At 32.7% G+C, this 57,671-nt stretch carries 50 protein-coding genes and 1 pseudogene (2 of these 51 running past the window's edge); 15 read left to right on the forward strand and 36 right to left on the reverse strand.

Annotated elements, in window-relative coordinates:
• The 5 genes from accD to NSS86_RS07150 form a co-directional block, all read right to left on the reverse strand.
• Positions 1-679: the 5' portion of an acetyl-CoA carboxylase, carboxyltransferase subunit beta gene (accD, locus tag NSS86_RS07130; protein ID WP_000471571.1), read on the reverse strand. Its footprint begins 179 nt before the window's first position; the window shows 679 of its 858 coding nt (coding positions 1-679); its start codon is at positions 677-679; its stop codon lies off the left edge, out of view.
• Positions 680-873: 194 nt separating this feature from the next.
• A complete protein-coding gene (locus NSS86_RS07135; protein ID WP_000058389.1) occupies positions 874-2,103 on the reverse strand; it encodes a malic enzyme-like NAD(P)-binding protein in 1,230 nt (409 codons plus the stop codon).
• A 449-nt stretch (positions 2,104-2,552) separates the two neighbouring features.
• A complete protein-coding gene (locus NSS86_RS07140) occupies positions 2,553-5,750 on the reverse strand; it encodes a DNA polymerase III subunit alpha (RefSeq protein ID WP_000226919.1) in 3,198 nt (1,065 codons plus the stop codon).
• A 20-nt stretch (positions 5,751-5,770) separates the two neighbouring features.
• Complete coding sequence (pde2, locus tag NSS86_RS07145) at positions 5,771-6,712, reverse strand: pApA hydrolase Pde2 (protein ID WP_000626082.1); 942 nt, start codon at positions 6,710-6,712, stop codon at positions 5,771-5,773.
• 311 nt (positions 6,713-7,023) lie between these two features.
• Positions 7,024-8,322: a CBS domain-containing protein gene (locus NSS86_RS07150; RefSeq protein WP_000160435.1), complete on the reverse strand. Its 1,299-nt coding sequence runs from the start codon at positions 8,320-8,322 to the stop codon at positions 7,024-7,026.
• Positions 8,323-8,526: 204 nt separating this feature from the next.
• On the opposite strand from NSS86_RS07150, the gene NSS86_RS07155 reads away from it, so the two are divergent.
• On the forward strand, positions 8,527-8,940 hold the full coding sequence (locus NSS86_RS07155; protein WP_000277602.1) for a universal stress protein: 414 nt from the start codon (positions 8,527-8,529) through the stop codon (positions 8,938-8,940).
• 304 nt (positions 8,941-9,244) lie between these two features.
• On the opposite strand, the gene NSS86_RS07160 is transcribed toward NSS86_RS07155, so the two are convergent.
• The gene (locus tag NSS86_RS07160; RefSeq protein WP_000777188.1) at positions 9,245-9,934 is read right to left on the reverse strand and encodes a metal-dependent hydrolase; all 690 of its coding nucleotides are present in this window, start codon (positions 9,932-9,934) and stop codon (positions 9,245-9,247) included.
• Between the two features lie 174 nt (positions 9,935-10,108).
• On the opposite strand from NSS86_RS07160, the gene NSS86_RS07165 reads away from it, so the two are divergent.
• Entirely contained in the window at positions 10,109-11,164 is a 1,056-nt protein-coding gene (locus tag NSS86_RS07165; protein WP_000161666.1) for a Xaa-Pro peptidase family protein, read from the forward strand.
• Between the two features lie 93 nt (positions 11,165-11,257).
• Here NSS86_RS07165 and NSS86_RS07170 read toward each other — a convergent pair whose 3' ends face one another.
• Positions 11,258-11,356, reverse strand: a complete 99-nt coding sequence (locus NSS86_RS07170; RefSeq protein ID WP_001789984.1) for a hypothetical protein — start codon at positions 11,354-11,356, stop codon at positions 11,258-11,260.
• Between the two features lie 123 nt (positions 11,357-11,479).
• A complete protein-coding gene (gene ald / locus NSS86_RS07175; protein ID WP_000689998.1) occupies positions 11,480-12,598 on the reverse strand; it encodes an alanine dehydrogenase in 1,119 nt (372 codons plus the stop codon).
• 140 nt (positions 12,599-12,738) lie between these two features.
• Between ald and NSS86_RS07180 the strand changes: the two genes are divergently transcribed.
• Entirely contained in the window at positions 12,739-13,239 is a 501-nt protein-coding gene (locus NSS86_RS07180) for a universal stress protein (protein ID WP_000634175.1), read from the forward strand.
• Positions 13,240-13,484: 245 nt separating this feature from the next.
• On the opposite strand, the gene NSS86_RS07185 is transcribed toward NSS86_RS07180, so the two are convergent.
• The 6 genes from NSS86_RS07185 to NSS86_RS07210 all read right to left on the reverse strand — a co-directional run bounded on the left by NSS86_RS07185 (position 13,485) and on the right by NSS86_RS07210 (position 19,622).
• Positions 13,485-14,687 carry an acetate kinase gene (locus tag NSS86_RS07185; RefSeq protein WP_000040063.1) on the reverse strand — a complete coding sequence of 401 codons (1,203 nt, stop codon included), beginning with the start codon at positions 14,685-14,687 and terminating at the stop codon, positions 13,485-13,487.
• 87 nt (positions 14,688-14,774) lie between these two features.
• Positions 14,775-15,722 carry a class I SAM-dependent methyltransferase gene (locus NSS86_RS07190; RefSeq protein WP_000840576.1) on the reverse strand — a complete coding sequence of 316 codons (948 nt, stop codon included), beginning with the start codon at positions 15,720-15,722 and terminating at the stop codon, positions 14,775-14,777.
• Between the two features lie 122 nt (positions 15,723-15,844).
• Complete coding sequence (gene tpx, locus NSS86_RS07195; RefSeq protein ID WP_000136260.1) at positions 15,845-16,339, reverse strand: thiol peroxidase; 495 nt, start codon at positions 16,337-16,339, stop codon at positions 15,845-15,847.
• A 97-nt stretch (positions 16,340-16,436) separates the two neighbouring features.
• Positions 16,437-17,207 carry a TSUP family transporter gene (locus NSS86_RS07200; protein WP_000365312.1) on the reverse strand — a complete coding sequence of 257 codons (771 nt, stop codon included), beginning with the start codon at positions 17,205-17,207 and terminating at the stop codon, positions 16,437-16,439.
• A gap of 43 nt (positions 17,208-17,250) precedes the next feature.
• Positions 17,251-18,474, reverse strand: a complete 1,224-nt coding sequence (gene thiI / locus NSS86_RS07205) for a tRNA uracil 4-sulfurtransferase ThiI (RefSeq protein ID WP_000872662.1) — start codon at positions 18,472-18,474, stop codon at positions 17,251-17,253.
• Entirely contained in the window at positions 18,474-19,622 is a 1,149-nt protein-coding gene (locus NSS86_RS07210; RefSeq protein WP_012840521.1) for a cysteine desulfurase family protein, read from the reverse strand. Before NSS86_RS07210 ends, thiI begins: the two co-directional genes overlap by 1 nt.
• A 148-nt stretch (positions 19,623-19,770) precedes the next feature.
• Here NSS86_RS07210 and NSS86_RS07215 point away from each other — a divergent pair.
• Positions 19,771-19,912 (forward strand): annotated as a pseudogene (locus NSS86_RS07215) (hypothetical protein).
• Between the two features lie 73 nt (positions 19,913-19,985).
• Here NSS86_RS07215 and ezrA read toward each other — a convergent pair.
• Positions 19,986-21,680, reverse strand: coding sequence for a septation ring formation regulator EzrA (ezrA, locus tag NSS86_RS07220; RefSeq protein WP_000244865.1), 1,695 nt, complete (start codon positions 21,678-21,680; stop codon positions 19,986-19,988).
• Between the two features lie 136 nt (positions 21,681-21,816).
• Between ezrA and NSS86_RS07225 the strand changes: the two genes are divergently transcribed.
• Entirely contained in the window at positions 21,817-22,281 is a 465-nt protein-coding gene (locus NSS86_RS07225; protein ID WP_000207852.1) for a GAF domain-containing protein, read from the forward strand.
• Between the two features lie 243 nt (positions 22,282-22,524).
• On the forward strand, positions 22,525-23,127 hold the full coding sequence (rpsD, locus tag NSS86_RS07230; RefSeq protein WP_000090512.1) for a 30S ribosomal protein S4: 603 nt from the start codon (positions 22,525-22,527) through the stop codon (positions 23,125-23,127).
• A 214-nt stretch (positions 23,128-23,341) separates the two neighbouring features.
• Here rpsD and NSS86_RS07235 read toward each other — a convergent pair whose 3' ends face one another.
• Entirely contained in the window at positions 23,342-24,085 is a 744-nt protein-coding gene (locus NSS86_RS07235; RefSeq protein ID WP_000174280.1) for a glycerophosphodiester phosphodiesterase family protein, read from the reverse strand.
• A gap of 79 nt (positions 24,086-24,164) precedes the next feature.
• Here NSS86_RS07235 and NSS86_RS07240 point away from each other — a divergent pair, with 79 nt between their 5' ends.
• From NSS86_RS07240 to NSS86_RS07255, 4 genes are all read left to right on the forward strand, one after another.
• On the forward strand, positions 24,165-24,611 hold the full coding sequence (locus NSS86_RS07240; RefSeq protein WP_000553924.1) for an OsmC family protein: 447 nt from the start codon (positions 24,165-24,167) through the stop codon (positions 24,609-24,611).
• Between the two features lie 114 nt (positions 24,612-24,725).
• The gene (locus NSS86_RS07245) at positions 24,726-25,883 is read left to right on the forward strand and encodes an alanine--glyoxylate aminotransferase family protein (protein WP_000291420.1); all 1,158 of its coding nucleotides are present in this window, start codon (positions 24,726-24,728) and stop codon (positions 25,881-25,883) included.
• Entirely contained in the window at positions 25,870-27,474 is a 1,605-nt protein-coding gene (gene serA, locus NSS86_RS07250) for a phosphoglycerate dehydrogenase (protein ID WP_000808849.1), read from the forward strand. The genes NSS86_RS07245 and serA overlap by 14 nt, the downstream gene beginning before the upstream one ends.
• Before the next feature lie 93 nt (positions 27,475-27,567).
• Positions 27,568-27,663, forward strand: coding sequence for a hypothetical protein (locus tag NSS86_RS07255; protein WP_031761395.1), 96 nt, complete (start codon positions 27,568-27,570; stop codon positions 27,661-27,663).
• Here NSS86_RS07255 and NSS86_RS07260 read toward each other — a convergent pair.
• The 3 genes from NSS86_RS07260 to NSS86_RS07270 form a co-directional block, all read right to left on the reverse strand.
• The gene (locus NSS86_RS07260; protein WP_000721699.1) at positions 27,624-28,754 is read right to left on the reverse strand and encodes an HAD family hydrolase; all 1,131 of its coding nucleotides are present in this window, start codon (positions 28,752-28,754) and stop codon (positions 27,624-27,626) included. The genes NSS86_RS07255 and NSS86_RS07260 overlap by 40 nt on opposite strands.
• A gap of 106 nt (positions 28,755-28,860) precedes the next feature.
• Positions 28,861-30,327 carry an N-acetylglucosamine-specific PTS transporter subunit IIBC gene (gene nagE / locus NSS86_RS07265; protein ID WP_000276367.1) on the reverse strand — a complete coding sequence of 489 codons (1,467 nt, stop codon included), beginning with the start codon at positions 30,325-30,327 and terminating at the stop codon, positions 28,861-28,863.
• A 127-nt stretch (positions 30,328-30,454) separates the two neighbouring features.
• Positions 30,455-31,072 (reverse strand): 1-acyl-sn-glycerol-3-phosphate acyltransferase, encoded by a 618-nt coding sequence (locus NSS86_RS07270; RefSeq protein WP_000287588.1) that lies wholly within the window; start codon positions 31,070-31,072, stop codon positions 30,455-30,457.
• Positions 31,073-31,243: 171 nt separating this feature from the next.
• On the opposite strand from NSS86_RS07270, the gene NSS86_RS07275 reads away from it, so the two are divergent.
• Entirely contained in the window at positions 31,244-32,518 is a 1,275-nt protein-coding gene (locus tag NSS86_RS07275; RefSeq protein ID WP_001279338.1) for a trypsin-like peptidase domain-containing protein, read from the forward strand.
• Between the two features lie 93 nt (positions 32,519-32,611).
• Here NSS86_RS07275 and tyrS read toward each other — a convergent pair whose 3' ends face one another.
• A complete protein-coding gene (tyrS, locus tag NSS86_RS07280) occupies positions 32,612-33,874 on the reverse strand; it encodes a tyrosine--tRNA ligase (RefSeq protein ID WP_339302172.1) in 1,263 nt (420 codons plus the stop codon).
• A gap of 381 nt (positions 33,875-34,255) precedes the next feature.
• Here tyrS and NSS86_RS07285 point away from each other — a divergent pair, with 381 nt between their 5' ends.
• Positions 34,256-35,161 (forward strand): transglycosylase domain-containing protein, encoded by a 906-nt coding sequence (locus NSS86_RS07285; protein ID WP_000184370.1) that lies wholly within the window; start codon positions 34,256-34,258, stop codon positions 35,159-35,161.
• Here the strand turns inward: NSS86_RS07285 and NSS86_RS07290 are convergent.
• Entirely contained in the window at positions 35,141-35,233 is a 93-nt protein-coding gene (locus NSS86_RS07290; RefSeq protein ID WP_031761401.1) for a hypothetical protein, read from the reverse strand. The genes NSS86_RS07285 and NSS86_RS07290 overlap by 21 nt on opposite strands.
• 130 nt (positions 35,234-35,363) lie before the next feature.
• Complete coding sequence (harA, locus tag NSS86_RS07295; protein WP_001032801.1) at positions 35,364-38,039, reverse strand: haptoglobin-binding heme uptake protein HarA; 2,676 nt, start codon at positions 38,037-38,039, stop codon at positions 35,364-35,366.
• Here harA and NSS86_RS07300 point away from each other — a divergent pair.
• Positions 38,038-38,127 carry a hypothetical protein gene (locus NSS86_RS07300; RefSeq protein WP_000927785.1) on the forward strand — a complete coding sequence of 30 codons (90 nt, stop codon included), beginning with the start codon at positions 38,038-38,040 and terminating at the stop codon, positions 38,125-38,127. The two genes, harA and NSS86_RS07300, sit on opposite strands and share 2 nt — an antisense overlap.
• Positions 38,128-38,371: 244 nt before the next feature.
• On the opposite strand, the gene NSS86_RS07305 is transcribed toward NSS86_RS07300, so the two are convergent.
• Together NSS86_RS07305 and acsA are read right to left on the reverse strand one after the other, a co-directional pair.
• Positions 38,372-40,039 (reverse strand): formate--tetrahydrofolate ligase, encoded by a 1,668-nt coding sequence (locus NSS86_RS07305; protein WP_000149407.1) that lies wholly within the window; start codon positions 40,037-40,039, stop codon positions 38,372-38,374.
• 439 nt (positions 40,040-40,478) lie between these two features.
• Positions 40,479-42,185, reverse strand: a complete 1,707-nt coding sequence (gene acsA / locus NSS86_RS07310) for an acetate--CoA ligase (RefSeq protein WP_000862095.1) — start codon at positions 42,183-42,185, stop codon at positions 40,479-40,481.
• Between the two features lie 168 nt (positions 42,186-42,353).
• Between acsA and NSS86_RS07315 the strand changes: the two genes are divergently transcribed.
• Together NSS86_RS07315 and NSS86_RS07320 are read left to right on the forward strand one after the other, a co-directional pair.
• The gene (locus NSS86_RS07315; protein ID WP_001016004.1) at positions 42,354-42,986 is read left to right on the forward strand and encodes a hypothetical protein; all 633 of its coding nucleotides are present in this window, start codon (positions 42,354-42,356) and stop codon (positions 42,984-42,986) included.
• Between the two features lie 24 nt (positions 42,987-43,010).
• A complete protein-coding gene (locus NSS86_RS07320) occupies positions 43,011-44,180 on the forward strand; it encodes an acetoin utilization protein AcuC (RefSeq protein ID WP_001184015.1) in 1,170 nt (389 codons plus the stop codon).
• Between the two features lie 97 nt (positions 44,181-44,277).
• Here NSS86_RS07320 and ccpA read toward each other — a convergent pair whose 3' ends face one another.
• From ccpA to NSS86_RS07380, 12 genes are all read right to left on the reverse strand, one after another.
• Positions 44,278-45,267, reverse strand: coding sequence for a catabolite control protein A (gene ccpA, locus NSS86_RS07325; RefSeq protein WP_000219066.1), 990 nt, complete (start codon positions 45,265-45,267; stop codon positions 44,278-44,280).
• Positions 45,268-45,339: 72 nt separating this feature from the next.
• Complete coding sequence (locus tag NSS86_RS07330; protein ID WP_001788994.1) at positions 45,340-45,453, reverse strand: hypothetical protein; 114 nt, start codon at positions 45,451-45,453, stop codon at positions 45,340-45,342.
• Positions 45,454-45,806: 353 nt separating this feature from the next.
• On the reverse strand, positions 45,807-46,898 hold the full coding sequence (locus NSS86_RS07335; protein ID WP_000066378.1) for a bifunctional 3-deoxy-7-phosphoheptulonate synthase/chorismate mutase: 1,092 nt from the start codon (positions 46,896-46,898) through the stop codon (positions 45,807-45,809).
• A gap of 454 nt (positions 46,899-47,352) precedes the next feature.
• Entirely contained in the window at positions 47,353-47,436 is an 84-nt protein-coding gene (locus tag NSS86_RS07340; RefSeq protein WP_031761406.1) for a hypothetical protein, read from the reverse strand.
• Positions 47,437-47,591: 155 nt separating this feature from the next.
• Positions 47,592-48,950, reverse strand: a complete 1,359-nt coding sequence (locus tag NSS86_RS07345) for a hypothetical protein (protein WP_000193903.1) — start codon at positions 48,948-48,950, stop codon at positions 47,592-47,594.
• Between the two features lie 73 nt (positions 48,951-49,023).
• Positions 49,024-49,515 (reverse strand): DUF948 domain-containing protein, encoded by a 492-nt coding sequence (locus tag NSS86_RS07350; protein WP_000383814.1) that lies wholly within the window; start codon positions 49,513-49,515, stop codon positions 49,024-49,026.
• A 73-nt stretch (positions 49,516-49,588) separates the two neighbouring features.
• Positions 49,589-50,902, reverse strand: coding sequence for a UDP-N-acetylmuramate--L-alanine ligase (gene murC, locus NSS86_RS07355; protein ID WP_000150169.1), 1,314 nt, complete (start codon positions 50,900-50,902; stop codon positions 49,589-49,591).
• A gap of 23 nt (positions 50,903-50,925) precedes the next feature.
• A complete protein-coding gene (locus NSS86_RS07360) occupies positions 50,926-54,750 on the reverse strand; it encodes a DNA translocase FtsK (RefSeq protein WP_000118289.1) in 3,825 nt (1,274 codons plus the stop codon).
• A gap of 20 nt (positions 54,751-54,770) precedes the next feature.
• Positions 54,771-55,367: a YtpR family tRNA-binding protein gene (gene ytpR / locus NSS86_RS07365; protein ID WP_001048368.1), complete on the reverse strand. Its 597-nt coding sequence runs from the start codon at positions 55,365-55,367 to the stop codon at positions 54,771-54,773.
• Between the two features lie 28 nt (positions 55,368-55,395).
• Complete coding sequence (locus NSS86_RS07370; protein ID WP_001091387.1) at positions 55,396-56,253, reverse strand: DUF1444 domain-containing protein; 858 nt, start codon at positions 56,251-56,253, stop codon at positions 55,396-55,398.
• 99 nt (positions 56,254-56,352) lie between these two features.
• The gene (locus NSS86_RS07375; RefSeq protein WP_000811163.1) at positions 56,353-56,664 is read right to left on the reverse strand and encodes a thioredoxin family protein; all 312 of its coding nucleotides are present in this window, start codon (positions 56,662-56,664) and stop codon (positions 56,353-56,355) included.
• A 64-nt stretch (positions 56,665-56,728) separates the two neighbouring features.
• Positions 56,729-57,671, reverse strand: the 3' portion of a protein-coding gene (locus NSS86_RS07380; protein WP_001024576.1) for a M42 family metallopeptidase. It continues 134 nt past the right edge of the window; 943 of the gene's 1,077 nt are visible here — the last part of the coding sequence; its start codon lies off the right edge, out of view; it ends in the stop codon at positions 56,729-56,731.

The raw sequence follows: 57,671 nt of genomic DNA on the forward strand, positions 1-57,671 counted from the left end.
ACGCTTTTGGCTCACTTAAATTTATATCACCAACTGATGCAAAACTTGCAGATACACCACCAGTAGTTGGATGTGTTAAATATGATATATATAATAGTCCAGCGTCAGAATGACGTTTTAAAGATACACTGGTTTTACCCATTTGCATCAAGGAAATAATACCTTCTTGCATACGTGCACCACCACTTGCAGAGAAAAGAATAAATGGTAAACGGTTCTCAGTGCAGTAATCAATGATGCGACATATCTTTTCACCGATAACCGATCCCATACTTCCCATTCTAAAACGTGAATCCATGACAGCAACGCCAAATTTCATACCATCTAGTTGCGCTGTACCAGTCACAACTGCTTCTTTAAGACCTGTCTTTTGTTGGTCCTTTTCAATTTTTTCTAAATAACTTGGAAAATCTAATGGATTCGCAGAGGTCATTCCCTTATCGAATTCTGTAAATGATCCTTCATCAGAAATTGCTTCTATACGTTTATACGCAGTTAAAGCAATATGATGATCACAATTAAAGCACACATTTAAATTTTCAGCTAATTCTTTTGTGTACATAATTTTCTTACACTTTGGACACTTAGTCATAATACCTGCAGGCACATCATTATTTTTAGAGTCTTGTACTGTAAGATATTTCTTTTTCTTTGTTCGATTAAAAAAATCTTTAAACATAGGAAAACCTCCAAATAACCTCTGTTCTAACCATTTAGAGCCTTAAACTGAACTTGACCAGTTAAAAACGGGTTTAAATTTATTTGATTTATATTTGTTTGACTGTTGAATGTTTATCATAAACTTTCATTTTCATCATTTTAATGACTCTTTATTGCTAACTTTTAAGCAATTTAATTAAACGTTAATTATTTTTATTGTAAATCTGTAAGTTTCATTGTTTTATCATACACATCTTGCGGATCAACTTCAATCCTAGCTACTCCAGATTCCATTGCCGCTTTAGCAACATTACGAGCAACTGATGGCGCTACACGTTTATCAAACGGTCCTGGGATACAGTAGTCTTCATTTAATTCAGAACTATCGATTAAATCAGCAATCGCTTCTACAGCTGCCTTTTTCATTTCTTCATTTATATGTGTAGCTTCAACCTCTAATGCACCTCTAAAAATACCAGGGAAAGCTAATACATTATTAATTTGGTTAGGATAGTCTGAACGTCCTGTACCAACAACTCGTGCACCTGCCGCTTTGGCATCATCAGGTATTATTTCAGGATTTGGATTAGCCATTGCAAATATAATTGGATTATCTGCCATACTCTTAACCATATCTTGTGACAGCGCATTAGCTACAGAAACTCCGATAAATACATCTGCGTCTTTTACGACTTCTTCTAAAGACCCTTCAATCTTATCTTTATTTGTCCATTTAGCTACAACATCTTTCGTAGGATTCATACCATATGAACGTCCTTCAAAAATTGCGCCTCTTGAGTCACACATAACCATATTTCTTACACCATACGCGTATAGTAATTTAACAATGGCTATTCCTGCTGCACCAGCACCATTTAGTACAACTTTTATTTTAGCAATATCTTTGTTAACAACTCTCAATGCATTTACCAAACCTGCCATTGTTACAATTGCTGTACCATGTTGATCGTCATGGAATACCGGAATATTAGTTTCTTTTTTCAATCGTTCTTCAATTTCAAAACAACGTGGTGCCGAAATATCCTCTAAATTAATACCACCATAATTAGGTTCTAACAACTTAACTGTTTTAATGATTTCTTCGGTATCAGTTGTATTTAACGCAATAGGCACCCCATTGATACCAGCGAAGCTTTTGAATAATACTGCTTTACCTTCCATTACAGGAATACTTGCTTCAGGTCCAATGTTACCTAAACCTAATACCGCTGTTCCATCAGTAATAACTGCAACTGTATTTCCTTTAATTGTGTAATCATATACTTTTCTTTTATCTTCATAAATATCTTTACACGGTTCAGCAACGCCAGGTGAGTATGCTAAACTTAATTCCTCTTTATTAGTAACTTTTACATTTGGTTTAACTTCTAATTTACCTTGATTACGTTTGTGCATTTCCAATGCTTCATCTCTTAATGACATGAAATCAGCCCCTAATTCAATATTTATTTTTAAAAAATAACTTGGATAAAACGCATTACATTATAAAAGTAAAAATATTGGGTAAATCTGAATGAGTAAGAATTTATGGTTTTGATTATGTAACACAAATAGCGATAAACGATAATAAAATAATATTTATAAAGATACATTAAACCATACTATCTAAAGATATACCTTTAATTATTATAATGGATAGCAAAAACCAATATATCAAAAAGTTATTATTTTTCCGCACGATATATCGACAAAATTCTTTACTCAATTTATGTATACTGCTTTTTGTGCTAATTATTCTTATGGATTAATCAATAATGTAAAGTGAAACTCATAAAAATAATAAGCATAAAAAACTAATATAAACGCAAACTGATGGTTAAAAAATATCTAACCATCAGTTTACTATATCATAATTTATTAGTTGATAAAAGTTATATAAGCCTAATATCACTAGGGTTAAAGGATTGTATAAAATTATTAAACATACTATCTTTTTGATTAATATAGCCTAAAGTAGTCATTTGTTTAATCGTTTCATCATAAAAGGATAACACAACATCATTAGCATTCTCTTTCGTAGCTTTAATCATCTCTTCAAACATATCTATTTGTGATTTATTTCTAATTATAATTTGTTTGGCAAATGCTAATTTTTGTTCTTCAAAAGTGGCTAATGTCTGAATCTCATTTATAATTAGTTGACGTTGTTGCTTTCTATGGTCAAATTTCCCGCTAACTATAAACAAGTCATTATGTGATAACAACTCTTCGTACTTTTTAAACTGATTAGGGAAAATCACACCATCTAAAGTTTCAATGCCATCATTTAATGTGACGAATGCCATATTTTGACCATTTTTAGTTCGAATTTGTTTAACTTTATCAAACTGTACTAATATAGGTTTATAATTCTGCGCGTTACTCAATTTAAATATCGTTAAATATTGTTTGGCAACAAACTTTTTATCTACTGGGTGTTGCGAAACATAAAATCCTAAATATTCTTTTTCGTACTGACTAATAAGTGCATCAGGCAATTCTTCTTTATCTTCATACATCTGTTTTGGCGTTAAAATATCAAATAAAAAACCATCTTGTTCAATGTTTAAATCGCCATCCAACACTTGATCAATAGCTTGCAACAACGTTGAACGTGTTTTACCAAAAGCATCAAACGCTCCCACTAAAATCAGTGCTTCAAGTAACTTTCTCGTTTTGACTCTCTTCGGTATACGTCTAGCAAAATCAAAGAAATCTTTAAATTTGCCGTTCTGATAACGTTCATCAACAATCACTTTCACACTTTGATAACCAACACCTTTAATTGTACCAATTGATAAATAAATGCCTTCTTGGGAAGGTTTATAAAACCAATGACTTTCGTTAATGTTCGGTGGCAATATAGTGATACCTTGTTTTTTTGCTTCTTCTATCATTTGAGCAGTTTTCTTCTCACTTCCAATAACATTACTTAAAATATTTGCGTAAAAATAATTTGGATAATGGACTTTTAAAAAGCTCATAATGTATGCAATTTTAGAATAGCTGACAGCATGTGCTCTAGGAAAACCATAATCAGCAAATTTCAGAATCAAATCAAATATTTGCTTACTAATGTCTTCGTGATAACCATTTTGCTTTGCACCTTCTATAAAATGTTGACGCTCACTTTCAAGAACAGCTCTATTTTTTTTACTCATTGCTCTTCTTAAAATATCCGCTTCACCATAACTGAAGTTTGCAAATGTGCTCGCTATTTGCATAATTTGCTCTTGATAAATAATAACACCGTAAGTATTTTTTAATATAGGTTCTAAATGTGGATGTAAATATTGAACTTTGCTTGGATCATGTCTTCTTGTAATGTAAGTTGGAATTTCTTCCATTGGACCTGGTCTATACAAAGAAGTTACAGCAACAATATCTTCAAAGTGTTCCGGCTTTAATTTTTTTAATACACTTCTTACACCGTCTGACTCTAATTGGAATATGCCAGTCGTATCTCCTTGCGACAACAATTCAAACACTTTTTGATCATCGAACGGAATCTTTTCGATATCAATATTAATACCTAAATCTTTTTTGACTTGTATTAAGATTTGATGAATAATCGATAAGTTTCTCAACCCTAGAAAATCTATTTTTAATAACCCAATTCGTTCGGCTTCAGTCATTGTCCATTGCGTTAATAATCCTGTATCCCCTTTCGTTAAAGGGGCATATTCATATAATGGATGGTCATTAATAATAATTCCTGCCGCATGTGTAGATGTATGTCTTGGTAAACCTTCTAACTTTTTACAAATACTGAACCAGCGTTCATGTCGATGGTTTCGATGTACAAATTTTTTAAAATCGTCAATTTGATATGCTTCATCAAGTGTAATTCCTAATTTATGTGGGATTAAACTTGAAATTTCATTTAATGTAACTTCATCAAACCCCATAATTCGTCCAACATCCCTAGCAACCGCTCTTGCAAGCAGATGACCGAAAGTCACAATTCCAGATACATGTAGCTCGCCATATTTTTCTTGGACGTACTGAATAACCCTTTCTCGGCGTGTATCTTCAAAGTCAATATCTATATCAGGCATTGTTACACGTTCTGGGTTTAAAAAACGTTCAAATAATAGATTGAATTTAATAGGATCAATCGTTGTAATACCTAGTAAATAACTGACCAGTGAGCCAGCTGAAGAACCACGACCTGGACCTACCATCACATCATTCGTTTTCGCATAATGGATTAAATCACTTACTATTAAGAAATAATCTTCAAAACCCATATTAGTAATAACTTTATACTCATATTTCAATCGCTCTAAATAGACGTCATAATTAAGTTCTAATTTTTTCAATTGTGTAACTAAGACACGCCACAAATATTTTTTAGCTGATTCATCGTTAGGTGTCTGATATTGAGGAAGTAGAGATTGATGATATTTTAATTCTGCATTACACTTTTGAGCTATAACATCAACCTGCGTTAAATATTCTTGGTTAATATCTAATTGTTTAATTTCCTTTTCAGTTAAAAAATGTGCACCAAAATCTTCTTGATCATGAATTAAGTCTAATTTTGCATTGTCTCTAATAGCTGCTAATGCAGAAATCGTATCGGCATCTTGACGTGTTTGGTAACAAACATTTTGAATCCATACGTGCTTTATACCCTGAACTAAAACACTTTGATGATCTAAATACGTATCTTCATGCGAATCAAAAACTTGAACAATGTCACGATGTTCGTCTGCAACATTTTTAAAAATGATAATCAAATTCGATGAAAATTGTTGCAATAGTTCAAATGAAACATTTTCCATTGAATTCATTTTTATTTCCGATGATAGTTGATACAAATCTTTTAATCCATCATTATTTTTAGCTAGAACAACTGTTTCGACTGTATTTAATCCATTTGTCACATATATTGTCATACCAAAAATCGGTTTAATGTTATTTGCTATACATGCATCATAAAATTTAGGAAAACCATACAATACATTGGTGTCAGTTATGGCAAGTGCATCAACATTTTCAGACACAGCAAGTCTTACGGCATCTTCTATTTTTAAGCTTGAATTTAACAAATCATAAGCCGTATGAATATTTAAATATGCCACCATGATTGAATGGCTCCTTTCTATTAGTTAAGTTTTGTGCGTAAAGCTGTAGCAAGTTGCTCAAATTCATCCCAGCTGTTCACTGAAACTCCTGACGCATTCGGATGGCCACCGCCACCAAAATCTTGCGCAATATCATTAATAATCAATTGCCCTTTAGAGCGTAAGCGACATCTTATTTCACTACCCTCATCAACTGCAAACACCCATATTTTCAAACCTTTGATGTCAGCAATTGTATTAACAAACTGAGATGCTTCATTTGGCTGAATACCGAATTGCTCCAATACATCTTCAGTTATTTTAACTTGGCAGAATCCATCATCCATAAGTTCGAAATGTTGTAAAACATAACCTTGAAACGGCAACATTTTTGGGTCCTTCTCCATCATTTTATTTAATAGCGCATTATGATCAATATCATGCCCAATTAACTTTCCAGCAATTTCCATAGTATGTTCTGAGGTATTGTTAAAAAGGAATCGCCCAGTATCACCGACGATACCAAGGTATAAAACACTCGCGATATCTTTATTAACAATTGCTTCATCATTAAAATGTGAGATTAAATCATAAATGATTTCACTTGTAGATGACGCGTTCGTATTAACTAAATTAATATCACCATACTGATCAACTGCAGGATGATGATCTATTTTAATAAGTTTACTACCTGTACTATATCGTTCATCGTCAATTCGTGGAGCATTGGCAGTATCACATACAATTACAAGCGCATCTTGATATGTTTTATCATCAATGTTATCCAACTCTCCAATAAAACTTAATGATGATTCCGCTTCACCCACTGCAAATACTTGCTTTTGCGGAAATTTCTGCTGAATATAGTATTTTAAACCAAGTTGTGAACCATATGCATCTGGATCTGGTCTAACATGTCTGTGTATAATAATTGTATCGTTGTCTTCGATACATTTCATAATTTCATTCAAAGTACTAATCATTTTCATACTCCCTTTTTTAGAAAAGTTGCTTAATTTAAGCATTAGTCTATATCAAAATATCTAAATTATAAAAATTGTTACTGCCATATTAAACTATTTGCCCGTTTTAATTATTTAGATATATATATTTCCATACTATTTAGTTCAGGGGCCCCAACACAGTGAAATTGGACCCCCAATTTCTACAGACGATGCAAGTTGGGGTGGGGCCCCAACACAAAGAATTTCGAAAAGAAATTCTACAAACAATGTAAGTTGGGCTCCAACGTTTGTGCGAAATCTATCTTATGCCTATTTTCTCTGCTAAGTTCCTATACTTCGTCAAACATTTGGCATATCACGAGAGCGCTCGCTACTTTGTCGTTTTGACTATGCATGTTCACTTCTATTTTGGCGAAGTTTCTTCCGACGTCTAGTATGCCAAAGCGCACTGTTATATGTGATTCAATAGGTACTGTTTTAATATACACGATATTTAAGTTCTCTATCATGACATTACCTTTTTTAAATTTACGCATTTCATATTGTATTGTTTCTTCTATAATACTTACAAATGCCGCTTTACTTACTGTTCCGTAATGATTGATTAAAAGTGGTGAAACTTCTACTGTAATTCCATCTTGATTCATTGTTATATATTTGGCGATTTGATCGTTAATTGTTTCACCCATCTGAGGCTGTCTTCCTAAAAGTTGCATAGACTTTAAAACATCTTGTCTATTAATCACACCCACTGTCTTTTTATTACTCGAAACGACAGGAATCAATTCAATACCTTCCCAAATCATCATATGCGCACAACTTGCTACTGTACTCATAGCATTTACATAAATAGGGTTTCGCGTCATCACTTTATCTATTTCGTCGTCGTCCTTTGTATTAATCATCTCTCGACTTGTTACAATACCTACTAATTTATACGACTCATTGACTACCGGAAATCTTGTATGGCCAGTTCGATTCGCCATACGCTTATAATCTGCTATTTTCATCGTATCAAACAGCACAGACAAATCATCTAATGGCGTCATTATATCTTGAACTATTAAGATATCTTTTCGTATTTTCTGATTAAAAAGTGCTTTGTTGATAATATTTGCAACTAGGAATGTATCATAACTTGATGATAGAACAGGTAAATCATGTTCATTCGCAAAATTAATAACTTTATTAGATGGCTTAAATCCACCAGTAATTAATATAGCCGTACCTCTTTTTAAAGCTTCAATCTGCACATCTTCGCGATTTCCGACAATCAATAATGTCTTTGGACCAATATATTTTAAAATATCTTTGAGTTCCATTGCTCCAATTGCAAATTTAGATACCATCTTAGTGATACCTTTATTGCCACCTAACACTTGGCCATCAATAATATTGACAATTTCATTAAAAGTTAAATGTTCAATTTCATTACGATTACGTTTTTCGATTCGAACCGTACCAACACGATCTATCGTTGCGACCATGCCCATTTTATCAGCATCTTTAATTGCACGATATGCTGTCCCTTCAGATACGTTTAAAAATTTAGCGATTTTACGCACCGAAATTTTAGAGCCTATAGATAACGATTCAATATAATCTAAAATTTGTTCATGTTTTGTCATTCTTTACCTCTTCTTTTCGAACAGTATTAACTACATTATAACTTTATTTTGGATAAAAAGCATTGAAGTGAAATGAAATAATGATCGTTTCACCTATTTTATTTTTTGAAAATATACAACAAACACAAAGATCACAAAATCTTTAATTTTAAATGGAAAAATCCATTATTATTTATTAGAATGTAAGTGAGGAGGGATGTACTAATGTATAAAAATATATTACTTGGTGTAGACACTCAGTTAAAAAATGAAAAAGCACTAAAAGAAGTGTCTAAATTAGCTGGCGAAGGTACAGTCGTAACAGTTTTAAACGCAATCAGCGAACAAGATGCTCAAGCATCAATTAAAGCAGGTGTTCATTTAAACAAACTTACTGAAGAACGAAGCAAGCGATTGGAAAAAACACGCAAAGCTTTAGAAGATTATGGTATTGATTATGACCAAATAATTGTTCGTGGTAATGCAAAAGAAGAACTATTAAAACATGCTAATAGCGGTAAATACGAAATTGTTGTTTTAAGTAACCGTAAAGCAGAAGACAAAAAGAAATTTGTACTTGGAAGTGTCAGCCACAAAGTAGCAAAACGTGCGACTATCCCTGTATTAATCGTTAAATAAAATTTTTATCCAGAATCACAAATAATCTTTCAATCATGATGCAGTCTCAAACGACTGAGTAAACACAAGAAATGATTATGACTGTGGTTCTGGATTTTTTATATCGTAGTAAATTTATAATCAATGTCTAATTGTATAAAACTAAAATTACGAGAGTAGGTCAGAAATGATAAAGAACCACTGATGTCCCCCGTCCACGTCGTAACTGAATCAGTAGAATATAAAAACACCCACTAAAAATATGCAGACGATAACTTCCACATAGATTAGCGAGGTGTTTTTTAGTGTAAAATCTATATTCTATTTAAAACTGAACAGATTCACCTGGTTTTAAAATTTGCACGTCCCCTACATTAACAGCATCTTTAAATTGTTGTGGATCTTGTTCGATTAATGGGAATGTATCATAATGAATCGGTACAGAAATTTTTGGTTTAATAAATTCATTAATAGCATAACTTGCATCATCAATACCCATCGTAAAATTATCTCCAATTGGTACAAAACATACATCAACTGGATGACGTTTCGCAATAAGTGACATGTCACTAAACAGACCTGTATCACCAGTATGATAAATTGTTTTTCCTTCAACTTCAAACACGATACCCATTGGCATACCTAAATAAACTGGAATACCATTTTCATGTGTAAAACTTGAACTATGAAATGCTTGAACAAATTTAACGCTTCCGAAATCAAAGTTTGCTTTACCACCAATATTCATACCATGAACATTTTCAACACCGTGATATGAAGAAAGATAGTCAGCCATTTCTGCACTTCCAATTACTGTTGCTCCTGTTTTCTTTGCTAGTTCCACAACATCACCAAAATGATCAAAATGACCGTGCGTTAAAACGATATAGTCTACCTGCACTGTTTCAATATTCAAATCACACTTAGGGTTATTTGAAATAAACGGATCTACGATAACCTTTTTGTTGTTCCCTTCTAAATAAATCGTTGATTGACCATGAAATGATAACTTCATTTGAGCATCCTCCTATCAATTGCTATATAAATTTAGTACCCTTTTGCCACTTAATTATAACAAATTCTCAAATTTTAAAAATTGAAAATCTAGTTAATGTATTAGCTCGATTTTGAAATCTAATAATAATTGGCATAAAATGGAAGTAATATTATGTTGAGGAGTGTTTATGAAATGACAAAAATATCAAAAATAATAGACGAACTGAACAATCAACAAGCTGATGCAGCATGGATTACAACACCGTTGAATGTATATTATTTTACTGGATACCGTAGCGAACCCCATGAAAGATTATTTGCATTATTGATTAAGAAAGATGGTAAACAAGTACTATTTTGTCCAAAAATGGAAGTCGAAGAAGTCAAAGCATCACCTTTCACAGGTGAAATCGTTGGATATTTAGACACTGAAAATCCTTTTTCACTTTATCCTCAAACAATCAATAAATTACTAATTGAAAGCGAGCACTTAACAGTAGCACGCCAAAAACAATTAATCTCTGGTTTCAATGTCAATTCATTCGGAGATGTTGATTTAACAATCAAACAATTAAGAAATATTAAATCCGAAGATGAAATTAGCAAAATACGTAAAGCTGCTGAGTTAGCAGATAAGTGTATCGAAATAGGTGTTTCTTATTTAAAAGAAGGTGTGACTGAACGTGAAGTAGTCAACCATATTGAGCAAACTATCAAACAATATGGCGTCAATGAAATGAGTTTTGATACGATGGTTTTATTTGGAGATCATGCCGCATCACCTCATGGCACACCAGGAGATCGCAGATTAAAAAGCAATGAATATGTACTATTTGATTTAGGTGTAATTTATGAGCATTATTGTAGCGATATGACACGTACCATTAAATTTGGTGAACCTAGCAAAGAAGCACAAGAAATTTATAATATTGTATTAGAAGCAGAAACATCTGCAATCCAAGCAATTAAACCTGGAATACCTTTAAAAGATATCGATCATATCGCTAGAAATATTATTTCAGAAAAAGGTTATGGTGAATATTTCCCTCATCGCTTAGGTCATGGTTTAGGATTACAAGAACATGAATATCAAGATGTTTCAAGTACTAATTCTAATTTGTTAGAAGCTGGCATGGTTATTACAATCGAACCAGGTATTTATGTACCAGGTGTTGCAGGTGTAAGAATTGAAGATGACATACTTGTCACTAATGAAGGATATGAAGTATTAACACATTACGAAAAATAAGGAGTGGGATAAAAATGAAAAGCTTGTTACAAGCACATTCTCATTCAGTCAAACACTGCCAATATAACATTGTAGCGCCTAAGACATAAATTTTTATCCAAGTCTAAATGCAATATGTAACAAACAAGCTAGAAACACATATGCAGGTATGTTCATCAGTAACATGTAATGAATCAAATCAATATCATTCATGTTCGATGATTTCTTCGCATTGTTTCTAGCTTTAATTTATCATTATTTAATTTTAATAACCAAGGAGATGATAACGTCATTCTTTAGTACGCTGTAATCCATTCCCTTTTCATCAAATTCAAATTATAATTGTAATGCTTCTTCTACAGATTTATATTCCATTTCAAATGCCTCTGCAACGCCTTTATTGGTTACGTGACCTTTGTAAGTATTTAAACCTAATGATAATGGTTGATTTGATTTAAATGCTTCTCTATACCCTTTATTAGCTAGCATGAGCGCATAAGGTAGCGTAGCATTATTTAAAGCTAACGTCGAAGTACGCGGTACTGCACCTGGCATATTTGCAACTGCATAATGAACCACACCATGCTTAATATATGTAGGATCATCATGTGTCGTAATTTTATCAGTTGTTTCAAAAATACCGCCTTGATCAATAGCAATGTCAATAATAACTGACCCATTTTTCATTTGTTTAATCATGTCTTCTGTTACAAGTCTTGGCGCTTTAGCACCTGGAATTAAAACTGCACCTATTACTAAATCACTTTGTTTAACATACAACTCAATATTCAACGGATTTGACATAATTGTATGTACACGTCCACCGAATAAATCATCTAATTGTTGTAAACGCTTTGGATTAACATCTAAAATCGTAACATCTGCACCTAGTCCTAGTGCAATTTTAGCTGCATTTGTTCCTGCTTGACCACCACCGATAATAGTTACTTTACCCTTAGGTACTCCTGGGACACCACCTAGTAGAATTCCCATACCACCATTAAGTTTTTGTAGGAACTCTGCGCCAACTTGAGCTGACATTCTTCCTGCTACCTCACTCATTGGTGATAACAATGGTAAAGATCGGTCTGGTAACTGCACAGTCTCATATGCAATACTAATTACTTTTCTATCTATCAAAGCTTGTGTTAATTTTTCTTCATTTGCTAAATGAAGATAAGTGAATAATACAAGCCCTTCTTTAAAATATGGATATTCAGATTCAAGTGGTTCTTTAACTTTAATAACCATATCCACATCCCAAACTTTTGCTTGTTCAGCAACAATCTCAGCACCTGCTTCTTTGTAATCTACATCTTCAAAGAACGATCCTGAACCCGCATTTGTTTCCACTAAAACAGTATGCCCACTTTCTACTAAAGCGTGCACACCACTCGGTGATAAACCAACACGATTTTCATTATTTTTAATCTCCCTTGGTATACCAATTTTCATACCATCCACCTCCATAATCATCTTAACGCGAACATTTTGAAAGCGCAATCAAAAATCCACAAAATTGTAAAGGTTATTACACTGACTTTTCCGAAAATTGTGGTAAAATATAATTAAGAAAGAACAAGGAGGCACTTACTATGATTACTTACAAAAATATTTTAATCGCAGTTGACGGTTCACATGAAGCGGAATGGGCATTTAACAGAGCAGTTGGTGTTGCTAAACGTAACGATGCGAAGTTAACAATTGTGAATGTAATTGATTCAAGAACGTATTCTTCTTATGAAGTTTATGATGCTCAATTTACTGAAAAATCTAAGCATTTTGCAGAAGAATTATTAAATGGTTATAAAGAAGTAGCTACTAACGCTGGTGTTAAAGATGTAGAAACGCGTCTAGAGTTTGGCTCTCCTAAATCTATCATTCCTAAAAAGCTTGCACATGAAATTAATGCAGACTTGATTATGAGTGGTACATCAGGCTTAAATGCCGTGGAAAGATTTATTGTTGGTTCTGTATCAGAATCTATCGTTCGTCATGCGCCATGTGACGTGTTAGTTGTTCGTACTGAAGAGTTACCAGCAGACTTCCAACCACAAGTTGCAACAACTCAATTACGTGAAAAATATCAAAATTAAATATAGATGATCATTAGATAACTACTTGATCATTATGAACCAAGTGCAACTTTCTGCACTTGGTTTTTTATTGTTTATAAATAAAACTCACTTAATAATGTTTTCATAATCTTCTTCGACTACTTAATTCTTTAAGATATTCGTGAAAAGAGACATTACACTAGTTAATTTTCAAACAATACAAAAAGCGTCTACCTCCTACATATAATTGTAGCGGAGATAGACGCTTAATATTTATTTAAAAATTATTTTAAACCACCGAATGTCATAACATCACGGGCAATCATACTTTCTTCATCTGTTGGAATAACGACAACTTTAACTGGTGAATGAGGATAGTTAATAAATCCTTCTTTACCACGTAGTAAGTTTTCATTTTTCTTAGGATCCCAGTAAACACCCATAAATTCTAAGCCTTCAAGAACTTTCGCACGAATTTCTACTGAGTTTTCACCGATACCTGCTGTAAATACGATAACATCAACACCATGCATTCTCGCAGCATATGATCCAATATATTTGTGAATTTTAGAAGCAAATACATCTAAAGCCATTTGTGAACGTGCTTTACCTGATTCAGCTTCTTCTGATAAGTCACGTAAATCACTAGATGTACCTGATAATCCTAATAAACCTGATTCTTTGTTTAAGATTTCCAATACTTGTTCAGCAGTTTTACCTGTTTTTTCCATAATAAATGGAATTAAAGCAGGGTCAATATTACCAGAACGAGTACCCATTGTTACACCAGCAAGTGGTGTGAAGCCCATTGATGTATCAATAGATTTACCGCCATCGATAGCTGCAATTGATGCTCCATTACCAATGTGACATGAAATAATACGTAAATCTTCAATTGGCTTATCTAACATTTCTGCCGCTCTTTGTGATACAAATTTATGGCTTGTACCATGGAAACCATACTTACGAATGCCATAATCTTTATAATAATGATATGGCAAGCTATATAGATATGCTTTTTCAGGCATTGTTTGATGGAATGCTGTATCAAAAATTGCCACATGAGGGATATTTGGTAATAACTTACGGAAAGCACGAATACCCATCAAGTTAGCTGGGTTGTGAAGCGGTGCTAATTCGCTTAATTCTTCAATTTCCTTTTCAACCTCATCAGTAATAGCTACTGATTCAGGGAATTTTTCACCACCATGTACAACACGGTGACCTGTTCCATCGATATCGTTAATATCATTAATAATATTATGCGCTTTAAAAGCATCCAACATGATATCAACTGCCTCAACGTGATCCTTGATATCTTGTACTGTTTTAACTTTTTCCCCGTTGACTTCAATTGTAAAAATTGAATCCTTCAATCCGATTCTTTCTATTAAACCTTTTGTTACTAATTCCTCTTCAGGCATTCTAATTAATTGAAATTTTAATGATGAACTACCAGCATTGATAGCCAAGATTAATTTTGACATAAGTAATGATCCTCCATCGTTTGCTTTTTATACTATTTCATTTCTCATTTTATCATTCATACAGTTTTATGACTATACTATTACAGATTATTTTTTAGGACGATTTGTGTCCATCCACTGATTTAACTCTGTCATAAATCCTTGAAATTGTGAAGGATTTTTGAAATCAGGAATATTTGCCAATAATACTTCAACTGGCTTTGTTTCACCCGATTTTTTCTTTTGTAAAATTAATATAGATTTTCGCGCTTTTTCATTTTTAAATAAAGTTGGTGGTAAATTTAAAAATGCTTGCATCTCTGTCTCTGTTGCAATATATTTTTCAAGCTGTTTTACATGTTCACCTGTAAAAATATTACTTGGTACCACTAGAAAGGCATATCCAGCATCTTTTAATGCATTTATTGCTTGTTCTATTAATAAATAATGTGAATAACTATGTCCTTCTTCAAAACCTAGCTTAAACTCCTTACTTCTTTCATCAATTGGATAATAGCCTACTGGAAAATCACCAATAACGATATCTGCTTCTTCTAATGGTAGTGGCATGATGGCATCTTGAGGATACACATCGAAAGGAATTTCTAAGAAGTTTGCTAAATGTACACTAACACGTGATAAAACTGGATCAACTTCAATTAAATGATGCATAACCGCAATTTCAGGTAACACTTCTTTTACAGTAGCACTTAAATGACCGGCACCACTTGCAATATCAACAATATGTAATTCTTCTTGGTTGTTCATAAAACGCTCAACTAAAAATCCTAGTATCAATCCAATTGAATCTGGTGTAATTTGATGATTTGCTTGTATCTTTTCTTCCTGCATTAAACTTAAATATGCAAATTGGAATGCTTTACGTCGATCTTGTAACGTCGATTGTTCTAACAATCCTCTTTCATTGGTATATACTTGTTCCATTGCTAGCCCAAGATTTTCAATAAAACTTTGGCCATTTTCATTATTTAATGTTTTAGCTTTTTCATCTAATGTATGAAACAAGCGTTCCATAATTGTTTGTTGTTCTGCCATATTCGTCCCTCTCCAATAAAAAGTGCCCATAGGTCTTAGCAATCATAGAAAACAATTCTATTTTAATGCTGTTGACAACGATGGACACGATGTATACATTTTAAGATTTATCTCTTTAATGATTAAATATTTTTGTATGCAGCTAAAGCAGCATCAAAATCTGGGAAATCAGTACCTTCACTAACGATTTCTTTATAAACAACTTTATTATCTACATCTAATACAAATACTGCACGAGCTAATAAGCGAAGTTCTTCCATAACAACGCCATAGTTTTCACCAAATGATAAGTCACGGTGGTCACTTAATGTAATGACATTGTCTAAACCTGCTGAAGCGCACCATCTTTTTTGTGCGAATGGTAAGTCTGCTGAAATTGTAAGCACAATCCCCTCTTCTTTAGAAGCTTCAGAGTTGAATTTGCGAGTCTGCTGATCACAAACACCTGTATCAATTGATGGTACCACACTAATTAATTTCTTTTTACCAGCATAATCTGCTAATGTTACTTGATTTAAGTCATTATCTAACACTGTAAAATCAGGTGCAAAATCACCTTCATTAATTTGTTGACCTTTTAAGTGGATTGGTCCACCTTTGAATGTTATTTCAGTCATATACTTGACCTCCTGCATTTTAAAATTCTAACTACATCATACGACAATTTATGGTTTGATTACAATTTTCATGCTTTAATCAAAAGCAAATTTAATTTTATACAAATTGTTGAATATAATCAAAAGCATTTTTTAAAATTAAAATAGCAGTAATAATAATAAATAATACTTTTACATAGCCAACACCTTGTTTGATAGCAAAATGTGCTCCAGTATATGACCCAGCAATCATACTTATAGCCATAATTAAACCTATTACATAATCTACTTGTCCTAATACCATAAATAATACAAGCGCACCTATATTAGAAGCAAAGTTCAAAACTTTAGCATTTCCTGCTGCACTTAAAAAATCAAAACCAAAGACTAACAATACAAAAAGCATAAATGAACCTGTTCCCCCACCTACAAATCCATCATAAAAGCCGATTAATATAAAAAGTGCTGCAAATATTATGGCTTTCTTAAATGTAAATTGAGTAAACGTGCGTGTATTGCCCCAATCTTTTTTAAGTAATGTGAATATAAACACCGACGAAAGTGCAATAATGATTAGAGGTTTCAATATTTGTGACGGAACCATCGTTGCAATATATGCGCCACATGCAGATGCCAAAAATACAAAACCAAATAATTTGGCAACAACAAATAAGTCCACTTTACCGGACCTTATAAACTTTATCATACTAGTTAAAGAACCAAATGAACTTGCCAATTTATTTGTACCTAAAGCCACAGATGGTGGTAGACCGATTGCTAATAATGCTGGCGTAGAAATTAAACCGCCACCCCCTACAACCGAATCTATAAACGCCGCGATAAAACCAAATAAAATTATGATTATAATCATCGTTAAGTTCAAATCCATAGTTTAACATCCCCTTATGTTTAAATTTACTCTAGGATTTTATTTATAAAAAGTCATTTATTAATTGGTTTGTTTGCTGTTCTTTAATAGTTTTATAATCACTAGTTATTTCAAGTGTTTCAATATTTTCAACAGCACGATTAATCATCTCTTCAAAATCAAAGACACTTTCATATTGGACTACCTTTTCAAAGTTTGGTTCGGTTACTGGATTTTTAGGGGTGAAAATTGTACAACAATCTTCAAATGGTTGAATAGATGTTTCAAATGTACCAATTTCTTTCGATTTAATAATAATTTCTTCTTTATCGTAAGTTAATAAAGGACGTAATACAGGAGTAGAAGTTACATTATTAATTGCATACATGCTATGAAGTGTTTGACTGGCTACCTGCCCTAGGTTTTCACCATTTACAATAGCTAAAGCCCCTATTTGATGTACTAATTTATCAGCAACACGCATCATCATACGTCTCGTTGAAGTCATTGTATATCTTGGATGTACAACTTTATTTACCTGTTTTTGCAATTCTGTAAATGGTACAATATGCAATTTAATTGGTCCAACACGTTCAGCTAAAATACGTGTCAATTCAATAACTTTTTCTTTTGCTTGATCACTTGTAAATGGTGGACTATGGAAATGAATCGCTTCAATTGTTACGCCACGTCTCATCACTTCCATTCCAGCAACTGGTGAGTCTATACCGCCTGAAAGCATTAGTAACGTCTTACCACCAGTACCAACTGGTAATCCGCCTGAACCCGGAACAACTTCTTCATACATATAAATTGCATCTAATCTAACTTCCACTCGAATTTCATGATCTGGACGTTTGACATTAACAGAAACATTTTCAATTTGTTTCAATACGGTACCACCCAATTCACGTTGTAATTCATACGTATCCATTGGGAAATTTTTATCGGCACGCTTCACATCAATTTTAAATGTGCTGTTTTCTTCAAATTGCTGCGCAAATTTAATTGCCGCTGCACTCATTGCCTCTATTGTTTTTTCTACTTTTAATACTGGACTAATAGATTTAATACCGAAAATTTTTGATAATCGATATGTTATTTCATTTATATCTGCATGGTCTTCAAGTTCAATATACATACGATCTCGTTTGCCTTTAACGACAAACCCATCAAGTCCTTTTAATGACTTATTTACATTATTTCTTAATTGATTTACAAATTTTTTTCTATTTGAACCCTTTAATGTTAACTCCCCGTATCTAACAAGCAAGTGATCATACTTCATTATTTTAGCAACTCCTTAATTTCCTCATAAATGATGATAAATATTTCTTTAAACCTTGCTATATCTTCTTTAGTTGTAGTAGCCCCAAATGATAATCTTATACTACCTTCAATAGATTTGTCTGATAATCCCATTGCAGCCAATACTTCATTTAATTTATTACGTTTAGATGAACAAGCACTCGTCGTAGATATCATAATGTCATATTTTGAAAAAGCATTAACTAATACTTCACCTTTTACGCCAGGAAAACTAATATTTAAAACGAATGGTGAACCTGAAGTTGAAGAATTAATATAAACTCCATGATATTTATTTAAAAATTGACGGACGTCATTATTTAACTCAGTAACAAATGCATTCAATGCTTCAAAGTTTTCATTAGCTATCTTCATCGCTTTAACCATTGCAATATCATTTGGCAAATTAACTGTTCCACTTCTAACGCCATATTCTTGACCACCACCATGGACAGTTGGTTCAACATTTTGAATGTGATTTACAAGTAAGACGCCTTGTCCTTTTAAACCATTAAACTTGTGTCCACTTAAACTAATACTATCTATGTTATTGAGATCCATTGAAATTTTGCCGAATGCTTGAACCGCATCTACATGAAAATGTGCCTTAGGATAATTTTTTATAACTTTAGCCATTTGTGGAATAGGCTGTATTTGTCCAGTTACATTATTTACATACATACATGTTACTAAACCGACTTTGTCTGACACTAATTCTTTGAAGTGTTCTAAGTTAATACTGCCATCTTTCTTTACATCAACATATTTAACTTTAAATCCTTCGTGTGCTTCCAAATATCTTACAACCTCTAATACGGACGGATGCTCTAACACGGATGTAATTATTTCCTTCGCTGTATCAAATTTACGATAGGCAATACCTTTTAAAGCAAGATTATTGGATTCAGTTGCACCACTAGTGAATACAACATCATAATTTGTTTTTGAATTAATCATTGCATTAATTTGGGCTTTTGCTTGTTGTAGTAATTGATTTGCCTGCAAACCAGCTTTATGCGGACTATTCGGATTATAATACATTGATTGATTTACTTTTAAATAAGTATCTAACACTTCTTCAAATGCTTTCGTCGTTGCCGCATTATCTAGATATATCAAAATAAACACTTCTCTTTCATTAATCATCAATCGTTAAAATTGTTTTACTCAAGCATTATACTATTATCCGACAAAAAATAAAGGTTATAGCGCAAAATAATCTTATTTCTACTTATTAAATAAGAATTAGACTATTTCACTCTATTTAAACAGCTGTGTGATTATGCTTTTTTCACTACTTATATTAATTAAAACAACACATTTGATTACGTTTATCTTTAAACAATTGCTATTTATATTTATTGTCCCTTTCATTTATCCATATAAAAAAAGAAGCTAGACAACGTATCGTTGGCTAACTTCAATTATTAAACTCATCAGTCCAATTTGACAGAGTGCTCATATTATTTAAGTATAACTACATACTAGTTTCTATTGCTTAATAACTTCTTCTTCAATATGTTTAGTGACACCTGGCTCAACACTTTCAAGAGCTTGCTCTGCAATTTCAATCGCACGCTTATAGCGATTATTTTTAAATAATCGTTCAGCTTCATTTAAGCTCTTATCAACATTGCTATAGTCCTTACGATATCTATTTCCATATTGAATTAATTTCTCTGCATAAACAGCATTAACAAGAACATCATTTGCTTCATCTTCAAATGTATTCATTTGAATCACAATTTTAGACACTTTATCTTTTAACTGTTTAACGTGTATTGGACGTTCACTAAATTGTTCGTTAACATCACGAACTTCATGATCAATTTCATTTTTCATGATGATAAACCTTTCAGGAACGCTTGTTAAGTTAGAAGCAAGTAATCGACGATACACTTCTTCTTTCTTCGATTGTACTCGTAGCAGATTGTCTTCTGCTTCTGCTTCATCTTCACGCAATTGAATCAGATGATTTTGTAGCTTTTCTTGTTTGTCATTAATAACTGTGACATGATCTTCTAAATATTGTAAATTATCCTGAACCTCGCTATATCGTACAGCAGATTTAGACATTTCTTTTAAAATATCATCATATACAGAAATTAAACTTTGAATTTCATTTTCAAATTGACGAACACTTTGAGCATCAGATTCATTTATATAGTAGTTTTCACGTACATATTCAATTTCTGTTTGCAATGTATAATTCATGTCTTTAGCTTTGAATAAGTTATCCGTAATGATATCTTTTGTTTCTTCGACATCATTTTTAGCTTTAACTTCATGTTCAATTAAATCATACATGTCATCTAACTTATCATTGATATTAGCTAGTTTATCATTAGCTTCTTCTAATTCTAAGCGGCTAATTAATGGTTCAACGAAACTAAGCTCTGTTTTTAAGCTTTGTAATGTACTGTCTACTTTTACGTGATCCAGATCATACCCTTCAACTTTAAGATCACGGCAACCATATTTTAAATCTTGGAATTGACCAGGTAATTCTTTTTGAGTTTCTCTAATTAATTCTGGTATTTCTTCCATATAAGATCTTAGCTGTTTCATTTGTTCATTCAAGGCAGCTATATGGTTGTGCGCTTGTACATAATTACCATCAGCTTTTAGTACTTCATATTGCTCTAACCTTGGCTCAAACTTTTCAATTTCAGTTTCAAGTAGACTTGCTGCCTCACCAAATTGATGACGATTTGCTAAAACATCACGTTTCATTTCACGATAATCAACCTTACATTTGTCATATAATTCATCATTATCTTTGTATAACGCAATAATTTCATTTACATCTTCTAATTGTTGCTGATAGCTTTGTTCGTAACTATCCATCAACTCATTTGCATCATCAATTTCACTTTGAGATGCGTTGAAACTAAATTTATCTAATAAAGCCTCAGCATTATGGATTTTTTCTTCCACAGGAGCTAGATACTTATTTGTACTTTCTACGTTGTCCTTTTTCATTGCATCGTATTTCGTTTTTGTTTCACCTTTTAAATTCAACTTAGATAATTGTGCAAGGTTTTGATCAAAAGGTAACGTCTCAATTTCATTTTTACGTTCGATTGCTTTTTCAATAATTTGTCGTTTATTTGAACGTAAATAGAATAATACACCTACAGCAATCAATATAATCACAATTATTGCCAAAATGATATATAACACCATATGCTTCTCCTCCTAATTTATCATTACTATTATAACGTAATTTTGCTTAAGGATAAATTATAAAATGAATTTATTGCCATAATATTTTCGAAATTCTATACTATTATAAAATCTATGAAAATAAGAGGTTTTAAATATGACAACAATTAACCCAACAAACTACACATTATTAAAGAAACAAGCAGCAAGCCTTATTGAAGATGAACATCATATGATTGCGATTTTAAGTAACATGTCTGCCTTATTAAATGATAATCTAAATCAAATTAATTGGGTTGGCTTTTACTTATTGGAACAAAATGAACTTATACTTGGACCTTTCCAAGGACACCCCGCTTGTGTCCACATTCCAATTGGAAAAGGTGTATGCGGTACAGCCGTTTCAGAACGTCGTACACAAGTTGTAGCTGATGTCCATCAATTCGAAGGACATATCGCTTGTGATGCTAATAGTAAGTCTGAGATTGTCGTTCCAATTTTCAAAGATGATAAAATTATCGGCGTCTTAGATATCGATGCCCCTATAACGGATCGATTTGATGACAATGACAAAGAACATCTTGAAGCAATTGTTAAAATTATTGAAAAGCAACTCGCATAAAAGGACATCAGCATTTTCAATAAAGTGTTGACAGTTAGCAGGAAAATGTTACAATAATCTTTGTGTGAATTAACGAAAGTAGCAGTTGTATATTATTGAGCGCTATGTTGTTCCCAATGCGGACGTGTCACGTAACTGTCGCTATAAGGTGAAGACACATAAAACAATATATCTTAGTAAGCATGCAACACTCTTTTTTGTTTATTCATAACAACAAAAAAGAATTAAAGGAGGAGTCTTATTATGGCTCGATTCAGAGGTTCAAACTGGAAAAAATCTCGTCGTTTAGGTATCTCTTTAAGCGGTACTGGTAAAGAATTAGAAAAACGTCCTTACGCACCAGGACAACATGGTCCAAACCAACGTAAAAAATTATCAGAATATGGTTTACAATTACGTGAAAAACAAAAATTACGTTACTTATATGGAATGACTGAAAGACAATTCCGTAACACATTTGACATCGCTGGTAAAAAATTCGGTGTACACGGTGAAAACTTCATGATTTTATTAGCAAGTCGTTTAGACGCTGTTGTTTATTCATTAGGTTTAGCTCGTACTCGTCGTCAAGCACGTCAATTAGTTAACCACGGTCATATCTTAGTAGATGGTAAACGTGTTGATATTCCATCTTATTCTGTTAAACCTGGTCAAACAATTTCAGTTCGTGAAAAATCTCAAAAATTAAACATCATCGTTGAATCAGTTGAAATCAACAATTTCGTACCTGAGTACTTAAACTTTGATGCTGACAGCTTAACTGGTACTTTCGTACGTTTACCAGAACGTAGCGAATTACCTGCTGAAATTAACGAACAATTAATCGTTGAGTACTACTCAAGATAATACGTTCAATACAAACACCCACAATTGTGGGTGTTTTTTTATTAATTTAAAAATGATAGATTCAAAATTATATGGAGCTACCCTATTTTACAATCAACTTAGAATTTACAAGTCTTATTTGTTTAATTATCTTTAGTATTTCATCATTAGTTTTTAAAATTATCAATTGCGATATACGAATCCTCATCCCTCTATCAAATTACCATTCATCGTCTCACTTAATAAATAATTTCGGATTATCTGTAATTAATCCATCTACACCCATTTGTCTTAATTTTTCTCCAGTTTTCAATTTATTAACTGTGTATGGCATAACCTGTAATTGATGATGATGTGCTTTATCAACAAATTTTCTGGCCACTAATGCATAATTAGGATTAACATAACTAGCAATTTGAGCAATTCTTGAAAAGTTTGGCTTTTTATACCAATAATTACGTTTACTACAAAGCACACCTAATTCATATATACTGCCCAATGTGTTTAACTTTTCGATGCATTCGATATCAAAAGATTGTATAACTACTTGTGTCGCATCGACTTTCTTTTCTTCCAAAAATGCCAGCAATTTACATTCTATTTCTGGATATAAATTCGGACTTTTCAATTCAATCAATAGCTTTTTATCATACTTTAAGCATAATGAAAGTACTTCATCTAACGTGGGTATTCGTTCTCCCTTAAAAGCAACATCTTTATAACTACCAAAATCAAATGATTTTAATTGCGATAATGTGTAATCAGCAATACGCCCCTTACCATCCGATGTTCTATCAATTGTTTCATCATGTATCACAACAAAATGTTGGTCTTTGGTCAAATGAACATCTATTTCTAACATAGCAACATTGAGCCCCATTACCTCTCGATAACCGACCATTGTATTTTCAGGAAAATCACTCGGTAATCCACGGTGCGAAACAATTTGTAATTCATCTTTCAGTTTATTCAGAGTCATTGATAAGTCACCTTTCTGTTAAACTTTGATAAACTATTCTAAAATTAAACTATCACAATTATATTGGAGGTTAAAGCAATTGCATCAACATGACTTTAAAGTCCAAACTTCTTGGCAAGGTGGTCGTAACAATGTCGGAAACGTTCAAGGCGACATACTTTCAGAGAATATTTCAATACCTGCTTCTTTAGGTGGTGTTGGTATAGGAACAAATCCCGATGAAATGTTAGTATCAGCCGCTTCATCATGTTATATCATCTCATTAGCAGCTACTCTTGAACGTGCAAAGTTCACAGATATTTCAATTGAACAACAATCGATTGGAACAGCTTGTTTAAATAATGGAAAATTCAGTATGTCAAAAATTGTGCACCATCCTCACATTGAAATTCCAAGTGATCAAATAGCACAATTAGAAAAGCGATTACCAAAATTGATAACAATTGCAGATAATAATTGCATGATTTCAAATGCTGTAAGAAATAATGTAGACATAAAAATCTATCCCATCATTCAGGCCAAATAAAATCGTTACGTGATAACGTTTATTCGACAATATAGCGTTATCACTTTTTTTAGGCTTTTAAATTTTCAGAAAATTTGCTAAAATAGTGAAATCTTATTTATAGGAGGCATATAAATGTATTATCATCAACCGTTGTTATTAACACCTGGCCCAACCCCTGTACCTGATGCCATTATGAGAGAAATTCAAGCACCTATGGTTGGTCATCGTTCTAAAGATTTTGAAGACATCGCACAACAAGCATTTCAAGGTCTAAAGCCAATATTTGGGAGTCAAAATGATGTACTTATTTTAACATCTAGCGGTACAAGCGTCTTGGAGGCTAGTATGTTGAACATTGTAAACCCTGAAGATCACTTCGTTGTCATTGTTTCAGGTGCCTTTGGTAACCGATTTAAACAAATTGCACAAACTTATTACAAAAATGTGCACATTTATGACGTAACATGGGGAGAAGCTGTAGATGTTAAAGATTTCATCAATTACCTTTCAACTTTAGATGTTGAAGTTAAAGCAGTATTTAGTCAATATTGCGAAACATCTACGACAGTGCTACACCCTATTCACGAGTTAGGAAATGCCATCAATCAATTTAATAGTAATATTTATTTTGTAGTTGACGGCGTAAGTTGCATTGGTGCTGTTGATGTTGACATTAACAAAGATAAAATTGATGTACTTGTTTCTGGTAGTCAAAAAGCAATTATGTTACCTCCAGGATTAGCTTTTGTAGCTTATAGCCACCGTGCAAAAGAACGTTTCAAAGAAGTAACTACGCCAAAATTTTATCTAGACTTAAATAAATACATTTCGTCACAAGCTGACAATTCTACACCGTTCACACCAAATGTGTCTTTATTTAGAGGTGTAAATGCATACGTTGAAACCGTAAAAGCAGAAGGTTTCAATCACGTAATAGCACGACACTATGCAATTAGAAATGCATTAAGAAGCGCCTTAAAAGCATTAGATTTAACTTTATTAGTCAATGATAAAGATGCATCTCCAACGGTTACAGCATTCAAACCTAATACAAATGAAGTGAAAATAATCAAAGATGAACTTAAAAATCGCTTTAAAATAACAATTGCTGGTGGTCAAGGCCATCTTAAAGGTCAAATTTTAAGAATTGGTCATATGGGGAAAATTAGTCCTTTCGATATTTTATCGGTAGTATCTGCTTTAGAAATTATTTTAACTGAACACCGTAAAGTTAACTATATCGGTAAAGGTATATCAAAATATATGGAGGTTATTCATGAAGCAATTTAATGTACTCGTTGCAGATCCCATATCAAAAGATGGTATCAAAGCATTATTAGATCACGAACAATTCAATGTAGATATTCAAACTGGCTTGTCCGAAGAAGCATTAATCAAAATTATACCTTCATACCATGCTTTAATCGTTCGTAGTCAAACTACGGTTACTGAAAATATCATAAATGCTGCTGATTCTTTAAAAGTAATCGCACGCGCCGGTGTTGGTGTAGATAATATTAATATTAATGCTGCAACATTAAAAGGTATTTTAGTTATTAATGCCCCAGATGGTAATACGATTTCAGCTACTGAACATTCACTGGCAATGTTATTATCAATGGCTCGAAATATTCCGCAAGCACACCAATCACTTACAAATAAAGAATGGAATCGAAATGCATTTAAAGGTACTGAGCTTTATCATAAAACATTAGGTGTCATTGGTGCTGGTAGAATTGGTTTAGGTGTTGCTAAACGTGCGCAAAGTTTCGGAATGAAAATACTAGCTTTTGACCCTTACTTAACGGATGAAAAAGCAAAATCTTTAAGTATTACGAAGGCAACAGTTGATGAGATTGCCCAACATTCTGATTTCGTTACATTACATACACCACTAACACCTAAAACAAAAGGCTTAATTAATGCTGACTTTTTTGCCAAAGCAAAACCTAGTTTGCAAATAATCAATGTGGCACGTGGTGGTATTATTGATGAAAAGGCGCTAATAAAAGCATTAGACGAAGGACAAATTAGTCGGGCAGCTATCGATGTGTTTGAACATGAACCTGCAACTGATTCGCCTCTTGTTGCACATGATAAAATTATTGTTACACCTCATTTGGGTGCATCAACAGTCGAAGCTCAAGAAAAAGTGGCAATTTCTGTTTCAAATGAAATCATCGAAATTTTAATTGATGGTACTGTAACGCATGCAGTGAATGCACCTAAAATGGACTTAAGCAATATAGATGATACTGTAAAATCATTCATCAATTTAAGCCAAACAGTTGGTGAATTAGCTATTCAATTAATGTACAATGCACCAAGCTCTATTAAAATTACGTACGGTGGCGACTTAGCCTCTATTGATAGTAGTTTATTAACACGTACAATTATTACTCATATTTTAAAAGATGATCTTGGTCCTGAAGTCAATATTATCAATGCTCTAATGTTGTTAAATCAACAACAAGTGACATTAAATATTGAAAATAATAAAGCAGAGACAGGTTTTAGTAACTACTTAGAGGTAGAACTATCAAACGATAGCGATTCCGTTAAAGTTGGCGCTTCTGTCTTTACAGGTTTCGGTCCAAGAATTGTTAGAATTAATAATTTTTCTGTAGACTTAAAGCCAAATCAATATCAAATTGTGTCATATCATAATGATACTCCAGGTATGGTAGGAAAAACTGGCGCATTGTTAGGTAAATACAATATCAACATTGCATCTATGACTTTAGGTAGAACTGAAGCGGGCGGAGATGCGCTAATGATTTTATCCGTTGATCAACCTGTTTCAAACAATATAATTGATGAACTTAAACAAGTTGGTGAATACAATCAAATTTTCACAACTGAATTGACGGTACAGTCATAAACAATTTATGTAAATTCAAAATGCCAAGAAGACATTGGATTACTTCCATTGCTTCTTGGCATTTTTTCATTATTAATTTCATTGTAACTCAATATGAAACCTTTGGTTCAATCATTCACTTCAAGTTATGCTGTCAAACAACAATCAAATTACAAATTATCTAGTACACCTCTAAGTTCACCTAAATGATTAATAACATAGTCGGCATGATGCGCTTCTAACTCACCTGCAGCATCCTTACCTTTTAAACCTGTTAATGTTCCAATAAACGTTGCACCTATTTTTTGAGCACTTAATAAGTCAGCTAACGAATCGCCTACTATAAATACGTCATCTTTATTTACAATGTTATCTTGCTTATTGATATAAGATTCATATTTATCGCGATTATTACCATATAAAGCTGCGATATAACTAAAAGGATTCGGCTTTCCTAATGGTCGTGCTTGCGGATACATATTCTCTGCTTCTAAAACATCACTTGCTGTTGCAATAAAATCAGCTTCAAAATATGGTAACAATCCTAAATTTTCAAATGGCACAACAGTCTCAGTATAAGGACGACCTGTTGCAATACCTAATTCGAAACCAGCACCTTTTAAATCATTCAGAAGTACCTTAACTTCATCTACTGGTCTCAAAATAATTTCTTGATAAATATAACCTGTCTTAAAAGTAGTTCGTGCTATTTTCTTTTCAACATCTTCATACAACTTCGATCCTAAATACCATTCTTGATAAACTTCTTGCGCTAACGTCCATAATGCACCCTTCAAACTAAATAAAGTAGCATCCGAAACATGTAACTCTGTTGTTGCAAACTCTTCCAAAGCAGCATAAATATTATTTTTACCAACTTTTACATTATCCAAAAATTGTAAAGGTAGTTGTTCATTTAAATTAAAACAGTCTGCTAAGTTTGTGCTTATATTTTGCAACTTCAATTCGACAGGCTCATCTTGATACATGAATGCCTCAATTTCATCATGTGATAACTTTTTCAAAATATCAATTAAATGAATACTAAAAACGATAAATAACATATCCCAATTTGAATTCAGCCCTAGCGATTTTAATTTGTTTAAAATCTTATCTTTTTGAAAAATTCGATTCCTAATGTCTTGTATATCGTTATCAGTCAAAGTTTCCCAATCTATATGTGAATGAAGACCTAAATAACACTTATCCATTAATAATTCATATACCGTTAATGCAGAGACATCGAAACAACGTTCTTCACTTAAAAAAATGCCATCAACATCAAATAAAATTTTCTTCACAATCCCCACTCCATTTCTGAAAATTCAGATATAAATCATTCTACTATTTGACTAAAAAAAGCGCAAACCCTATTGAAGTTAGATTTGCGCTTTAGCTGTTTAAATTTTATAAATGTTTTTCAATTTCATCAGCAACCTGCTGTACGTGTGTACCGACAATAACTTGAGTTGAATGTTTGCCATTAACAGTAACACCAACTGCACCGGCGTTTTTAATCTTCTGTTGATCAATAATAGATGTGTCTTTTAACTCTAGACGCAACCTTGTTGCACAATTGGTTAAATTAACAATATTCTCTTGACCGCCTAAACCTTCTAATATTTGTATAGCATGTTGATGATATTTACTTTGTTTAATATCATTTTCACCAGGAGCAATATTATCTTTTACAACTGTTGGATCAACTAATTCATTTTCACCTCTACCAATCGTATTCAAGTTAAATACTTGGATTACTACACGGAAAATCACATAGTATAAGATGAAAAATACAACACCTTGAACAAGCAACATCAATGGATGATTTGATACTGGATTAATTAGTGATAACACATAATCTATCAAACCTGCACTAAATGAAAATCCAGCTGTCCAATGGAATGTAGCTGCGATAAATAAAGATAATCCTGTTAATAACGCATGAACAACATATAAGATTGGCGCAACAAACATAAATGCAAACTCAATCGGCTCTGTAACACCAACGAAAAATGCTGCAACTGAACTCGCTAGGAACCAACCGTAAACTTGTTTTTTCTGAGTCGTTTTAGCTGTATGATACATTGCTAACGCAGCCGCTGGAATACCGAACATCATGATTGGGAAGAATCCCGCTTGATAGCGTCCTGTAATACCTTTTATAGCATCTTTGCCACTTTGGAATTTACCAATATCATTAATACCAATCGTATCAAACCAGAACACACTATTCAGTGCATGATGTAATCCTGTAGGAATTAATAATCTATTGGCAACACCATATATGAAAGCTCCAAACGATCCTAAACCGACTATAGATTCACCAAATTTTACAATCCATGAATAAAGTAGTGGCCATAAGAATAACAATATGACAACTAAAAATGTACAGTAAAATGCAGTCATAATTGGAACTAGACGTTTACCACTAAAAAATGATAATGCTAATGGTAATTCTGTTTCACTAAACTTATTGTATGCATAGGCTGCTATTAAACCTATTACAATACCAACAAAGACATTGCCATTATTCATCTTTTCAAAAGCTGAATTTATTTCCGAAGCTTTCATTCCTAATAAAGGCGCTAATTTCATTGGTGATAATACAACTGTAACTAAAAAATATCCTAACGTAGCTGCAAGCGCGACTGCACCATCATTTTTCTTTGCCATTCCTATAGCTACACCAATTGCAAATAAAATACCTAATTGCTCTAAAATCGTAGTACCTACCGTAGTAAAGAACATTGCGATTTTCGGCGTCGCATGAAGTGCATTTAACGTATTACCAATTCCGGCAATAATTGCTGCAGCCGGTAAAATGGCAACTGGTAACATTAACGAACGCCCTAAATTTTGGAAAAATTTATACATTGAATGTCATCCTTCTTAAAATAAGGTAGAAATATAAAGATTACTAATGTAACTAGAATAACTACTTCGATACTCCGTTATAGTCACCTAGGCATACTAACCAGCTATATTTCTACCTCAAGTTATTTTATAAACTTTTTACAATTTCATGCAATTCTTGTTGTAACTTTGCTGTTCGTGTTTCAATCTCTTTTGTAATGTAATCGATACGCTCGTTTCGTTTTAAATCTTTAGGTAAATCGTTAATATCGATTGGTTTACCAATATTTATGTATGCTTGTCCTGTTAAAAGACCATGAATCTTAGTAGGACCAACATAAGCAACAGGTAATATTGGTGACTTACTTAACATTGCAATTGTTGAAGCACCACGTTTCAATGGTGCACCTTCTTGCGATGTGCGAGAACCTGTTGGGAAGATACCAACTGTCTTATTATCTTTCAACAAATTGATTGGGCGTTTTAAAGTACTAGGTCCTGGATTTTCACGATCTACAGGAAATGCATTTAAAGACGTTAAAAATTTACCAATCCATTTATTTTTGAATAATTCTTTTTTAGCCATATAATGAATTTGATTAGGATATAATGCCATACCTAGCATAATAACTTCGTTATAACTTTCATGCGTACAAGTTACGACATATTTACTATCCTTAGGAATATTATCTTTACCGATTACGTATAATGATTTTGACATTTTAACTAAAATGAAATTCAAAATCTTACTAATCACTGAATACATTGTGCCACCTACTTAACTTATTTGTTTATAACAACTAGATTTTATCACTATATTTTTACTAGAACAAGATAGTCTGAAAATACATCTAAAGTTGTATAGTGTATTACTAGCAATAATTATAAAAAAAAGACATAATTAAAGCATATATAAATCATATAATGGAGGTTAAGTATGTCAGATTTTAATCATACAGATCATTCTACAACAAACCATAGCCAAACACCTAGATACAGAAGACCTAAATTTCCATGGTTTAAAACAGTCATCGTTGCATTGATTGCTGGAATTATTGGTGCACTTCTAGTACTTGGTATAGGCAAAGTATTAAATAGTACAATTTTAAATAAAGATGGTTCAACTGTTCAGACAACAAATAATAAAGGTGGCAATCAATTAGACGGTCAAAGCAAGAAATTCGGTACCGTTCATGAAATGATAAAATCTGTCTCCCCTACAATTGTTGGAGTTATTAACATGCAAAAAGCATCAAGTGTAGACGACTTATTAAAAGGCAAATCATCTAAACCATCTGAAGCTGGAGTAGGTTCAGGTGTTATCTATCAAATAAACAACAATTCAGCTTATATCGTTACAAACAATCATGTTATTGATGGCGCAAATGAAATTAGAGTCCAATTACATAATAAAAAACAAGTTAAAGCGAAATTAGTTGGTAAAGATGCAGTAACTGATATTGCTGTACTTAAAATTGAAAATACAAAAGGTATTAAAGCGATTCAATTTGCCAACTCTTCAAAAGTACAAACTGGCGATAGCGTATTCGCAATGGGTAACCCATTAGGATTACAATTTGCTAACTCTGTAACATCTGGTATCATTTCAGCAAGCGAACGTACGATTGACGCTGAGACAACTGGTGGCAATACAAAAGTTAGCGTTCTTCAAACAGATGCTGCTATTAACCCAGGTAACTCAGGTGGCGCATTAGTAGATATTAATGGTAATTTAGTTGGTATTAACTCAATGAAAATTGCTGCGACACAAGTTGAAGGTATCGGGTTTGCTATTCCAAGTAATGAAGTTAAAGTAACAATTGAACAACTTGTAAAACATGGTAAAATTGACCGCCCTTCGATTGGTATTGGTTTAATTAATTTGAAAGATATTCCTGAAGAAGAGCGCGAGCAACTTCATACTGATAGAGAAGACGGTATTTATGTCGCCAAAGCTGATAGTGATATTGATCTTAAAAAAGGTGATATTATTACAGAAATTGATGGCAAGAAAATTAAAGATGATGTTGATTTAAGAAGCTATTTATATGAAAATAAAAAACCTGGTGAATCAGTCACTGTTACCGTTATCCGTGATGGTAAAACAAAAGAAGTTAAAGTGAAATTAAAACAACAAAAAGAACAACCAAAACGTCAAAGCCGATCAGAACGTCAATCACCTGGCCAAGGCGATAGAGATTTCTTTAGATAATTTACAGACAGAAAAGTACATTAAGAGCCTACTCATTACATTCTTAGGAATGAATATGAGTAGGCTCTAATTTATTTAGCTATGCAATTATATTTATTGATAGTTAACCATGAAGTATTTTTTCTTACCGCGACGAATAATCGTAAATTCGCCATCAATTTTATCTTCTGGTGCTAAAGCATAATTAACATCTTGTTGTCTCTCACCATTAATATAAATCGCACCATTGTTAACATCTTCACGTGCTTGTCGTTTAGAAGGAGAAATGCCTGTTTCAATAAGGACTTCAACGATATTTGTTGTGTCATTTGATAATGTCACTTGAGGCACATCTTTAAATCCATCTTTTAATTCTTTCGCTGATAATGATTTTAAATCACCACTAAATAATGCTTGTGAAATACGGATTGCATCATTTAATGCATCTTCACCATGAATAAATTTAGTTACTTCTTCAGCTAATGTTTTTTGAGCTTCACGTAAATGCGGTGCTTCATTTTTAGATTGTTCTAAGCGATCAATTTCTTCTTTTCCTAAGAAAGTAAAGTATTTTAAGAATTTAATTACATCTTCGTCTGATTGATTAATCCAGAATTGATAAAATTCATAAGGACTTGTTTTTTCAGCATCTAACCAAACAGCACCTGACACAGACTTACCAAATTTCTTACCATCTGATTTAGTTACAAGCGGAATAGTTAAACCGTATGCGTCTGTTTGACCATACATACGACGCATTAATTCAATACCACTTGTGATATTACCCCATTGATCTGATCCACCTACTTGAATCTTACAATTCAATTCTCTATTCAAATGACCGAAATCAATAGCTTGTAAAATCGTGTATGTGAATTCTGTATATGAAATACCATGTTCTAAACGACTTTGGATTGAATCTTTACCTAACATGTAATTAACGCCGACGTGTTTACCATAGTCACGTAAAAAGCTAATTAATGAGATTTGTCCTAACCAGTCTCTATTATTAACAAGCACTGCACCATGGTCTGTTCCAAATTCAAAAATATTGTGCATTTGCTTACTAATACCTTCGATATTTTTATCTACTTGTTCTTCTGTTTGTAGCACACGTTCTTCTGATTTACCTGATGGATCACCAATCATACCTGTACCACCGCCAATTAAAACGATAGGACGATGTCCATGTTCTTGAAAACGTCTTAATGTTAAGAATGGTAGTAAGTGACCAATATGTAAACTATCTGCCGTTGGATCGGCACCGCAGTATAACGTCACTTGTTCTTTATTTAATAAATCTTCAATACCTTGTTCATCAGTTTGTTGATAAATAAGACCTCTCCATTTTAAATCTTCAATTAATACATTCGTCATTATTATTTCCTCCTATTTATAATTATTTATTGAATACTTGTTAAAATACTTTAAAGTTTTTTGAACGTAAAAAAAACCCTTACAACAAATATGTAAGGGCGCGATTGCACGTTACCACCAAACTTAAACATAATCATAAGATAATGTTCACTCTATTAATGATACGTTCATTAATAAACGTAGGACATGTTAGTTATAAAGGTGTATTCATATTATTAAAAACACTAGTTCACAGCGACCACTAGCTCTCTGATGATTTCAAATAATATTACTTGTCCTTTTATCCTATTCTTTATGCATTTTCCCTAATTATAATTAACGTTAAAATAAAAGTCAAATTGCTTAAATATGGTATACTATACGTAATTTAGGAGGTTAAAGATGACGAATCAAGACAACAATCATCAATTGAATCATCGTATATATCATTTTGAAAAGATATATAAAGCTATCAAACATGTCATTGTTTTTATATTTATGATTTTCATTGCCATCGTTGCTATCGCTGTGATTGCGATGTCTTTATATTTTCATCATTTAACTAAAACGTCCGACTCATTATCAGATGATGCTTTAATAAAAAAAGTTCGACAAATACCTGGCGATGAATTATTAGATCATAATAACAAAAATTTATTATATGAGTATAACCATTCTCAAAACTCACTCATTATAGGCCCTAAAACATCAAGTCCAAATGTCATTAAAGCATTAACATCATCTGAAGACACTTTATTTTATAAACATGATGGCATCTTACCAAAGGCGATTTTAAGAGCAATGATACAAGATATTTTTAATACTGATCAAAGTTCAGGTGGTAGCACAATTACACAACAACTTGTTAAAAATCAAGTTCTTACCAACGAAAAAACATATAGTAGAAAAGCAAATGAACTTCGCCTAGCAATTAGATTAGAACACCTACTCTCAAAAGATGAAATTATATATACATATTTAAATATAGTTCCCTTCGGTAGAGATTATAATGGCGCTAATATTTCCGGAATTGCATCCGCTTCATATAGTTTGTTTGGTATTCCACCAAAAGATTTATCAATTGCACAATCTGCATACCTTATCGGTTTGTTGCAAAGCCCTTATGGCTATACACCCTACGAAAAAGATGGAACGTTAAAATCGGATAAAGATTTGAAATATAGTATTCAAAGACAACATTATGTATTAAAGCGTATGTTAATCGAAGATCAAATCACTGAAAAAGAATACAACGACGCATTAAAATATGATATTAAATCACATTTGTTAAATCGAAAAAAGCGTTAATTGATGCTCACTTTTTAAAGTAACCACAACAATGCATCCAAATATTAAAAACAGCAGTAAGATTATTTTCAATTAGAAAATTTCTCACTGCTGTTCTTTTTATTTACTCTAAAGGAAAGCCATTAAACCAATCAATAGTTTATAAATTAATTGCTTTCACATTGTTTACAAAGTTAACCATACATATGCTATATTTAGTTAATTATTTAGATTCTTTTCTGAATTTAGGAATGAATAAAGCTAACATACCTAATAACGCATATAAGCCCCACCATGATTGGCTTGAAGTTGTTTCTCCAGTTTTTGGTAGCATTTTAGATTGACTAAGTTTGTTTTCTTTCGATGGTGTGCCGGCTTTTTCTTTTGTTTTCACTGTTTTATCTACAGTTTTATGAATATCACTCGGCAGATGTTCAGTTGTTTTTTTGTCAGTAACTTTGTCTGTATTATTATAATTTTGTTTCACTACGTCAAGCTTTGCTGCTTTTCCAGTATGATTATTTTTATCGGCAATATGAGCAAGCTGTATGACTTTGTCTTTATTTTTATTAGAGTCTTTATCAGTATCGACATTCGATGACATACCAACGCTATTATCCACATTTCTATCAGTATCTTTGGCAATTTGAGTATCCATTTCTTTTAAATCATACTTATCGAAGTGATTATTATCCGACATATCGGATAAATGATCAACATCATGTTGCACATCTTTATCAATATTATTATCAGCATCTTTAAACACGTCAGACTCTGGTTCTATCACATCTGCTTTATCAGACGCATCTTTAGGATTTGTTGCAGTGCTGCTATTTTCAGCTACATCTGTATCAGCAACCTTACCTTCTTGTCCTGTTTGTACATTTAGCGGTTCACTCGTGTTATTTTGTGATGTATCATCATCTTTTGTATTGATATCCTGATTTATAATTCTGACATGATATTGACCTTCATAACCAATGTTTGCCACAACGACTTTAACAATCGCATTGTAAACTGCTTTGTCAGGTATATATGGGAAAATCAACGTTCTAGAATTATTTTTAGGATCTTTAGAAACAGTAGTGACACGTTTACCTTCTACAATTAAATCTTTCCAGTAACTGTCATCCTTTGTTTTCATCACTACATATTTTTGACCATTTAAAGTTGCTGTATAGAATGGATGTTCAACAAAGCCGTCCATAACTGACTCACTATTTTCTTCACTTTCAAAAACAACAAAATGCGCTTCTTGTAAATCTGTTAATTGATCATTTGTAGGTGTAACATTTTCAAATTCCGTCACTGCTGATTTAACCTGATCAGCTAACTCTACTCTAGTTTGATCTAATTTCTTTTTATATTCCGCCTTATATTTTTCTGGCAATTTCTCTTGTAATTTTTCTAATTCATAAACTTGTCTTTCTAACGTTTTAGCTTTGTGATACGGAGCTAATAATTTTTGTAAATTGTATGTTTCCTCATCCACATAGTCGTCTGGGTTATTAGTAATAGGCTGTGCAAAGGCCATTAGCGTATAATCATAGTCTTCATGGATGTTCTCACCATATTCAATAGATGACACAATTTTAACGTCTCTCGTACCATTAGATACTGGGAAACGAATATAGGCATAATCTTTATCAGAATCATATGATACTAATTCGACTGGTAACTTTTTGTCACCTTCATAAACTTCAAATTTCTTCCATGTTGAAGCTGTCTTTAAACCTAACTCAATTACTGGACCTGTTTTTGTAAAAATGACAGTTGCTGGTTCAACAGTACTAGCATAATGATAGAACTGTCTTTCACCTTTATCATTTTTCATTTGAAAATCAATTGGTCGCCAATTATCAGCTGTATGTTCTTTATCGATGATAGCCGGGTTTTTAATTGCATCTTGTAGTGATTCATCTGCTGGTGGATACTGTTGATTAACATCCGACTGATTACTTGACTCATTCGTTTTATCGTTAGTATTACCATTAGAATTTGTTTCATGAGCTGGTTGGCTTGACGCTTGATCTGCATTCGCTGACGATTTTGGTTGTGCAGGTTGACTCATATTTGTCGTTGCCTGCGGTTGATTATTAGCATTGTTGGTCGTTGATGTATTTTGATTAGATGTATTCGTGTTTGTTTGATTACTTGCGTCTGAACTTGATTGATCATTCGTTACTACTGCATCATTTGTATCTGATTTCACAAGTGAAGGATCGTTATAAATAGGTTTAGCAAATACTAATTTAGTATAATCATAATTTGTTTCTTCTCCATCATCAATTTGAGTCGAAGAAACAATTTTCAATTCTTGTGTGCCATCTGAAACTGGGAATCGAATATAGGCATGGTCTTCTGGTACAGGACTATATGATACAAGTCTCACTGGTAATTTTTGATTGTTTTCATAGACTTCAAACTTTTTCCATGTTGAAGCAGTATTGATGTCTAATTCAACTTCTGCTTTCTTTTTAGTGTAATACACATCTGCTGGATCTTTGATGCTGAAAAAGTGATAGTACTGCGTTTCATTGTTTTTATCTAATAACTGGAAATTGACTTGTTCTCTTGGACCTATATCATGTTCTTTATTTTCTAATGCAGGATCTTTAATTGCATCTTTAAGTGATTCATCCGCTGCAGGATAGTTTTTCGCAGTGATTACTGGTTGCGTAGCAGGTTGTGTTTGATTTGTATCCTTAGGTTGCTGAGTTGTAGTTGCATTATTATTTTGATTTTCCGATATTTTATCTGAAGTATTTGTATTTTCTGCTGCTTGCGCTTGATGTTGAGAAGTAATTAAAAATAGTGTACTGACAATGACCGATGCAACGCCTAGAGTTGATTTTCTAATAGAATAGAAAGACCTTAATTTTGGGTGATGTTTGTTCATGTTGTTAACAACTCCTATAAGATTATATTTAATTGATAATAATTATCAATATCAATTATTAGTGTTAATTGTAGCGCATCCCAATTAAATATTGCAACCTATTTTATTAAAATTTTTTAATATGAATATTCATTGCATCGCTTTCCTATTCTTCAAACCCACTTTTTATCTTCATATACATTAATTAACCACCTTCAAACATTGTCGTTAGATTCGCCAAATGGAATCTATTTTTAGCACAGCAAAAAACCGAACTGCTGAAATAATGCATCTCCAACAGTCCGGTCTATTAAACTATTTACTTATCTTTATTAAACAATTGACATGATTTATTAGAATAACCCAATTGCATGACCATCATCAGTAACATCCATGTTTAATGCTGCTGGTTTTTTAGGTAAACCAGGCATAGTCATGATTGCACCTGTCAACGCTACGATAAATCCTGCACCTGTTTTCGCTTCTAATTCACGAATTGTAATTTCAAATCCTGATGGTGCACCTAACAACGTTTGATCATCTGAGAATGAATATTGTGTTTTCGCCATACATACTGGGTAATTATCCCAACCATTTTCTTTAAATTGTTTTAATTGTTTTTGCGCTTTACTGCTAAACGTTACTTTTGAACCGCCATAGATTTCAGTCACAATCTTTTCAATCTTTTGCTCTAATGGTAATTCTAATTCATATAAAGGTTTAAATGAATTAGGTTGATCAATGACTTCTAATACTTCATTTGCTAAGTCAACGCCACCTTTACCACCTTTTTCCCAAACTTCAGTTAAGGCAATTCGTACGTTATTTTCTTTAGCCCAAGATTTTACATATTCTACTTCTGCATCGGTATCATGTATAAATGCATTAATTGCAACAACCGGTTCTACACCGAATTTTTTAATATTATTAACATGACGCTCTAAATTAACAATTCCTGCTTTTACTGCTTCTACATTTTCTTCTTTTAAATTATCTTTCGCTACACCACCATGCATTTTTAACGCACGAATTGTCGCAACAACAACGACAGCTGCCAGATCAAATCCTGCTTCACGCGCTTTAATGTCCATGAATTTTTCAGCGCCTAAGTCTGAACCAAATCCAGCTTCCGTTACAACGATATCAGCTAAATCACGTGCTGTTTCAGTTGCTAAAATTGAGTTACAACCGTGTGCGATATTCGCAAATGGTCCACCATGAACTAATGCAGGTGTCCCTTCAATTGATTGTACTAAGTTTGGTTTAATTGCATCTTTTAAAATCATTGCAAGTGCACCTTGCACTTTTAAATCTGCAACTGTAACTGGCTTGCGATCTCTAGTGTAACCAATAGTAATACGACTAATTTTATCTTTTAAGTCTTTAATACTTCTACTTAAACATAAAATCGCCATAATTTCAGACGCTACTGTAATATTAAAGCCATCTTCACGTGGTACACCATTTGTAGGTCCACCTAACCCAACGTTTACATGTCTAAGTGCACGATCATTCATATCTAATACACGTTTCCATTCAATACGTCTTTGATCGATTCCTAATTCATTACCTTGGTGAATATGATTATCTATAAACGCAGACAATGCATTATTTGCAGTTGTAATCGCATGGAAATCTCCGTTGAAATGTAAGTTGATATCTTCCATAGGTAAGACTTGCGCATAACCACCACCAGTCGCACCACCTTTGATACCAAATGTTGGTCCTAAAGCAGGCTCTCTTAATGCAACCATAACGTTTTTATTTAACTCATGGAATGCATCAGCTAAACCAACTGTAACCGTTGATTTACCTTCACCAGCTGGTGTTGGGCTCATCGCAGTTACTAAAACAACTTTCCCTTTGTTTTCTCTTGGCGTAATTTTATTAATGTCGATTTTAGCTTTGTAATGACCATAAGGTTCTAATGCATCCTCTGAAATACCTACTGATGCAGCAATATCCTTAATTGGTTGTAGTGTTGATTGATTCGCAATATCTAAATCTGATAAATGAGTCAACTTTTTTCGCCCCTTTTTGTTTAATTTATGCATTTATAATATGTAAGTTGTAGCTAAGAAATTTTTACTTACATTCATATAATAACGAACTGTTAAAAACTTGTCGACTAAATCGGGTTAGCGCTTTCATTTTTGCAATAAATTCACTTATTAAAGTTTTGTATTATAAAACTTTTAGCGCTTGATACTATTGATAACTATATTTTTCTATTATTTAAAATAATCATCTTCCAAAGATCATATTAAAAATAAAAAGCAATATAAAGATATGCCATAATTGTTATGTCATCATTTTCAAATGCTTTCTACGAAATGATATGACACAAGTTAACAGCTCTTTATATTGCTTATCGTAAAGTAAACGATTATTTAAACATTGACATGAAATATGTTGTCACCCTTTATTCTTCGAAAAAAATCTTCAATAACATTCATGTCATTATTCCATTGTACTTAAATCCCCAGCATCTAAATTTAATTCCCAAGCTTTTAATACACGTCTCATAATTTTACCTGACCGTGTTTTAGGTAATTTATCTTTAAATTCGATTTCACGTGGTGCTGCATGTGCCGACAAACCTTCTTTAACAAATAAACGAATTTCTTCTTTTAATTCGTCTGTTGGTTCATATCCTTTTCTCAGTGCAACAAACGCCTTAATTATTTCACCGCGAACCGGATCAGGTTTACCAATAATTCCTGCTTCGGCAACTGCTTCGTGTTCAACCAATTTAGACTCAACCTCAAATGGTCCAACTCGTTCACCAGCTGTCATAATTACATCATCAACACGTCCTTGGAACCAGAAGTAACCATCTTCATCTTTATATGCCGAATCACCAGATACATACCAGTCTCCAATAAAATATGATTTATATTTTTCTGGATTCTTCCAGATACGATACATCATTGATGGCCAGCCTTTTTTTATAGCAAGGTTGCCCATTCGATTTGGTGGTAATTCATTACCTGCATCATCGATAATTGCAGCTTGAATACCAGGTAATGGTTTGCCCATTGAGCCAAGCTTGACGTCCATCGTTGGATAGTTAACAATCATATGTCCACCTGTTTCTGTCATCCACCAAGTATCTAACACCGTTAAACCGTATACTTTTTTCGCCCATTTTATAACTTCAGGATTTAAAGGCTCACCTACTGATAGAATCGAACGTAACGATGACAAGTCATATTTCTCAACAATATCGTCACCAGCACTCATTAACATTCTTAAAGCTGTTGGTGCCGTATACCAAATCGTCACTTTAAAATCTTCAATCATACTATACCACTGTTCTGGTGAAAAGCGACCACCAGCTATACAATTTGTAGCGCCATTTAACCATGGTGCAAAAATACCATAAGATGTTCCTGTAACCCAACCTGGATCTGCTGTACACCAATAAACATCATCTTCTTGTAAATCTAATACATATTTTCCAGAAATATAGTGCACTAACATTGCTTGTTGAACATGCAATACACCTTTAGGTTGCCCAGTAGAACCTGATGTATAATGTAAAATCAAACCATCATCCGACTTTAACCATTCAATGTCAAATTCATCGCTAGCAGTTTCCATCAAACTAATGAAGTCTATGTAATTGTCTTCTACATCCTCATCTACGACAACAATTTTTTTCAAGTTCGGTAATTTATCTACAGGTACTCGAGGTAACAATGCCTTATTAGTAATTAACACTTTAGCTTCACTGTTCTCTAATCTATCCGCAACTGCCTTTTCCATAAATGCTTCAAATAACGGCCCAACAATTGCACCAATTTTTAAAACACCTAACAACGCAAAATATAGTTCAGGTGTACGCGACATAAATATAAATACTCTGTCACCTTTGTCAACTTCTGCATGTTCAGACAAAACATTCGCTGCTTTATTAGATAACCGTTGCATATCTTTATAAGTATACGATTCTTTTCTGTACTCATCTTTGTAATTTAACGCTATTTTATCCCCTAATCCTTGATCTACATGGCGATCTATACATTCATATGCCATGTTCATTTTTCCAGTTTCACTCCAAGAAAATGCTTGTTCTACGTCTTTCCAATCAAAAGTATTATATGTTTCTTCATAATCTTTAAGGTTATGTTTACCTTGCGCTCCTTTATAAACTTCGACTTTCATTTGAAACTCCCCCTTTGTTATGTGAAAACGCTTTCTTTCTCAATATTATACATAACATTTCTAATTATTCAAAATTTTTACTTTTATCCTTTTTCTAGTATTAATTATTGTAAATTTTCTATATAATGAATTTAATACAATCACGACGTCGATTGAGGAGTTGAAAATATGAATCATTTAAAGACGTATCAATCCGAAGATTATTACATTCATGACAAGCAATTTGTTATTGAAGGTCCTTTAACATACGAAGATTTGAAAGCGCTTACTTTCGATGCGCATTTAACCGCATTTAGAGATGCTGAAGATCAGTATGAAGCTTTGTTAGAAATTACAACATTACCAGAAGGTAGAATTTATGTTGCTCGCCAAGATGAACTCATTGTGGGTTATGTCACTTTCCACTATCCTGATGAAATTGAGCGCTGGTCTACAGGTAACCTTCCATATTTAATCGAATTGGGGGCAATTGAAGTCAGCATCAATTTTAGGCAATTACATCTTGCAGAAAAGCTAATACAACTTAGCCTTTCTACACCAGAATTCGAGGATTATATCGTTATAACTACTGAATATTACTGGCATTGGGATTTAAAAAATTCAAAGTTAGATGTATTTGACTATAAAAAATTAATGCAGCGGTTAATGGCAACTGGTGGACTTGAAATATTCGCTACAGATGATCCAGAAATAACAAGTCATCCAGCTAATTGTTTAATGGCAAGAATTGGCAAAAATATTACATTAGAACAGCAACAAGCGTTTGATGATATTCGTTATATGAATCGGTTTTTCTTTTAATTTTTGGAATATCGGAGGGATTATATGCAACAACATTCATCAAAAACTGCATATGTTTATTCAGATAAGTTATTACAATATCGATTTCATGACCAACATCCCTTCAATCAAATGCGTTTAAAATTAACAACAGAGCTACTTTTGAATGCAAATTTATTGTCTCCAGAACAAATAGTACAACCTAGAATTGCAACAGGTGACGAATTAATGTTAATTCATAAATATGATTACGTCGAAGCTATTAAGCATGCTTCACATGGCATTATCAGTGAAGATGAGGCTAAGAAATATGGATTAAATGATGAAGAGAATGGTCAATTTAAGCATATGCACCGCCATAGTGCCACAATTGTTGGAGGCGCTTTAACTTTAGCAGATCTTATTATGTCAGGCAAAGTATTAAATGGTTGTCACTTAGGTGGTGGTTTGCATCACGCTCAACCTGGTCGAGCAAGTGGTTTTTGTATATACAATGATATTGCAATTACCGCACAATACTTAGCTAAAGAATACAATCAACGCGTTTTAATCATAGATACCGATGCACATCATGGAGATGGTACACAATGGAGTTTCTATGCCGATAACCATGTTACTACTTATTCTATCCATGAAACCGGAAAGTTTCTTTTCCCAGGCTCTGGTCACTATACTGAACGCGGTGAAGATATCGGCTATGGACACACTGTAAATGTCCCACTTGAACCGTATACAGAAGATGCATCATTTTTGGAGTGTTTTAAATTAACAGTTGAGCCTGTCGTAAAGAGTTTTAAACCTGATATTATTCTAAGCGTAAATGGTGTCGATATACATTATCGTGATCCACTAACTCATCTAAATTGTACGTTACATTCATTATATGAAATTCCATATTTTGTAAAATATTTAGCTGATTCTTATACGAATGGAAAGGTAATTATGTTTGGTGGCGGAGGCTACAATATTTGGAGAGTCGTACCACGTGCATGGAGTCATGTATTCTTAAGTTTAATTGATCAACCAATTCAAAGTGGTTATTTACCGTTAGAATGGATTAATAAATGGAAACATTATTCATCTGAATTATTACCTAAAAGATGGGAAGATCGTTTAAATGATTATACCTATGTCCCCCGCACAAAAGAAATTAGTGAAAAAAATAAAAAATTAGCTTTACATATAGCGAGTTGGTACGAATCTACTCGTCAATAAGTAACCTAATCTGCAACGATTTTAAAAGATAAATAAAAGGCATTCTTCCAACACCCATATAATTTGGGTCGTTAGATGAATGCCTAATTTTGTGAATTTATTTTGTAGTTCCTCGGTATTCAATTCTGTGAGGTAAAACTACATTTGGTTCTTCTATCTTTTCATCGTTCATATATTTTGTTAATAAGCGCATCCCTACTGCACCGATATCATATAATGGTTGAATAACACTAGAAAGTTGTGGTCTAACCATCTCAACTAATCGTGTATTATTGAAACTAATAATTTGTAATTCCTCTGGAACTTTAATACCAGCATCCATTGCACTATGCATAATACCAATTGCTTCTTCGTCGCTGATACATAAAATGGCATCTGGCAAATTGCCTTTCATTTTAGCAAAAGCTTTTACGCCTTCTTTATAACTTTCAGCACCAGAACAATTCAATGTATCACCTAATTGAAGGCCATTTTTATTTAACACTTCAGTTAAACCTTCTAAAACATCTTCTTGAGCTTTTTTAGAATGTTCTCCACCTACTAAAGCAAATGATTTAGCGCCTTTTTCAATTAATTCTCCCGTAATTTCTTTCGCAGCTTCAGTAAAATCAATATTAACTGATGCTATATGTGCATCCTTACCATTTGTTCCTGATACTACTACAGGTACAGATGATTGATTTATCAATTCTTTCATTTCTTCAGTAATTGTACCACCAAGGAAAATAATACCATCAACCTGTTTACTTAATAAGTTATTAAAAATTTCTTTTTCCTTTTCAGGATCGTTATCTGAATTTGAAATAATTGAGTGATATTTATACATTGTTGCAATATCTTCAAGTCCACGAGCAAGTTGTGAATAATAGATATTAGATATATCTGGAATGATCACACCTACTGTTGTTGTCTTTTTACTAGCTAAACCTCTAGCAACAGCATTTGGACGATAATTCAAACGCTTAATGACTTCGTTAACTTTATTTTTAGTTTCTGCTTTAACATTTTGGTTCCCATTAACAACACGCGACACTGTGGCCATAGAGACACGCGCTTCTCTTGCTACATCATATATAGTAACTGTCATAATTTCCTCCTTGTAAACGTTTTATTCATTATAATAACATGTTTTCATTTCATTTTCATAGTTTACCATATTTTAATTTACAGTAACATATTTTTGTTTGGAAAAATTTAGCGAAAAGCTTGAAATAAAAACAAACGCTAAATGATAACGAACGATATATTTTAATTTTATATAAACTTTTTTCATTTTTAATTGTAATGTTTTGAGAAAGCCTTTTCAAACATCAATTGCATTTGTTGAAAAATGTTCACATTTCAGCAACAAATGTGTGAATCTATTATATTTTACAGATAATTCATAGTTATAATTTTAATTACTGCTATCAGTCATAATCTTTAATAATTGTGAAATTGAACAAGTGTCGAAGTATTATAACAATCGTTAAGTGCAGTATACCTTTATTTCTATACAAAAAATAATAGCCACTCTAAAAGTAATATACTCTTAGAATGGCTGTAAGTTTAAAATTGTCGATTCAAAGATAATATTCTACTTCAACATGACATATTAGTTAAGTAGTCTATAGTTTCCTTGGAATATTATTTTAACTTTTTAGCGTTATATAAATCAGCTAAAGGCTTTAATTCATCATAAAATGCTTGGAATTCATCTAAATCCATTTGTTGACCCGCATCACTAAGTGCAACAGATGGATCTGGATGCACCTCAGCCATAACTCCATCAGCACCAACTGCTAATGCTGCTTTCGCAGTTGGTAACATGATATCTTTACGACCTGTACTATGCGTAACATCTACCATGACTGGTAAGTGTGTACCTTGTTTTAAAATTGGTACTGCTGAAATATCTAAAGTGTTACGTGTCGCCTTTTCATAAGTTCGGATTCCACGTTCACATAAAATAATGTTTTGATTACCTTGTGAAGCAATGTATTCAGCTGCATAAACAAACTCTTCGATTGTAGCAGATAAACCACGTTTTAATAGAATAGGCTTTTTCGTACGGCCAGCTTCTTTTAATAACTCGAAGTTTTGCATATTACGTGCACCAATTTGGAATACGTCTAAATACTCATCAGCCACTTCAAAATCATTTGGATTTACGATTTCGCTGACAACATTTAAATCATATTTATCTTTAATCTGTTTAAGTATTTTAAGTCCTTCAACACCTAGGCCTTGGAAATCATATGGTGATGTACGTGGTTTAAATGCACCGCCACGAATAAATTTTTCACCTTTAGCATGTAAGTTTTTAGCAACAGCTTCAACTTGTTCAAATGATTCAACTGAACATGGCCCAAATACAAATGATTTATTGCCGTCTCCAATAATGCCCCCATTATCAAATGTTACAATCGTATCTTCAGGTTTCAACTTACGTGATACGTATAAGTGTTTTTCATTTTCAGATTTTTGTAAATCTGTAGAGGCTTTAAAAATTTCTTTAAATAATTGCTTAATTGTATTATCGTTAAATGGTCCTTTGTTGCTATCAATTAAGTCGTTAAGCATTTCTTTTTCGCGTTGTGGATCATAGATACGTGTACCTTGTTTTAATTTTTCCTCCCCAATTTTTTGTGCTAGTTCACCACGTTTAGATAATAAATCTAAAATTTGATGATTCAGTGAGACAATCTCACTTCTGTATGATTCTAATTTATTACTCATCCTTACTCACCTCTACGAATTATTTCAAGTATATTCCACTTTAAAGCAATAAAATATAATGTTAAAAAATATTCTAACAATATCATATGTATAGTTCAACCCTAAATTGACAGAAAATAATCAATTTTCTAATTATATGATTCGAGACTGACATTTCGATTTTCTCAGTCATTATTGGAAAGTTATATTCTATATTGATATTTATTAGCAAATGTTAATCAATTAAATAAGTGTCATTATTATAGCTTATTTTGAGTCAACATTACTGCTTTTAAGAAAAATTTTCGTTTCTATCTTCTATTATAAATCTAAAATTCTCATACATTCAACCTAACGCTTAATAAAAATTAACAACCTTTGTATATTAATATAAATCTATAGTGAACATCACTCACCAACATGAGCGGCTATATTTGAATTAGTGAACGTCATTGTACCTTCTAAGATTCATTGTTTATTTGATTATCGAATATTTTTCCATCTTCAGCTTAAAATGTGCAATATAACTATTGTTATCTAACGATGTTTCAAACAGCATAAATACATGAAATGATCGCGTTGCCTTTCAAAATAAACTGATGATATCAAAAAAGGTAAGCACCTGAATGCCTACCTTTTATTTTGAAATTCAATTTTTAAAAATATAATACATAGCTTACTGCTATGATTGATTATTCAACGATTTTAGTAATCTTAGTCATTGAATGTACGTTTCTCTATTTTACTATTAGCTTTTTCAACTTTAGCATTTGGCGTTTTTGATGCATTGGATGATTTAGCATTTGTTGTTTTTGAATTCTTATTACTAGTTTGATTATTCTTTTGAGTTAACTTACTTGAACTACTTTGTTTCTTTGCACCTTGTGATGATTTCTTATTATGTTGCTTTTTCTGACCTGAAGTTTTATTTGTAGATGCTTTTGATGCATTTCGTTTATTTGAAGGTGTTGTTTTTTTAGATTGTTTACCTGATTTCTTGTCAACAGCTGTATTATTAGTTGTTTTTTCATCAGCTTTACGTGTAATAACACCATTTTCAAATTTAGCTTCTTTTTGTTTAACAGTGTCTTTATTATCTATATTAACCGTCTCTGTCTCTGATACATCATTCTTTTTAGTAACTAATTGAGGAATTTCTTTCAAGTCATTTTTAGCAACTGGTTTTTCTGCAAATAACGCTTCAGTTAATTGACTCTCTTTTGAACCTGGTGTTAATTTAGCTTGCTTCTGTTTTGCAGCGTTTGCTAATCTTTCAGCTTGTGACTCTGGTTTTGATACTTCTACCTTTGCTGCACTTGCATCTTTAGTTGATGTGTCACTGTCTTTCTCTGCTTGTGCTTCTTTTTTAGCTTCTTGAACCTCTTGTGCCTCTTGTGATGTATCACTTAAATTATTTGCACTTGCTTCTTCTTTTATCGCTGCTTGTTGTGCTTTCAATGCCACTGCTTTTGGTTCTTCATTTGATACAGCTGCACTTTTATCTGTTTCTGCTTGTGCTTCTTTTTTAGCTTCTTGAATCTCTTGTGCCTCTTGTGACGTGTCACTTAAATTATTTGCACTTGCTTCTTCTTTTATTGCTGCTTGTTGTACTTTTAATGCCGATGCTTTTGACTCTTCATTTGATACAGCCACACTTTTATCCGCTTCTGCTTGTGCTTCTCTTTTAGCTTCTTGAATCTCTTGTGCTTCTTGTGATGTATCACTTAAATTATTTGCACTTGCTTCTTCTTTTATCGCTGCTTGTTGTGCCTTTAATGCCGCTTGCTCATTTTTAGATTTGTTTAAAAATCCTTCAACACGTTCTTTTGTATAGGCAACCGTTTCTTCAAGTTGCGTTTTTCTTTCTTCAAACTTTTGCGACAGTTCTTGTTCTTTGACTTTTAAATCATCTGCTTTTTGATAAACTTTATTTTTAAAATACAAACCTAAAGCTGAACCAACAAGCGCGCCAGTTATAAAACTAACAACAAAATCTTTACGGTTTGGTAGTGGTTCATTTTGATAAGTGTGTTTATTTTTTAATGTTCTTTTATCATTTTGTTGCTGCGTCATTTGTATATCCTCCTATAACAAATGCACTTAAATAAGTAACAACCTCATTTAAGTGCATTTGTTTAATTATTAATTATTTATCTACTCTAGAAGTATAGCTATGATTTGCATCAGTTGCTACATTATTAGCTTTGTAATTTGCACTTCCACGACGGTAGTGTCTATTTTGCCATTTGTCTGCAATTTCCATTGCAACATTTGACCATTGAACAACTTGTGAGATTTTATCTTCATTTTGAGAAATATTATGTGTAATTGAATTTGTTACACGATCTACAGAGCTGTTTAACGTTTGTACTGAGTCACCGATACCTTTAACAGCATCTACAACTGAGTTTAAACGATCTACTTTACCTTGGATATCCTCAGTTAAACGGTTTACTTTATGAAGTAAATCTGTTGTTTCACGAGTAATACCTTGAACTTGACCTTCTACACCGTCAAGTGTTTTTGCAACATAATCTAAGTTTTTCTTAACAGAATTTAATACAGCTACGATACCGATACATAAAATTAAGAATGCAATCGCAGCGATAATTCCAGCAATTGGTAAAATCCAATCCATTAAAAACGCCTCCTAATTAACATGTAATAATGTCATTAATAATAAATACCCATACTACTCTATTATAAACATATTAAAACGCATTTTTCATGCCTAATTTATCTAAATATGCATTTTGTAATTTTTGAATATCACCTGCACCCATAAATAAAACAACAGCATTATCAAATTGTTCTAATACATTAATAGAATCTTCATTAATTAACGATGCACCTTCAATTTTATCAATTAAATCTTGTATCGTTAATGCGCCAGTATTTTCTCTAATTGATCCAAAAATTTCACATAAGAATACACGATCTGCTTTACTTAAACTTTCTGCAAATTCATTTAAAAATGCTTGTGTTCTAGAGAAAGTGTGTGGTTGAAATACTGCAACAACTTCTTTATGTGGATATTTCTTTCGTGCTGTTTCAATTGTAGCACTAATTTCTCTTGGATGGTGTGCATAATCATCTACAATAACTTGATTTGCAATTGTAGTTTCATTGAAACGACGTTTAACACCACCAAACGTTTCTAATGCTTCTTTAATATTTGTAACATCTAGCTTCTCTAAATAACTAATCGCAATTACAGCTAATGCATTTAAAACTGTATGGTCACCATATTGTGGAGACAGGAAGTGATCATAAAACTCACCATCCACATACACATCAAAAGCAGTACCTTTATCCGTAATTTGAATATTTTGAGCATAAATGTCATCCGAATCTTTAAATCCATAATAATAAATTGGAACATCTGCTTCAATTTTACGTAGATGTTCATCATCACCCCAAGCAATAATACCTTTTTTAACATTATGTGCCATTTCTTGGAATGCATCAAAAACATCATTAATATCTTTAAAATAATCAGGATGATCGAAATCAATATTTGTCATAATTGCGTAATCAGGTTTATAACTTAAAAAGTGACGTCTATATTCACATGCCTCAAAAGCGAAATAATCACTTTCAGGCAATCCCATACCTGTGCCATCACCAATTAAAAATGAAGTCTTTTTATCACCATTCATAACATGTGATAATAAACCTGTTGTAGAAGTTTTACCATGTGCACCAGTTACAGCTACTGAAGTATATTGATCAATAATCTGTCCTAAAAAATCATTATAACTTACAACATCTAATTTCAATTGATGTGCACGTACTATTTCTTCATGGCTACTCGCGAATGCATTACCTTGTATAACTACCATATCTTCTTTTATGTTATTAGCATCAAATGGTAATATTTTTATCCCCTTATTTCTAAGAGCAACTTCTGTAAATACGTAGTTCTCAATATCCGATCCTTGAACTTCATGTCCTAAATCATGCATGATTTGTGCTAATGAACTCATGCCAGAACCTTTAATTCCGACAAAATGATAGTGTGTCATTATATAAAACTCCTTACTCATAATTATTCTTTATTTAAATCTGCTTCCGTAACATAAACATCCCTTGGTTTTGAACCATTAGCACTCGAAACATAACCGAGTTGCTCTAATTGATCGATAATTCTTGCTGCTCTATTATAGCCAATTTGGAAATGTCTTTGGATTAATGATGTTGAAATATGTCCTTCATTAACCATAAATGCACAAACATCATCAAATAATTCATCTTGTGATTGTGTTTGTGTTTTTTTCAACAATTCTTTTTCTTCAAATAGATAGTCCGGTTCTCTTTGTTGTTTGATAAAATCAACAACATCATCAATTTCGTCATCAGAAACAAATGTACCTTGAACTCTAATCGGTTTATTCATACCGCTACCAAGATATAACATATCGCCATATCCTAACAAGCGTTCTGCTCCACCACTGTCTAATATCGTTCTCGAATCTACACTTGATGATACCATAAATGCAATTCTTGTTGGTATGTTGGCTTTAATTAAACCTGTAATTACATTGACAGATGGTCTTTGCGTAGCTACTAACATATGAATACCACATGCTCTTGCTTTTTGAGCAATTCTAGCAATAGACTGCTCAACTTCTTGCGGAGCCATCATCATTAAATCAGCCAACTCATCAATTACAATGACAATTTTTGGCATTCTTTCATCATATGGTGCTTTTTTGTTAAATGCTGTTATATTACGTACATGGTAATGTGCAAATAACTTATAACGTCGTTCCATTTCTTCTACGGCCCATTTTAAACTCTGTGTAGCTGCTTTGACATCTGTAATTACCGGTGCAACTAAATGTGGCAAACCATTATAAGGAGCTAATTCAACCATTTTTGGATCGATAAGTAATAATCTTAATTCCTCAGGGTGATTTTTATATAGTAAAGACATCAAAATACTATTGATACAAACTGATTTCCCTGATCCAGTTGCACCTGCAATTAGTGCGTGTGGCGTTTTAGCAATATCCATAAGTAATGGTTCATTATTAATTCTATACCCCATCGCAACTGTTAATTTAGATTCAGCATTTTTAAAACTTGGAGATTCAATAATAGAACGTAAGTTGACTGTCGTTGGATTTTGGTTCGGAACTTCAATACCAACACGACTAGTTCCTGGAATAGGCGCTTCTATACGAATATCTTTCGCTGCCAATGCCATTTTAATGTCATCTTGTAATGCCGTAATTCTTGAAACTTTAACACCTTTTTCAACTGATAATTCAAATCTTGTAACACTTGGACCTTCAGTTACATCTTGTACTTCTGCAGGTACATTAAAGTAAAATAATGCGTCATTCAGTTCTTTCTTTTTATCTGTAATCCAGTCCTCGTCCGACTCAATAACTTGTGGTTCTTCTAGTAATGAAACACTTGGCAATTTAATATTTGGGCCTTTACGAATCATCGGCTTAGATGTTTGTACAGCTTGATTTGTTGCAACATCTTGTTGGTTCGTCCGAGGTCTATTTTCATTAGCTGTATCTTCATTTTGATTTGAAAATGAAGGCTGTAAATCTTTTTGTTGATCATCATTATCTTGTTGTCCACTAGTATTGTTTGGATGTGTTGTTTCTTCGCTTTCTTCAGTTATGTCGCTTACTTCTGAAACTGAAGACGAAGTTGATTGATCAACTTGCTCATTTTCCAATTGATTATCATCTTGGCTTTCTTCAAATATTTCCGTTTGAGTTGAATCAGCAGAAGGTTTCTGCTCTGAATATTGTTGTGCATTTTGATAATCATTTTCTGTTTCTGCATGACCAATAAGTTGATTGTTCTCAACATTGTTTGATGTCATATTATTTGTTTTATATGCATTTGTGTTTGACTCTTGTGAATCAGATCTTGATGATGGTGCGGCTTGACTCGCAGGCTTGCTTTCACTCACAGCTTGTTTACTTTGTACAGGCTTTAATTCAGGCACATTGACTTTTGAATGCTTTTTACGATCCATCATACGCTTTTTATCAGATGGCGTCATGACAACATTAAATGGTCTTTTACTTAAAGTTGAAACCTTTTCAGTCTGTTTCTTTGGATTTACGTTTTCAATAGTTTTCTCTTCGACATTTTGTTCACTTTCAGCTGCTTCGTTTTGCACATTTTCTGTAATTTCTGCGTTATGCTTTTCTATTTCATTCATGCTTGAATCTTCCACAACATGACCATCATTCACATCATTCGTTTTCAATGAGTTGACATTTAAGTTTGTTTGGTCATCTTTTTTATGACGCGGTGCTAATTCAATTTCATTATCAACCGTTTTATCGATATTATTAACTTGAGATTCAGTTACTGCGTGCTCTTGCGTTTTAGGAGCGTCTACATGCATTTCAGACGCGTTTCTATTGGTATTATCTTCGATATTTGAAGTAGTATCCTCATCTACTTCTGTATCATTTAATTCATAAAATTCTGCATCATCGATTTGACTTCCTGAATATTCTTCTTTATTCGTTGCTCCATCTTCTTCTGAATCAGCAATTAATCTGGATTGATTTTTTAGTTCATCTTTATCATTTACTTCAACGTTATGTTGTAGTGCTGATTGATGTTGAGACGTTACATTCGAAACCGTAACTTCATCATCTGACAATTGTTTTGTTGTCGATACTTGATTCAAACTAACTTCCTCATAATTGTATGGACTTTCATCTACATGAGTGTCATTAGTGTCTTCATTTTGTATTGACGCTTGTTTATTTTCATCATTTGATACAGTTTCATTCTCTATGCCATTTGTATGAAGCTGACTAGCATCTGTACTATTATCTGTTAAGTCACTATCATCATTTAATGAACTATCACCAACATAGCGTTCCGCTTGTTTAGCATACATTTCATCAATTGCACGTTGTATTGCATCTTGCTCTTCGTTTTTATGTTCTTCACGCTTTTGTTGCAACGCTTTTTTAAATCGACGCTTTTGAAGCACTTTACGTTCTCGTTCACGTCTAATTTCTTCAACAATTTGTGAAGCATAAATATTTTCAATTTTGATAGTATTATCAACTTTTGAATAATTAGGCATTGATTTTGTTGTTGATGATACATTTTCATCAGATGATTTAGATGCAGTTCCTTGTTTGACAACACTATCATTTTGTTTTTCTTGTTCTAATTGTTTATTTTGAGACGTTTGCGTCTTAGCTACATATTTATCATATTTTTGTTTATCTGACTCAACTTTTTCTGAAGGTTTACTTACAGGGATACGACCATTTTCTAACTTTTTAGGTTTCATTGTGCCAAAAATAGCTGACGGTACCTCTGAAGTCTTGAAACTTTCTTTGTGATAATCTGGAGTTGAATCTTTAGCACGATGATTTGTATTATTAGAATACATATTATGTGTTTTTGACTTGTGCGTTTCCTTCTCAATACCATTAATTGCAGAAACATATGTATCTGGCTTATTCGTATGGTAATGTGAATGATCTTTATATTTTATACTTTGCTGTGATATTTTAGAATTCCCACGTTGTTCACTATAATTTTGTTCTTCAGTTGTTTGATTTCTTCTACGGCGATGTCGTTTTTGTGAACGAGAATCGTGGCTTTGTTTGCGATAGTCTCGATGGTATTGTTCTTTTTCATCTGAAATAGTATCTGCAGATTGTTCAACATTTTCATTTTCATAAGCTACGCTCATAGGAAAACGGAATTTTCCCCTCGGACGACTATAAATATCATTATTTTGAGGCAGTAATGAGTCATGATCGTTATCTATATTTTGTGATTCTTGACGTCTTTTTTTCTTTCTATGAATCAAGTCATCATTTGAATCATTATCTTCGCCGAATAATTTATCAAACCAGCTCATATTTTCACTACCTTCCTTAATTATTCAAAAAATGCTTGTCCAATTTCATAGCTGTCATTTAATACCATAATACCTTTTTCTTCAGGTGCATTAGGTAAATTCAATTCTTTCATTGAACAAATCATACCGCTTGAGGCAACACCACGTAATTCAGCATCTTTAATTACCATACCGCTAGGCATCACTGCACCTACTTTAGCAACAACAACTTTCTGTCCAGCTTCAACGTTAGGCGCGCCACATACAATTTGTAATGTGTCATTTCCAACGTTTACATTTAGTACACTTAATTTATCTGCATCAGGATGTTTGTCTTTAGTTTCAACGTAGCCAACTACAAATTTCGGTGATAGATCAGCATTTAATTTATAATCAAAACCAGCTTCTGAAATACGCTTTTGGAATACATTTACAAGTTCATCAGTTAATTTAATATGACCTTTTTCTTCAATTGTTATATCTTTTGAAATTTCAAAAATATTATAACCTACAACATTACCTTCATTAGTAATTTCAACAACATTACCTTTTTTATTGTAGTTTAATTCACCTTCAACTGGTTCAATTTGTAAAAATGCGACATCTCCTACATATTTAGGATTGTAAAATAAATTCATTATGACAAAACTCCTTATCCAATTATTTCTATTTATCTTTATTAAATTTACGACGATTTGCTTCTAAACGCTGAATCACGTTTGGATCTCTTTTTTGTTTATTATTTTTACCTAAAATAAATATCGGTTCAAGATGACCCTGTTTATATCCAAAGGATAATGATGTAATTGGAACTAGACCTTTAGTGAAAAATTCCATTGTTAAATGTGCCATCACATCATATCCTGTTTTATTGCGTATATCTGCAATAATTAACACATCTTGGTGTGGCACTGCTACGAGCATTTCGCCTTGACATTGTGCCTCAATTTCATTTAAAAATGCAGTATTTAGTATCCTACTTGCATCATACCCGTCATTTGAGTTAATAAAATAAAAAATATTACCTTTTACTTCATCAGTCGTATATGAATTTGACAATTTTCTAACATTAAACAGAGACATTTCTCTTATTTGTTGTTCAGTTAACTTCAAATCCTCTAACATGCTTTCGTCAATTAGACGATATGATTTCCCTAAATCGACTGCATAATAAACTGCTGTTTCTGCAGTATGCTCATCATAGATAAAAGGAACACCTTGTTTAGTTTTTTTATCAAAGCTAGTCGCTCTAATGACAGGCATAATTTGACTAGATGATATACTCTCAAGGGTTTTATCTGCCATTTGTGCAATAGCTTCATCAACGTAATAAACAATTTCATCTACAATTTTTTCTTTTTTATCTTCATATTTTGCGACTATAGCGTTAAGTTTAATCGTGATACCTTTGTTATTATCTGTTCGATAAATACGCAAAGTTTCTTCTTCACGATTAAATTTAAAATCAACGTCTAAATGGCTTAAACGTTCCTTTAATTTATCTCTCATTTGAAAGGTATTCATATGTAACACTCCTAATTTCGCACCTTATAATAGTTTACAATAAATCAACACATAGTAACAGAGAAAAACGAGTATTACCCCGTTTTTCTCTAGTCTAAATTACACATATTGAGCTAAAAATGCATCTATCTGTTCAATTGATTTTCGTTCTTTTCCAATATAACTTCCAAGCAGTTCACCATTTTTATATACTAGAAAACTTGGAATCCCCATAATACCATTTTCAATACAAATATCCATAAATTTGTCACGGTCTACTGATACGAAGTCAAACATAGGATATCTCGCTTCTAATTCCGGTAAATCTGGTTCTATCACTCTACAATCTGGACACCAGCCTGCAGTGAATTCAAATACTGTAGCACCTTGTTTTAAAGATTCAAATTGTTGTTCTGATTCAAGTTGTTTCATTTTTATGTCTCCTTAATTAATGATTATATATAACTATTTAGAGATAATAGTTGTTATTACCCGATTATTTATATTGTAATGTTTCTATTTGATTATTATCTAAATTACAAATGGCTTCTGAAAGTAAAGATCTAGCTGCAAAATAGTCTCTTATATCAAATACTGAGTCTGTACTATGAATATATCGTGCACATACACCAATAACTGCAGTCGGAATACCAATATTAGCTTTATGAATTTCTCCACCATCTGTTCCACCTGGTGACATATAGTATTGATGTTCAATGTCATGTGCTTCTACTAACTTTAATAAATAATCTCTAAATACAGGCTTTAAAATCATTGTACCGTCTTTTATGCGAATTAACGTCCCTTTACCAAGTTCACCAGATAATGGTTGGTTTCCTTTAACGTCATTGGCAGGTGAACAATCGACTACAAATGCAACGTCTGGGTCTATCATCTCTGCAGATGCTTTCGCACCTCGTAATCCAACCTCTTCTTGAACATTTGCGCCAACATACAAGTCTACATCTAATTCTATATCTTTTAATAATTCTAGTATTTCAATTGCCAAGACACAACCATAACGATTATCCCATGCTTTAGCACTATATCGATGTTCAGATAACTGTGTGAATGGCGTGTGAGGTACAATTGTATCTCCTATATCTATTCCGCGCTCACGCACCTCATCTTCATTTTGAGCACCTATATCTAATGTTAAATCTTTAATTTCCGGTGCACCTTCACTACCAGTACGAAAATGTTTAGGTATATTAGAAACAACACCGATAATTTTATCGCCATTTCTATTTTTAATTACTAAGCGTTGTCCTTGCCAAATATCATTTGCAACACCACCTAAATTTGTGAATTGAATCATTCCATTTTTAGTGATATTTGTAATCATAAATCCGATTTCATCCATATGTGCTGCAATCATTACACGTTTTGCATTTGGATTTTTAGATTTTTTCACACCAAAAAATCCACCCATACGATTT

Origin of the sequence: Staphylococcus sp. FSL W8-0056 (assembly GCF_037963075.1) — a bacterium.
Classification (GTDB): Bacteria; Bacillota; Bacilli; order Staphylococcales; family Staphylococcaceae; genus Staphylococcus; species Staphylococcus aureus.

What these genes read in the sequence shown, in the direction of transcription:
- NSS86_RS07275 (WP_001279338.1), top strand. Translation starts at nt 31,244, where the DNA reads ATGTCAGATTTTAATCATACAGATCATTCTACAACAAACCATAGCCAA.
- ald (WP_000689998.1), bottom strand. Translation starts at nt 12,598, where the DNA reads ATGAAAATTGGTATACCAAGGGAGATTAAAAATAATGAAAATCGTGTT.
- NSS86_RS07190 (WP_000840576.1), bottom strand. Translation starts at nt 15,722, where the DNA reads ATGGCAGAACAACAAACAATTATGGAACGCTTGTTTCATACATTAGAT.
- ccpA (WP_000219066.1), bottom strand. Translation starts at nt 45,267, where the DNA reads ATGACAGTTACTATATATGATGTAGCAAGAGAAGCGCGTGTCTCTATG.
- serA (WP_000808849.1), top strand. Translation starts at nt 25,870, where the DNA reads ATGAAGCAATTTAATGTACTCGTTGCAGATCCCATATCAAAAGATGGT.
- NSS86_RS07320 (WP_001184015.1), top strand. Translation starts at nt 43,011, where the DNA reads ATGCAACAACATTCATCAAAAACTGCATATGTTTATTCAGATAAGTTA.
- pde2 (WP_000626082.1), bottom strand. Translation starts at nt 6,712, where the DNA reads ATGATTAGTACTTTGAATGAAATTATGAAATGTATCGAAGACAACGAT.
- NSS86_RS07270 (WP_000287588.1), bottom strand. Translation starts at nt 31,072, where the DNA reads ATGTATTCAGTGATTAGTAAGATTTTGAATTTCATTTTAGTTAAAATG.
- NSS86_RS07300 (WP_000927785.1), top strand. Translation starts at nt 38,038, where the DNA reads ATGTTGTTAACAACTCCTATAAGATTATATTTAATTGATAATAATTAT.
- NSS86_RS07360 (WP_000118289.1), bottom strand. Translation starts at nt 54,750, where the DNA reads ATGAGCTGGTTTGATAAATTATTCGGCGAAGATAATGATTCAAATGAT.
- tpx (WP_000136260.1), bottom strand. Translation starts at nt 16,339, where the DNA reads ATGACTGAAATAACATTCAAAGGTGGACCAATCCACTTAAAAGGTCAA.
- NSS86_RS07245 (WP_000291420.1), top strand. Translation starts at nt 24,726, where the DNA reads ATGTATTATCATCAACCGTTGTTATTAACACCTGGCCCAACCCCTGTA.
- NSS86_RS07340 (WP_031761406.1), bottom strand. Translation starts at nt 47,436, where the DNA reads ATGCTGTTTGAAACATCGTTAGATAACAATAGTTATATTGCACATTTT.
- ytpR (WP_001048368.1), bottom strand. Translation starts at nt 55,367, where the DNA reads ATGAATTTATTTTACAATCCTAAATATGTAGGAGATGTCGCATTTTTA.
- NSS86_RS07370 (WP_001091387.1), bottom strand. Translation starts at nt 56,253, where the DNA reads ATGAATACCTTTCAAATGAGAGATAAATTAAAGGAACGTTTAAGCCAT.
- NSS86_RS07185 (WP_000040063.1), bottom strand. Translation starts at nt 14,687, where the DNA reads ATGTCAAAATTAATCTTGGCTATCAATGCTGGTAGTTCATCATTAAAA.
- NSS86_RS07150 (WP_000160435.1), bottom strand. Translation starts at nt 8,322, where the DNA reads ATGACAAAACATGAACAAATTTTAGATTATATTGAATCGTTATCTATA.
- NSS86_RS07225 (WP_000207852.1), top strand. Translation starts at nt 21,817, where the DNA reads ATGACAACAATTAACCCAACAAACTACACATTATTAAAGAAACAAGCA.
- NSS86_RS07165 (WP_000161666.1), top strand. Translation starts at nt 10,109, where the DNA reads ATGACAAAAATATCAAAAATAATAGACGAACTGAACAATCAACAAGCT.
- NSS86_RS07330 (WP_001788994.1), bottom strand. Translation starts at nt 45,453, where the DNA reads ATGAAAAAAGTTTATATAAAATTAAAATATATCGTTCGTTATCATTTA.
- ezrA (WP_000244865.1), bottom strand. Translation starts at nt 21,680, where the DNA reads ATGGTGTTATATATCATTTTGGCAATAATTGTGATTATATTGATTGCT.
- murC (WP_000150169.1), bottom strand. Translation starts at nt 50,902, where the DNA reads ATGACACACTATCATTTTGTCGGAATTAAAGGTTCTGGCATGAGTTCA.
- NSS86_RS07140 (WP_000226919.1), bottom strand. Translation starts at nt 5,750, where the DNA reads ATGGTGGCATATTTAAATATTCATACGGCTTATGATTTGTTAAATTCA.
- NSS86_RS07235 (WP_000174280.1), bottom strand. Translation starts at nt 24,085, where the DNA reads ATGACTCTGAATAAACTGAAAGATGAATTACAAATTGTTTCGCACCGT.
- NSS86_RS07315 (WP_001016004.1), top strand. Translation starts at nt 42,354, where the DNA reads ATGAATCATTTAAAGACGTATCAATCCGAAGATTATTACATTCATGAC.
- NSS86_RS07350 (WP_000383814.1), bottom strand. Translation starts at nt 49,515, where the DNA reads ATGGATTGGATTTTACCAATTGCTGGAATTATCGCTGCGATTGCATTC.
- NSS86_RS07170 (WP_001789984.1), bottom strand. Translation starts at nt 11,356, where the DNA reads ATGAATGATATTGATTTGATTCATTACATGTTACTGATGAACATACCT.
- NSS86_RS07135 (WP_000058389.1), bottom strand. Translation starts at nt 2,103, where the DNA reads ATGTCATTAAGAGATGAAGCATTGGAAATGCACAAACGTAATCAAGGT.
- NSS86_RS07160 (WP_000777188.1), bottom strand. Translation starts at nt 9,934, where the DNA reads ATGAAGTTATCATTTCATGGTCAATCAACGATTTATTTAGAAGGGAAC.
- acsA (WP_000862095.1), bottom strand. Translation starts at nt 42,185, where the DNA reads ATGAAAGTCGAAGTTTATAAAGGAGCGCAAGGTAAACATAACCTTAAA.
- harA (WP_001032801.1), bottom strand. Translation starts at nt 38,039, where the DNA reads ATGAACAAACATCACCCAAAATTAAGGTCTTTCTATTCTATTAGAAAA.
- NSS86_RS07180 (WP_000634175.1), top strand. Translation starts at nt 12,739, where the DNA reads ATGATTACTTACAAAAATATTTTAATCGCAGTTGACGGTTCACATGAA.
- rpsD (WP_000090512.1), top strand. Translation starts at nt 22,525, where the DNA reads ATGGCTCGATTCAGAGGTTCAAACTGGAAAAAATCTCGTCGTTTAGGT.
- NSS86_RS07375 (WP_000811163.1), bottom strand. Translation starts at nt 56,664, where the DNA reads ATGAAACAACTTGAATCAGAACAACAATTTGAATCTTTAAAACAAGGT.
- thiI (WP_000872662.1), bottom strand. Translation starts at nt 18,474, where the DNA reads ATGAAGTATGATCACTTGCTTGTTAGATACGGGGAGTTAACATTAAAG.
- NSS86_RS07345 (WP_000193903.1), bottom strand. Translation starts at nt 48,950, where the DNA reads ATGACGCAGCAACAAAATGATAAAAGAACATTAAAAAATAAACACACT.
- NSS86_RS07285 (WP_000184370.1), top strand. Translation starts at nt 34,256, where the DNA reads ATGACGAATCAAGACAACAATCATCAATTGAATCATCGTATATATCAT.
- NSS86_RS07155 (WP_000277602.1), top strand. Translation starts at nt 8,527, where the DNA reads ATGTATAAAAATATATTACTTGGTGTAGACACTCAGTTAAAAAATGAA.
- nagE (WP_000276367.1), bottom strand. Translation starts at nt 30,327, where the DNA reads ATGTATAAATTTTTCCAAAATTTAGGGCGTTCGTTAATGTTACCAGTT.
- NSS86_RS07335 (WP_000066378.1), bottom strand. Translation starts at nt 46,898, where the DNA reads ATGAGTAATAAATTAGAATCATACAGAAGTGAGATTGTCTCACTGAAT.
- tyrS (WP_339302172.1), bottom strand. Translation starts at nt 33,874, where the DNA reads ATGACGAATGTATTAATTGAAGATTTAAAATGGAGAGGTCTTATTTAT.
- NSS86_RS07255 (WP_031761395.1), top strand. Translation starts at nt 27,568, where the DNA reads ATGAAACCTTTGGTTCAATCATTCACTTCAAGTTATGCTGTCAAACAA.
- NSS86_RS07200 (WP_000365312.1), bottom strand. Translation starts at nt 17,207, where the DNA reads ATGGATTTGAACTTAACGATGATTATAATCATAATTTTATTTGGTTTT.